Origin of the sequence: Pseudoalteromonas sp. P1-7a, assembly GCF_001401855.1 — a bacterium.
Classification (GTDB): domain Bacteria; phylum Pseudomonadota; class Gammaproteobacteria; order Enterobacterales; family Alteromonadaceae; genus Pseudoalteromonas.
In genome coordinates this window covers 1-51099 of sequence record NZ_LKDU01000030.1, presented here as the reverse complement: position 1 = coordinate 51099, position 51099 = coordinate 1, and the positions used below count along the sequence as shown (strand labels likewise).

At 41.6% G+C, this 51099-nt stretch carries 49 protein-coding genes, 1 tRNA gene and 1 riboswitch; of the genes, 15 read left to right on the top strand and 35 right to left on the bottom strand.

The window, feature by feature from the left end; translation table 11 throughout:
• The 7 genes from AN389_RS16190 to xerD form a co-directional block, all read right to left on the bottom strand.
• Positions 1-89 (bottom strand) — tRNA-Ser (locus tag AN389_RS16190).
• Positions 90-217: 128 nt separating this feature from the next.
• Positions 218-400, bottom strand: a complete 183-nt coding sequence (locus AN389_RS16185) for a hypothetical protein (RefSeq protein WP_024031585.1) — start codon at positions 398-400, stop codon at positions 218-220.
• Between the two features lie 384 nt (positions 401-784).
• The gene (lysS, locus tag AN389_RS16180; protein ID WP_055020250.1) at positions 785-2320 is read right to left on the bottom strand and encodes a lysine--tRNA ligase; all 1536 of its coding nucleotides are present in this window, start codon (positions 2318-2320) and stop codon (positions 785-787) included.
• A 26-nt stretch (positions 2321-2346) separates the two neighbouring features.
• Positions 2347-3445, bottom strand: a protein-coding gene (gene prfB / locus AN389_RS16175; RefSeq protein ID WP_096041210.1) for a peptide chain release factor 2 whose coding sequence is annotated in 2 segments (ribosomal slippage) — positions 2347-3369 and positions 3371-3445 — 1098 coding nt in all. Because the reading frame shifts where the segments join, the coding sequence is not laid out codon by codon here.
• 144 nt (positions 3446-3589) lie between these two features.
• Complete coding sequence (gene recJ, locus AN389_RS16170) at positions 3590-5311, bottom strand: single-stranded-DNA-specific exonuclease RecJ (RefSeq protein ID WP_055020248.1); 1722 nt, start codon at positions 5309-5311, stop codon at positions 3590-3592.
• 76 nt (positions 5312-5387) lie between these two features.
• Positions 5388-6116, bottom strand: coding sequence for a bifunctional protein-disulfide isomerase/oxidoreductase DsbC (dsbC, locus tag AN389_RS16165; RefSeq protein WP_055018583.1), 729 nt, complete (start codon positions 6114-6116; stop codon positions 5388-5390).
• Positions 6117-6176: 60 nt separating this feature from the next.
• Positions 6177-7103 (bottom strand): site-specific tyrosine recombinase XerD, encoded by a 927-nt coding sequence (gene xerD / locus AN389_RS16160; RefSeq protein ID WP_055018582.1) that lies wholly within the window; start codon positions 7101-7103, stop codon positions 6177-6179.
• Positions 7104-7209: 106 nt separating this feature from the next.
• On the opposite strand from xerD, the gene fldB reads away from it, so the two are divergent.
• Positions 7210-7731, top strand: coding sequence for a flavodoxin FldB (gene fldB, locus AN389_RS16155; protein ID WP_055016345.1), 522 nt, complete (start codon positions 7210-7212; stop codon positions 7729-7731).
• Between the two features lie 41 nt (positions 7732-7772).
• On the opposite strand, the gene AN389_RS16150 is transcribed toward fldB, so the two are convergent.
• The 3 genes from AN389_RS16150 to AN389_RS16140 all read right to left on the bottom strand — a co-directional run bounded on the left by AN389_RS16150 (position 7773) and on the right by AN389_RS16140 (position 11257).
• A complete protein-coding gene (locus AN389_RS16150) occupies positions 7773-8219 on the bottom strand; it encodes a DUF2147 domain-containing protein (RefSeq protein ID WP_055016344.1) in 447 nt (148 codons plus the stop codon).
• A 178-nt stretch (positions 8220-8397) separates the two neighbouring features.
• Complete coding sequence (locus AN389_RS16145; RefSeq protein ID WP_055020247.1) at positions 8398-10404, bottom strand: alpha-amylase family protein; 2007 nt, start codon at positions 10402-10404, stop codon at positions 8398-8400.
• Between the two features lie 154 nt (positions 10405-10558).
• Entirely contained in the window at positions 10559-11257 is a 699-nt protein-coding gene (locus AN389_RS16140) for a tRNA1(Val) (adenine(37)-N6)-methyltransferase (RefSeq protein WP_055020246.1), read from the bottom strand.
• Between the two features lie 76 nt (positions 11258-11333).
• Here AN389_RS16140 and srmB point away from each other — a divergent pair, with 76 nt between their 5' ends.
• Both srmB and AN389_RS16130 read left to right on the top strand, forming a co-directional pair.
• Positions 11334-12563 (top strand): ATP-dependent RNA helicase SrmB, encoded by a 1230-nt coding sequence (gene srmB, locus AN389_RS16135; RefSeq protein WP_055020245.1) that lies wholly within the window; start codon positions 11334-11336, stop codon positions 12561-12563.
• 223 nt (positions 12564-12786) lie between these two features.
• Entirely contained in the window at positions 12787-13107 is a 321-nt protein-coding gene (locus tag AN389_RS16130) for a BON domain-containing protein (RefSeq protein WP_054983750.1), read from the top strand.
• 626 nt (positions 13108-13733) lie between these two features.
• On the opposite strand, the gene AN389_RS16125 is transcribed toward AN389_RS16130, so the two are convergent.
• Entirely contained in the window at positions 13734-14690 is a 957-nt protein-coding gene (locus AN389_RS16125) for a mechanosensitive ion channel family protein (RefSeq protein ID WP_055016340.1), read from the bottom strand.
• Positions 14691-14812: 122 nt separating this feature from the next.
• Entirely contained in the window at positions 14813-15592 is a 780-nt protein-coding gene (gene yaaA / locus AN389_RS16120; protein WP_055016339.1) for a peroxide stress protein YaaA, read from the bottom strand.
• Positions 15593-15846: 254 nt separating this feature from the next.
• Here yaaA and tal point away from each other — a divergent pair, with 254 nt between their 5' ends.
• Together tal and AN389_RS16110 are read left to right on the top strand one after the other, a co-directional pair.
• Positions 15847-16797: a transaldolase gene (tal, locus tag AN389_RS16115; protein ID WP_054983753.1), complete on the top strand. Its 951-nt coding sequence runs from the start codon at positions 15847-15849 to the stop codon at positions 16795-16797.
• A 191-nt stretch (positions 16798-16988) separates the two neighbouring features.
• Complete coding sequence (locus AN389_RS16110; protein ID WP_004587992.1) at positions 16989-17177, top strand: DUF3545 family protein; 189 nt, start codon at positions 16989-16991, stop codon at positions 17175-17177.
• A 60-nt stretch (positions 17178-17237) separates the two neighbouring features.
• Here the strand turns inward: AN389_RS16110 and ung are convergent, their stop codons facing one another.
• The 8 genes from ung to AN389_RS16070 all read right to left on the bottom strand — a co-directional run bounded on the left by ung (position 17238) and on the right by AN389_RS16070 (position 24927).
• Positions 17238-17900, bottom strand: coding sequence for a uracil-DNA glycosylase (gene ung / locus AN389_RS16105; RefSeq protein ID WP_055020244.1), 663 nt, complete (start codon positions 17898-17900; stop codon positions 17238-17240).
• Positions 17897-18757, bottom strand: coding sequence for a cobalamin-binding protein (locus AN389_RS16100; protein ID WP_055018580.1), 861 nt, complete (start codon positions 18755-18757; stop codon positions 17897-17899). The genes ung and AN389_RS16100 overlap by 4 nt, the downstream gene beginning before the upstream one ends.
• Positions 18757-19356, bottom strand: a complete 600-nt coding sequence (cobO, locus tag AN389_RS16095; protein WP_055016336.1) for a cob(I)yrinic acid a,c-diamide adenosyltransferase — start codon at positions 19354-19356, stop codon at positions 18757-18759. The genes AN389_RS16100 and cobO overlap by 1 nt, the downstream gene beginning before the upstream one ends.
• Positions 19346-20830: a cobyric acid synthase gene (locus AN389_RS16090; protein ID WP_055020243.1), complete on the bottom strand. Its 1485-nt coding sequence runs from the start codon at positions 20828-20830 to the stop codon at positions 19346-19348. The genes cobO and AN389_RS16090 overlap by 11 nt, the downstream gene beginning before the upstream one ends.
• 5 nt (positions 20831-20835) lie before the next feature.
• On the bottom strand, positions 20836-21840 hold the full coding sequence (locus tag AN389_RS16085; protein WP_055020242.1) for an iron ABC transporter permease: 1005 nt from the start codon (positions 21838-21840) through the stop codon (positions 20836-20838).
• Between the two features lie 4 nt (positions 21841-21844).
• Positions 21845-22654, bottom strand: coding sequence for an ABC transporter ATP-binding protein (locus AN389_RS16080; protein ID WP_055016333.1), 810 nt, complete (start codon positions 22652-22654; stop codon positions 21845-21847).
• Between the two features lie 78 nt (positions 22655-22732).
• Positions 22733-22869, bottom strand: a riboswitch (cobalamin riboswitch).
• A gap of 56 nt (positions 22870-22925) precedes the next feature.
• Positions 22926-23858 (bottom strand): porin, encoded by a 933-nt coding sequence (locus tag AN389_RS16075; protein WP_055016332.1) that lies wholly within the window; start codon positions 23856-23858, stop codon positions 22926-22928.
• Between the two features lie 199 nt (positions 23859-24057).
• A complete protein-coding gene (locus tag AN389_RS16070; protein ID WP_055016331.1) occupies positions 24058-24927 on the bottom strand; it encodes a LysR family transcriptional regulator in 870 nt (289 codons plus the stop codon).
• 90 nt (positions 24928-25017) lie between these two features.
• On the opposite strand from AN389_RS16070, the gene AN389_RS16065 reads away from it, so the two are divergent.
• Positions 25018-25392 carry a DUF413 domain-containing protein gene (locus AN389_RS16065; protein WP_055016330.1) on the top strand — a complete coding sequence of 125 codons (375 nt, stop codon included), beginning with the start codon at positions 25018-25020 and terminating at the stop codon, positions 25390-25392.
• A gap of 87 nt (positions 25393-25479) precedes the next feature.
• Positions 25480-26715: a response regulator gene (locus AN389_RS16060; RefSeq protein ID WP_055016351.1), complete on the top strand. Its 1236-nt coding sequence runs from the start codon at positions 25480-25482 to the stop codon at positions 26713-26715.
• Between the two features lie 52 nt (positions 26716-26767).
• Here the strand turns inward: AN389_RS16060 and rarD are convergent, their stop codons facing one another.
• Together rarD and AN389_RS16050 are read right to left on the bottom strand one after the other, a co-directional pair.
• Positions 26768-27685: an EamA family transporter RarD gene (rarD, locus tag AN389_RS16055; RefSeq protein WP_055020241.1), complete on the bottom strand. Its 918-nt coding sequence runs from the start codon at positions 27683-27685 to the stop codon at positions 26768-26770.
• Between the two features lie 111 nt (positions 27686-27796).
• On the bottom strand, positions 27797-28252 hold the full coding sequence (locus AN389_RS16050; RefSeq protein WP_171042098.1) for a thioesterase family protein: 456 nt from the start codon (positions 28250-28252) through the stop codon (positions 27797-27799).
• Between the two features lie 133 nt (positions 28253-28385).
• Between AN389_RS16050 and recQ the strand changes: the two genes are divergently transcribed.
• From recQ to AN389_RS16030, 4 genes are all read left to right on the top strand, one after another.
• Complete coding sequence (recQ, locus tag AN389_RS16045) at positions 28386-30209, top strand: DNA helicase RecQ (RefSeq protein ID WP_055016328.1); 1824 nt, start codon at positions 28386-28388, stop codon at positions 30207-30209.
• A gap of 7 nt (positions 30210-30216) precedes the next feature.
• Positions 30217-30501, top strand: coding sequence for a DUF3630 family protein (locus tag AN389_RS16040; RefSeq protein ID WP_055018576.1), 285 nt, complete (start codon positions 30217-30219; stop codon positions 30499-30501).
• A gap of 165 nt (positions 30502-30666) precedes the next feature.
• Positions 30667-32376 (top strand): POTRA domain-containing protein, encoded by a 1710-nt coding sequence (locus AN389_RS16035; protein WP_055016326.1) that lies wholly within the window; start codon positions 30667-30669, stop codon positions 32374-32376.
• A gap of 70 nt (positions 32377-32446) precedes the next feature.
• Complete coding sequence (locus AN389_RS16030; RefSeq protein ID WP_055016325.1) at positions 32447-33019, top strand: mechanosensitive ion channel domain-containing protein; 573 nt, start codon at positions 32447-32449, stop codon at positions 33017-33019.
• 75 nt (positions 33020-33094) lie between these two features.
• Here the strand turns inward: AN389_RS16030 and AN389_RS16025 are convergent, their stop codons facing one another.
• The 3 genes from AN389_RS16025 to AN389_RS16015 are packed head-to-tail and all read right to left on the bottom strand — an operon-like array spanning position 33095 to position 35484.
• Positions 33095-34153: a succinylglutamate desuccinylase/aspartoacylase family protein gene (locus tag AN389_RS16025; protein WP_055020240.1), complete on the bottom strand. Its 1059-nt coding sequence runs from the start codon at positions 34151-34153 to the stop codon at positions 33095-33097.
• Positions 34140-35045 (bottom strand): 30S ribosomal protein S6--L-glutamate ligase, encoded by a 906-nt coding sequence (rimK, locus tag AN389_RS16020; protein ID WP_055016323.1) that lies wholly within the window; start codon positions 35043-35045, stop codon positions 34140-34142. Before rimK ends, AN389_RS16025 begins: the two co-directional genes overlap by 14 nt.
• 10 nt (positions 35046-35055) lie before the next feature.
• Positions 35056-35484, bottom strand: a complete 429-nt coding sequence (locus tag AN389_RS16015) for an ATP-dependent zinc protease (protein ID WP_055016322.1) — start codon at positions 35482-35484, stop codon at positions 35056-35058.
• 280 nt (positions 35485-35764) lie between these two features.
• Here AN389_RS16015 and AN389_RS16010 point away from each other — a divergent pair, with 280 nt between their 5' ends.
• Positions 35765-36736: a zinc transporter ZntB gene (locus AN389_RS16010; RefSeq protein WP_055016321.1), complete on the top strand. Its 972-nt coding sequence runs from the start codon at positions 35765-35767 to the stop codon at positions 36734-36736.
• Positions 36737-36787: 51 nt separating this feature from the next.
• On the opposite strand, the gene AN389_RS16005 is transcribed toward AN389_RS16010, so the two are convergent.
• From AN389_RS16005 to AN389_RS15960, 10 genes are all read right to left on the bottom strand, one after another.
• A complete protein-coding gene (locus AN389_RS16005; protein WP_055016320.1) occupies positions 36788-37963 on the bottom strand; it encodes a polysaccharide lyase family 7 protein in 1176 nt (391 codons plus the stop codon).
• Positions 37964-38641: 678 nt separating this feature from the next.
• Entirely contained in the window at positions 38642-38977 is a 336-nt protein-coding gene (gene rraB, locus AN389_RS16000; protein WP_055016319.1) for a ribonuclease E inhibitor RraB, read from the bottom strand.
• Positions 38977-39690, bottom strand: a complete 714-nt coding sequence (locus AN389_RS15995; RefSeq protein ID WP_055016318.1) for a 1-acylglycerol-3-phosphate O-acyltransferase — start codon at positions 39688-39690, stop codon at positions 38977-38979. Before AN389_RS15995 ends, rraB begins: the two co-directional genes overlap by 1 nt.
• A 169-nt stretch (positions 39691-39859) precedes the next feature.
• A complete protein-coding gene (gene parC / locus AN389_RS15990; protein ID WP_055020239.1) occupies positions 39860-42154 on the bottom strand; it encodes a DNA topoisomerase IV subunit A in 2295 nt (764 codons plus the stop codon).
• 10 nt (positions 42155-42164) lie between these two features.
• Positions 42165-43259, bottom strand: coding sequence for a sorbosone dehydrogenase family protein (locus AN389_RS15985; protein ID WP_055020238.1), 1095 nt, complete (start codon positions 43257-43259; stop codon positions 42165-42167).
• A gap of 30 nt (positions 43260-43289) precedes the next feature.
• A complete protein-coding gene (gene parE / locus AN389_RS15980; RefSeq protein WP_055016315.1) occupies positions 43290-45179 on the bottom strand; it encodes a DNA topoisomerase IV subunit B in 1890 nt (629 codons plus the stop codon).
• 26 nt (positions 45180-45205) lie between these two features.
• Positions 45206-45775 (bottom strand): YqiA/YcfP family alpha/beta fold hydrolase, encoded by a 570-nt coding sequence (locus tag AN389_RS15975; protein WP_055016314.1) that lies wholly within the window; start codon positions 45773-45775, stop codon positions 45206-45208.
• Positions 45760-46545, bottom strand: a complete 786-nt coding sequence (locus AN389_RS15970) for a metallophosphoesterase (protein ID WP_055020237.1) — start codon at positions 46543-46545, stop codon at positions 45760-45762. Before AN389_RS15970 ends, AN389_RS15975 begins: the two co-directional genes overlap by 16 nt.
• Positions 46532-46990, bottom strand: a complete 459-nt coding sequence (locus tag AN389_RS15965; RefSeq protein WP_055016312.1) for a DUF1249 domain-containing protein — start codon at positions 46988-46990, stop codon at positions 46532-46534. The genes AN389_RS15970 and AN389_RS15965 overlap by 14 nt, the downstream gene beginning before the upstream one ends.
• 25 nt (positions 46991-47015) lie before the next feature.
• Positions 47016-47642, bottom strand: coding sequence for an NUDIX domain-containing protein (locus AN389_RS15960; RefSeq protein WP_055020236.1), 627 nt, complete (start codon positions 47640-47642; stop codon positions 47016-47018).
• A 150-nt stretch (positions 47643-47792) separates the two neighbouring features.
• On the opposite strand from AN389_RS15960, the gene tolC reads away from it, so the two are divergent.
• The 3 genes from tolC (at position 47793) to AN389_RS15945 (ending at position 50786) form a co-directional block, all read left to right on the top strand.
• Positions 47793-49148, top strand: a complete 1356-nt coding sequence (tolC, locus tag AN389_RS15955) for an outer membrane channel protein TolC (protein ID WP_055020235.1) — start codon at positions 47793-47795, stop codon at positions 49146-49148.
• Between the two features lie 97 nt (positions 49149-49245).
• Positions 49246-50175: an LpxL/LpxP family Kdo(2)-lipid IV(A) lauroyl/palmitoleoyl acyltransferase gene (gene lpxL, locus AN389_RS15950; protein WP_055016309.1), complete on the top strand. Its 930-nt coding sequence runs from the start codon at positions 49246-49248 to the stop codon at positions 50173-50175.
• A 38-nt stretch (positions 50176-50213) separates the two neighbouring features.
• Positions 50214-50786, top strand: coding sequence for a toxin co-regulated pilus biosynthesis Q family protein (locus tag AN389_RS15945; protein ID WP_055020234.1), 573 nt, complete (start codon positions 50214-50216; stop codon positions 50784-50786).
• The last annotated feature ends 313 nt before the right edge of the window (positions 50787-51099 follow it).

Genomic DNA, 51099 nt, shown 5'->3' with positions numbered 1-51099 from the left:
GGAGAAGGAGGGATTCGAACCCTCGATAGAGCTACAAACTCTATACTCCCTTAGCAGGGGAGCTCCTTCGGCCACTCGGACACCTCTCCGTCTTGTGGGGCGTATAATAAAGATTTCAGAAAATATGTCAAACACTTTTATGTCAAAAATGACTATCTGGTTAGAGAACGCGCATAAGTAGGCATTAATTATATAATTGGTTTGAAAAGTATACGATTTAAATGTTTTTGTCTTGCGGGTTAACGCCCATTAAAGGCACTAAATCATCTTTTAGCTGCGCTAAATATTGCTCTTGGTAACCTAATTGCTGAAACTCTGCAATACAGGCTCTGTAATAGGCTTGTCGCTTTTGCTCTGTTGTATCGGTTTCTGGCGATTCTTCAACTCGGTTGTCTTTCATATTATATTCTAAGTCCATTTGAGAATTCATATTTAGCGTGCTATTTTGACCCAGCTCAAAATTTTGGCGTATTCTAGCTAAGTTTTTTACATAAATACAACATAATGTTTAAAAAACAGTCATAAATTACGTTGTAGCACCGTTATTAAGGATATTTAATACAGAGCTACAGTAAAGAACCCAATCTGAATTAACCATTAATAACTAGCTTTAAAATTTATTTTAGTACTAATTAATTAAAAAGCGAACAATCTTATCCTATCTTTCGTCTATTTTTATAGAGCAATTTACTCTCCAACTTTTTCTGCATTGGCGCTTATTTTTATACTCACACAAAAACGCCGCTAAAATTTAGCGGCGTTTTTACGTTTATTTTGTTAAAGCTTAGTCAGCTTGTGGGCGCATATGCGGGAACAAAATAACATCTTTAATGGTTGGTGAATCAGTAAATAACATGACTAAGCGGTCAATACCAATACCTTCACCGGCAGTAGGCGGTAAGCCGTACTCTAGTGCGCGTATGTAGTCTTCATCGTAGTGCATTGCTTCATCATCGCCGGCGTCTTTTTCTTCAACTTGGCGAGTAAAGCGCTCAGCTTGGTCTTGTGCATCGTTAAGCTCCGAGAAGCCATTTGCAAGCTCACGTCCACCCACAAAAAACTCAAAGCGGTCGGTAACAAATGGGTTTTCGTCGTTACGGCGCGCAAGTGGCGATACTTCCCACGGGTAGCCTGTAATAAATGTAGGTTGGATAAGCATGTGCTCAGCCGTCTCTTCAAATATTTCACATAAAAACTTACCTGGGCCCCATACACAATTTTCAGGAATTTTAACGTGCACTTGTTTAGCGTACGCTTTTAATTCTTCAAAGTGGTTTTCTGGGTCTTTAAATACCGCAGCATCAAACTCAGGGTTATATTTTAAGATAGCATCAGCCATGCTTAGGCGCTCAAACGGTTTGCCAAAGTCGTACTCTACTGAGTCGATAACGTCGCCGTTTTCATCTTTAGTTGTATTAACAACAATTGGGCTACCTAAAACGTTTGTTGCAACTGTACGTAGCATGTCTTCGGTGATGTTCATTAAATCGATGTAATCAGCATACGCTTGGTAAAATTCAATCATAGTGAATTCTGGGTTGTGGCGCGTTGATAACCCTTCGTTACGGAAGTTACGGTTAATTTCAAATACGCGGTCAAAACCACCTACCACTAAACGCTTAAGGTAAAGCTCAGGCGCTATACGTAAGTACATGTCTATATCAAGTGCGTTATGGTGAGTCACAAACGGACGCGCAGATGCACCACCAGGAATAACCTGTAGCATTGGCGTTTCTACTTCCATAAAGTCGCGTTCTGCTAAAAAGCGACGAATACCTTCAACTACTTGTGAGCGAATGCGGAATGTTTCGCGCGTTGCTTCGTTAGTAATTAAATCAACATAACGTTGACGGTACTTGGTTTCTTGATCTGATAAACCATGAAACTTCTCTGGTAATGGGCGTAGTGACTTAGTAAGTAGCTCGTACTCGGTCATTTCTACGTATAAATCGCCTTTACCTGATTTATTAAGCGCACCTTTAACACCAATAATATCGCCAATATCTAGTTGGCCATATTTTGCTTTTAAGTCTTTTTGTACATCTTTAGATGCGTAAGCTTGCACGCGGCCTTTCATGTCTTGAATGGCCATAAAAGGACCACGCTTAGCTAAAATACGGCCAGCAATTGATACAACGTGCTGAAGCTCTACTAATTCTTCTTTAGTCTTATCACCAAACTCAGCCTGTAAATCAGCCGTGTAATGTTCACGACGGAACTGATTAGGATGACCGTTGGCTGGGCAATTTTCGCGAATAGCGTCTAATTTGCCGCGACGCTCAGCGATTAACTTATTTTCGTCTTGGATTTGATCAGTCATTTTTTAGCTCTTTTTTAGCTTGGTGGTTATAGGCCAGATTTTAGGCTGGCTTCAATAAATTTGTCTAGGTTGCCGTCAAGTACCGATTGCGTATTACGGTTTTCAACGCCAGTTCGTAAATCTTTAATACGTGCATCATCAAGTACGTAAGAACGAATTTGGCTTCCCCAGCCAATATCCGATTTTGCGTCTTCTTGCGATTGCTTTTCAGCATTTTGCTGCTGAAGTTCAAGCTCAAATAATTTTGCTTTTAACTGCTTCATTGCTTGGGCTTTATTTTTGTGTTGCGAGCGCTCATTTTGACACTGTACAACCGTGTTGGTCGGTACGTGAGTAATACGTACTGCCGACTCGGTGGTATTAACGTGCTGACCACCCGCGCCCGATGCACGGTAAACGTCTATACGCAAGTCAGCCGGATTAATATCAATTTCAATATTGTCATCTACTTCTGGGTAAACAAACGCAGAGGCAAACGAGGTATGACGACGACCACTTGAGTCAAATGGGCTTTTACGTACTAAACGGTGTACCCCTGTTTCTGTGCGCAGCCAACCGTATGCGTATTCGCCCACAAAGCGTACTGTTGCACCTTTAATGCCGGCTACATCGCCGTCAGTTGCTTCTACTAGCTCAACTTTAAAGCCTTTAGCTTCGCCCCAGCGTAAATACATGCGTAATAACATGTTACACCAGTCTTGCGCTTCAGTACCGCCCGACCCCGACTGTAAATCAAGGTAAGCGTCGTTTGCATCGTGAGAGCCCGAAAACATACGACGAAACTCTAAACCCTCAAGCTGTTTATTTAAGCCTTCTAGTTCGGTTTGCGCTTCAACAAACGTGTCTTCGTCTTCTGCTTCTACTGCAAGCTCTAATAAACCTTCTACGTCGTCAGCACCGGCTACTAGGTTGTCGATTGTCTCAACAACGGCCTCTAAGGCTGATTTTTCACGGCCCAATGCTTGTGCGCGCTCAGGTTCATTCCATACGGCTGAATCTTCAAGTTCGGCGTTTACTTCTTCTAGGCGCTCTTGTTTATGAGCGTAGTCAAAGGTACCCCCGAAGCAGTTCAGTACGTTCGCGAATTTCCTTGATTTGATTAATCACAGGATTCACTTCAAACATGTACATTACTCCAAAATGGCTAGATTATTGCGCGCTAAAATTAGCACTAAACGCAATAAATTATCGTCAAATGATAAAAACGCCCGATTTTAACAAATAACCGCGCGCTTTATTAGCCTTTTATGCATGCATTGTGCATATTTTTTAATGCACTTTTTCAAGCTCTCTTACTATTAATTGCAAGCTAAACTTGCCTCTAAATTCGTTTATGTCGAGCTGATACGCCACTTTAACAAAACGGGCCTCGGTGTCGGGCCATGCTTTTACATCTATTCCAAATGCAATGGCGTCAACTAATCGCCCTGATTGGTGTTTAAGCACCAGCTTTAAGTGTTTTTCGCCGACTATACGCTGCTGAATAACTTCAAAGGTGTGCTCAAATACCGGCTCAGGAAATTGCTGCCCCCACGGGCCTGATTGCTTTAATAGTTGGGCAAAGTCCATTGTAAAGCACTCGCTTGGCAGCTCGCCATCGGTAAATACAATACAGCGTTTACTTTCTTCGCTCAGCTGCGCACTTACAGCAGCATCAAACGCGTTTTTAAAGTCATTAAAGTTTTGCTCATTAATACTTAGCCCTGCCGCCATGGCGTGGCCGCCAAATTTATTAATTAAGTGCGGGTCAGCGGTATTTAGCCCCTCGAGTAGGTCGCGCATGTGTAGCCCCTCAATAGAGCGGCACGAGCCTTTTATTTCACCGTTTTCGCCACCGGCAAAAATAACGGTTGGGCGGTGGTATTTTTCTTTTAAGCGACCCGCCAAAATACCAATAACACCTTGGTGCCAATCTTCTTGGTATAAACAAATGGCATCGGGAATGGTGTCGTCACTAAACGCGAGCCTATCAAGCACAGCTTGCGCCTCGGCTTGCATGCCCTGCTCTATTTCGCGCCGTGCATGGTTTAAGCTATCGAGCTCACCGGCAATACGCCTTGCTTGGTTTATATCGGTGCTTAATAGGCACGCTATGCCCAAACTCATGTCGTCTAATCGCCCTGCAGCATTTAAACGCGGCGCAAGCGAAAAACCAAAGTCACTGGCGCTTAATCGTGCGGCATTGCGATTAGCTACTTCAATAAGTGCCGTTATACCTGGGCGTGTTTTGCCGCTGCGAATACGCGCTAAACCTTGGTGTACCAAGGTGCGGTTGTTTGCATCAAGCGCAACGACATCGGCCACAGTACCTAGGGCAACTATATCAAGTAGGTCAGCCAAGTTTGGCATAGCGTGGTTTTCAAAGTAGCCTTGCTCACGTAGCGTGCTTCTAAGGGCTATAAGCAAGTAAAAGGCAACGCCTACACCGGCAATCGATTTTGAAGGAAAACTACAATCATGGCGGTTTGGGTTAACAATGGCATCGGCACTAGGGAGCTGTTCCCCTTGCAAGTGGTGATCAGTAACCAGTACTTTAATGCCCACTTTTTTTAATATGTCTATGCCTGCAATACACGAAATACCGTTATCTACCGTAATAACCAGCTCTGGTTTTATATCAACAATTTGCTCAGCAAGCGCTGGGCTTAAGCCATAACCTAAGCTAAACCTGTCTGGTACTAGGTAGTCTAAGTTGTTAAAGCCAAACATGGCTAAGCCTTGCATTAAGGTGGCAGTACTGGTTGCGCCATCGGCATCAAAGTCGCCAACAATTAAAATGCGACTTTGCGCATTCAGCGCATCAATTAATAGCTCGGTGGCTTTGTCGATGTCTTTAAACAGTTTAAAGTCGATTAGCGTGGCTGCACTATTATTTAGCTCGTGTGCATTTTGCACGTTACGCGTGGCATAAATTTGTTTAATAACAGGGTGCAGATCGCTTGGCAGATAAGAATCGTCTACATTTTCGCGCGCAATGATCAGTTTTTTCATGCTGAGGTTTACTTATAAATTCAAAATAAAAACAAAAAAAGGCCATTACGGCCTTTTAATAAACGCAAGCGCCTTATTAAGACGCTTTGTTTGCCTCAAGCGCTGCGCTTAATGCGGCTGCTGGCTGATAGCCTGGGATCATTGTACCATCTTCTAAAATAATGGCTGGCGTACCGCTAATACCAAAGCTTTGGCCTAGCTGGTAATGCTCAGCTACTGGTGCGCTACAACCGGCAACAACTGTTGTGTCTTCGCCCGATTTAGCTTCTGTTAGGGCTTCTTGTTGGTCGCGTGCACACCATACATTCATTAAATCGGCGTAACCCGAACCTTGCAGCCCTCCACGCGGAAACGCTAAATAACGAACAGTAATGCCTGCATCAAGCAAGTCGTCTAGTTCGCGATGTAATTTACGGCAATAGCCACAGCTAATATCTGTAAATACAGTAATTTGGTGTTTTTCGTTTGGCGCTTTATAAACAATCATTGAGTCTTCATATTCTTTAATGCCTTCAACACGTACACCATTTAGCGCTTGCTCGGTTAAGTTGCTACGGTTGTTTAGATCAATCAATGTGCCTTGCATTAAGAACTGGCCATCTGGGCTGGCGTAAAGTACACCTTTATTTGTAATAAGCTCTTTTAAACCAGCAACAGGGCTTGGATTTATTTGCTTAACGGTTACACCTAACGTGGCAAATTTAGTAACTATAGGATCATTAGCATCTGGCGTTGTGGCTTCGCCATTTGCAAATGCACTCATACTTGTGCACAACATTGCACTTGCTAACATTAATTTTTTCATAATTTTCTCTATCTAATAATACATACTAAATTGACCGCTAAGCTGATAATAAATTTCATATTAAGCGCGCGGATGATGCTCTGAGTGTACCGATTTTAATCGCTCATTGGCAACATGGGTATAAATTTGTGTGGTTGACAAATCACTGTGCCCTAACATCATCTGCACTACTCTTAAGTCGGCACCATGATTAAGTAAATGTGTTGCAAAGGCATGACGCAATGTATGCGGCGATAAATCTGACTCAATAGACGCCAAAATAGCATAGTGTTTAATACGATGCCAAAAGGTTTGTCGGGTCATACCTACACCGCGTTTTGACGGAAACACAAAATCGGTGGCATGTTTTATCATTTGCGCACGCCCCCTTTTTAAAAACTGCTCAAGCCAGTACATCGCCTCTTCACCTAAAGGTACTAAGCGCTCTTTGTTGCCTTTACCTTTTACAAACACAACCGACTGGCGCAAGTTAATTTGCTCCATACGCAGCCCTACAAGTTCGGTTACACGTAAGCCTGTTGCATAAAGTAACTCTAGCATGGCTTTATCGCGCAGCCCCATGGGCTCTTCAATATTTGGCGCACTTAATAATGCCTCTACTTCGGCTTCTGAGAGCGTTTTAGGTAACGATTGACCCGCTTTTGGTTGCGCAATGTTTTCAAGCGGTGAGCTTGTGATACGTTTTTCACGTACAAAATACTGATAAAACCGCTTTAACGCACTTATGCTGCGAGCCGTGCTACGTGGTTTTAACCCTAAATCTACGCGATACGCTAGATAGCTTTCTATATCTAAGCTGGTTACCGTCATTAAGCTTTCGCCTTTTAAAAACTGACAAAACTTATCTAGGTCACTGCGATACGCGCTAAGGGTGTTTTCGCTTACACCTTGCTCTAAGTACAAGCTATCTAAAAAGGTTTCTAAAAAGTCGCTATTGCTTGTTAGCTCAGTATTTGGTTCAGGTAAATCGTCAGGTAGCGTTGTCACGTTGTGATCTCATGTTGGTAATACCCACGGTAGAAGGTATCAATTAAAAATACCTTACGGTAAACTGCGCCCTATCATAACAGGCAATTACACAGTGATAAATACGATGCAGATTGGTTTATTTTTTGGCTCTACTACATGCTACACAGAGATGGCAGCAGAAAAAATTCGCGACCTTATTGGCGCCGATGTAGTGACCTTACACAATATTAAAGACGAACCACTAAAAAATGCAGAGCAGTACGACTTTATCATCTTTGGTATTTCAACATGGGATTTTGGAGAAATACAAGAAGACTGGGAGTCTAAGTGGGACGACATTAAAGATGTAAACCTAAATGGTAAAACCATTGCTTTATTTGGCATGGGCGACCAACAAGGTTACGGACAATGGTTTCAAGACGCCCTTGGTATGCTTCACGACGAAATAAATACCCAGTCGTTTACGCAACTTGGTTTTTGGCCAAACGATGAAAACTACGAGTTTGAAGCGTCAAAAGCACTTACCCCCGATGGCAAACACTTTGTTGGCCTAGCGCTAGATGAAGACAGCCAATACGAGCTAAGCGATGAGCGCATAGCCACTTGGGTTGAACAAATAATGACAGAGTATAGCGAAACGCTATAACAGGATTAAAAGCGCTGCGTTTGCGGCGCTTTTTAAAAAGCTTACTCTACGCGTTGCCAATATTGGTTACGGTAAAAAAAGCCAATATAGCCACGCACTTCTAACGTCTTACCGTCGTTTTGCGGCGTTAGTTGCACGGTATAAGTTTTACCATTTGTAGGGTCAAGTATTTCACCATCGCCCCACACGCCACCATCTTCTGGCTTTACATCAGTAATAATGGTCATCCCTAAAATAGGTTGATTTTTTAATGCCCCATCACACTCTTTACAAATACCGTCTTGTTTAGCTGGGTCTAAAATAGTCTCAACTTTACCACTGAGCACCTTATCATTTTGAGTAATGCGTACATACGATTTAGCCTCGTTGGTGTCTTCATCTATGGTTTTCCAAAGCCCAACAGGAGTCATGTTTGCAAGCGCACCTTGGCTTATAAATAAAGCCGCAGCGAGTGTTGTTAGTAACGGTAATTTGTTTAACTTTTTCATTGTGTTGCCTAAATTAAAAATGGCGAATAAAACGATAATACCAGCTGATTTATAAACGCACTATTAAATTAAACTGCTATTTAGGTACATATAAAAGTAAAAAACCAAGTGCGCGTTAACCCACTTGGTTTTTAAATTGGCTGATAGTTTTTTAATGTACGCGTTTTAAAGTACGTATTTAAAAGTCACGTACCTCTACACTTGAGCTGTTAAATTCAAACATATTAATTTTGCCACACTGTGCCATATGGTTAGTACTTGTATAGGGGGTATTTGCTTGGCTTATATCGCCCTCCCACTCTTGGCCATTTTTTATAAATGCTTTTAATTCAAACCATCCGCTCACAGCTTTACTGCAATCCATATCAACATCAAGCATCCAATAGTGTTCGCCCCATATATTAAGGGGTGTAACACCAAAGCCATCTACTGTTACCGATTTGTGGGCGCCATATTCACTTGGCCAAACATTTGTAGTCCAATCCATGGCAGTACCTTGCGCTTCTCTGCTTTGGCCTTGTTCAATTCCATACCAATCTAGGTAGTTATCGTTTGCTTTCCAAGGTGTTGTGGTGTTGTTTTTTAGATTGTTATGGCGAATTGGCATAGCACATTCAACATTTGTTGTTTGGCAGTTTCTAGCAAGGTTTGTATTTGCATAGTTGTGGTCTATACCACCGCGTACAAACATGTCTTGTCCGCTTTGTGTTTGAGCATTAATAAAAACAACGGTTCTTTGCCAGTCGCTATTATTAGGTGCTGTCCCTTGGGTTAACTTAGCATTTTTATGAATTGCTATTGCATCCCATGGCGCTACATTTAAATTTATGGTGCCGTTGCTATTAACTGTTATTACTTCACCGCTACAGCTAGTAGCATTACCCAAAAGCTCGCCTTTTAACACATTGCAGTACTGTCCAGGCGCCATACCTGTTTGAATTGTTGCATTAAGCGTTGAGTCTTCTTTATTAATTGCCATATGACCAGAGCTACCACGTCCAAATGCAATCTGGTTATGGGTGTTATCCCACCAATTTGTTACTACCCAGTTGTCGGCTGTGTTATTTCTAAAATCGACACCACCAGCAATATAAGACCAACGATGCTCACACTTCCAGTTACTTGCAAAACATTCTAAATTACCATTATTGTGCACCGGTACACTTGGCCCACCCGCATCTGTATCGCCGTGAAAATCATAACTCGACATTACTTTTGGATACCCATACGGATACGCCAACATAAATACGTTAGCTAGGTCGTATAAACGGCCATCTTCAAAGGTAATTACATTACCCGCACCACCATGGCCGCGCTGATTGTCGTGGTTATCTACAAATACCACAGCTGATGAACTTGGCATAAAGCCCCAGCCTTCACCAAAATTACTTAACCATGCAAGCGAGCCATTTCTAAAGGTATTACCAAGCTGCGTACTGTATTTAAACTCGGTAACTAGTCCTGTACTTAAATACTCTGAGGCAGCAACCGCTTCAGTACCTTGATCTATCACCTCATGAAACACCACAGGCGAGCCATTTATTTTTGCCATTAAACTTTGAATATCACTTGCAGCAACATGCTTAGCAGCATCAAACCTAAAACCTTTAACACCCATAGCTTGAAGGTCATTAATATATGCCGCTAATGTATTTTGCACATAATTTGAAGAAGTGTTTAAATCAGCCAGCCCTACTAGCTCACAATTTTGCACGCGATAACGGTTATTACCGTAATCTTCTGGGTTAATAGAGCAACTTTCGTGAAAATCTTGTGGGCTATAAATAGGGTATTGTTTATTACCAAAAGTGTTACCAGCAGTGCCCGTACCACTGCCGGCTGCCATATGGTTTATTAATGTATCAACATATATATCGACGCCTGCGGCGTTACAGCGATTAACCATATCTATAAATTGCGAACGGTTACCGCCTCGGCTTTGTAGTTGGTAGCTCACCGGTTGATAGCGAGTCCACCATTGGCTACCTGTAATATGCTCGTTAGGCGGAGACACCTGTACAGCAGCGTACCCTTTTGGTCCTAAAAACTGCTCACATTCTTGGGCTACATCTTGCCAATTCCATTCAAATAAATGCACAAATGTTGTAGGCGCAGCCGATACTAAACTTGGTAAGGTTAAACCTAAACTAAAACCTGCAGTGGTGATCATTTTATTCAGTTTCATAGTGTGTGTTTCCAGTGTTGGGCGAGTTAAACAACATACTCGACGTTATTTACAAGTGGTTAACACTAGTTTGAGAGTTGCTCAAATAAAAACTGAATACGTATGCATAATGGGTAAACTATCCTTTATTACTAGATAATTACCTGCCTTAAAATTACATCTTCAAGTAAAACGCTTTACATAACGCAATATAATCATCGCTGTAGCAATTGTTTTCATTTTTTATGCATAGGGAAGTAGGCTCAGGCGAAGTATTTATTAAGCTAAAGCGCATTAAGCTGCGGCTAAATGCTTTACCTGGTGTGGTTTTTACTTGGCAATGCGCGTTTAAATAAAGCCCGCTTTGTTTTGCTAATTCAATAAATAGGCTCGCTTCTGTGGTGGGTAAAATTACGTTAAAGCACGAATGCTTATGACTTAAACGCATATAGGCATTTATTAGCTCGTCAAAACTTAAACCATCGGTATGGCGTGCGGTGTTACGGGCATCGCTTAGCCCTTTTAAGCTGTGGTTAAAATAAGGGGGGTTAGAAATCACCACATCAAATGGCGCCGCTTGTTTAAACGCTTGTATAGTGGTGTGCTTTACTGTGATATTGGGCCACGGGCTAGAGGCTATATTTTGTTGTGCCTGATTGTAAGCCGCTTCATCAACTTCAACTGCGGTTATGCTAAGTGCCGGTTGGCGCTGTTTACACATAAGCGCCAGCAGACCGGTGCCTGTGCCTATATCGAGTAATGTGTTGGCCCCTTTTAAATACGCCCATGCACCAAGTAAAATGCCATCGGTTGAGACCTTCATGGCGCACTTATCGTGCTCAACCTTAAATTGTTTAAACGTAAACCCTGACATTTTTTCACCTTTTCATTCACCAACTGGCGTATAGCGCGTATAATTGCAAGTAATTGTCCCTTATTTTAGACACTCTATGCAATTTTCTGAATTTGATCTTGATACTAAACTCCTCAACGCCATTGATAAAATGGGCTACGAGACACCAACCAGCATTCAACAACAAGCTATACCTGAAGCGCTGCAAGGTCGCGATATTTTAGCATCAGCACCTACTGGCACAGGTAAAACGGCGGCATTTTTAATTCCGGCTATTCAATACTTAATGGATTTTCCACGTCGCGACCCAGGTTTTGCACGTGTGTTAATAATGACCCCAACCCGTGAACTGGCTTATCAAATTCATGAGCAATGTGAACTGCTTGCTAAAGGCACTCACCTTAAAATTGGTGTAGTAACAGGCGGTATAAACTACGGTACCCACAAAGAAATTTTTGAAAACAATAACGATATTTTAATCGCCACACCTGGGCGTTTAATGGAATACCTTGAAACCGAAAATTTCCATGCCGAAAACGTAGAAATGCTTATTCTTGATGAAGCCGACCGCATGTTAGATATGGGCTTTAGAAAAGAAATGCTACGCATATGTGACGAAGCTAAAAATCGTCGTCAGTGCTTTTTATTCTCTGCGACTTTAGAAGGCGATAGCGTTGAGTTATTTGCAGAGCGTATTTTAAACGACCCAGCTTTACTTGAAGCCGAATCGTCGCGTAAAGAAAAAGCAAAAATTCATCAATGGGTGCACCTTGCTGATGACTACCACCACAAGCTTGAGCTGTTGGTTAATACCCTAAACGGCCCAGATGTAAGTAAAGCCATTGTGTTTGTAAAAACCCGTGAGCGCCTAGAAACCCTAATTGGTGAGCTAACTAACAATGGCGTAAAAGCCGCGTGGCTGCGTGGCGAAATGCCGCAAGATAAGCGCATGAAAGCGATGGAAAATTTCCACAGTGGCAAAACGCGCATATTAATAGCCACCGATGTCGCGGCCCGCGGTATTGATGTTTCTGATATTAGCCACGTCATTAACTTTGACATGCCACGCACGGCCGATGTTTATGTACATCGTATTGGCCGTACTGGCCGTGCTGGTAAAAAAGGGATTGCTATCTCATTAGTTGAAGCACACGACGTTGGTATTTTATACAAGGTTGAACGCTACACTGAGCAAAAGCTTAAGCGTCGTATAATTAAAGGGCTTGAGCCACAGCATAAAGAAGCTAAGCCACCCGCTAAAAAGCGTAAAGACCCTGTTAAAATGAAGGCCAAGAAAAAAGCCAAAGCTAAAAACAAAAAGAAATAACCCCCTAAATAAGCCGGCCATTGCCGGCTTATTTGTACCCGTTACAAATGTAACCCAAGCATGTAACTCATTCCCATTAAAATGTAATTATTGCCCACCTGAATTCTTTATTAATAAAATACCCTTATATTTCAAAGCATTAAAATTGGCATCGAAATTGTAACTGAGATAGTAACTCAGCTAAGAACAGCTGCACAATTAACCGTAATGTAAGGATAAAGTTATGAACCGCTTTAAGTTAACTATCGCTTTAGTATCATTTTGTTGTTTATTTTTATTAGCTTGCGCTACAAAAGTAAGTGCAGCAACTAACTTAGCCGTAGTAAGCAGTGTGGCTACTCAACCTAACTTACAACAAACAATCACCAACACGTTACGCACTAACCCAAATTTAGCATTAAACGATATTCGCGTGCAGGTTGAAGACGGTGAAGTAGATTTATACGGTGAAGCGCAAACAGGTTTTCAGCGTGCACTTGCACAAAAGTTTTTAGAAAACATGGATGGCGTTAAAATTATCCGTAATAAAATTAGTGTTATTTAAAATACCTTCTTCCTAACTTATTCCTCAGCGCTGCTTGTTACTCCAACACAAGCGGCGCTTTTTATGGCCTACATAATCTCAACGGCGGCAAACCTATTCATAAACCAGTTTAAATAGCTTAGTAAATGCCTTTTAGCTTACTCCCTTCACACAAAAAACACACAGTGCCCTACTCATATAAACGTTCTTTAAGAAGCGACAAACTCTGTAGAGCTTTAACCAACGTCAGTAGTAATTTAATTAATCTATTTTAATATAGGGTAACCTCGCTGATGCAGTTGTTATAGTTGCAGCGGTTTTAACGCAGCTAGCACATGTGTGAGCTCTTAAATTAGTTAAGCATTATTATGGGCTGGTACTATTGCAGGCTGGAAATATTAACAGCGTAGATGGTTAGCTTTACTTAGCTTAAACTAGCAACAATGTGAAAGCGCTAGAGCCTGAAAGACTCTATCGGGTAAAAAAGTGTGCATATACCCGCGGGGTATTTAAGGGAGTAGCAAAACTTAAAGTATTTTTGCTTACCAATTCCTTTTTAATACAAAAAGCGCGCTTTTACTTTGTAAAAACGCGCTGATAGTCGGTAACTATTTCCCAATGCTTTTGCGTTGTGAGTTTTAAATTATTTACTCACCTTGGCTTGCATCAGTATTATTATCACCCTTTTTATTTGCTGATTGCTGGCTTATTTTATCACTTATCATGGCATCGAGCTTTTCACCGCCTTTAATGCCAAAATCTAACGTACGTATTGGGAATGGAATACTAATATCAGCGTCATCAAGTGCTTGTTTAACGGCTACTACGCCCTTGTGGCGTACTGTCATAAAGTCTGGCTCACCTGGGTATTTAATCCAAAACCACACCAGTAAATTAATACTACTGTCGCCAAAACCTTCTGCGTATACAGCGGTTTCATCTTTACGTATTACAAAGTCAAATTCGTTAATTTTATCTACTATCACTTCTTTGGCTTTTTCTATGTCGTCGCCATATGAAATACCCACCGGTACCTCTATGCGTCTAACGCCTAACGTGGTGTAATTTTTTAGCACGTTTCTAAATAATACTTTGTTAGGTACCAGTATTAACTGCCCGTAAAAGCTCTCTATTAGCGTGTTACGCAGGTTTATAGAATGCACTGAACCAAATACGTCGTCGGTTTCAATTACATCACCCGCTTTAAATGGTTTGCGTATTCCCATAGCAATACCGGCAATTAGGTTTTCGGTCATGTCTTGAAATGCGAAACCTATGGCTAAACCCACAATACCTGCACCCGCTAGTAACGATGTTACAGTGCCTTTTAGCCCCATAAAATCAAGTGCTATAAATAAACCTACGCATAACACAATCACTTTAAAAATAGAGGCCATTAAATCAGCTATTTGCTTAGAGTCGAGTGAGCGCCTTAATAGGTTTTTCATTAGCTGGCCGGCAAAGCGCGCTATTATTGAAAACAAAATAGCGATTACAACAGCTACAATAAAGTTTGGGATATGGCTAATTACAACATCAAACCAACCGCCAAGTTTTTCTTCTATAAGCTTTTCGGCTTCGCCAACTGAGGGAATACTGATCATATTTTTACACCTATCTGTTTTTTATTTCATTAATAGTAGGTGAAGTTAGCAAGTTTAGCGCCAGCATAAAAAAAGCCATGCATTGCATGGCTTTTTAACTCATTGTTTGCTGGGTATAAACGCTAGTTTTGCTCGTCGCGCATAAATACAGGCTCAAGATCTTTAGTGGTTGCTTCAGGGCTAAAGTAATAACCCGCCACACTAAACTCTTTTAATTGGCTCAACTGCGTTACTTGGTTTTCTATGATGTAACGGGCCATCATGCCGCGTGCTTTTTTAGCGTAAAAGCTAATTACTTTATATTGACCATTTTTGCAGTCTTTAAAATGCGGCGTAATTATTTGCGCATTAAGCGCTTTTTTATCTACCGCTTTAAAGTACTCATTTGAAGCAAGGTTAACGAGGTATTGTGCGTCTTGCGCTTTTAATTCCTCGTTTAATTTATTCGCAATAATGCTGCCCCAAAATTCATACAAATTTTTCCCGCGAGGGTTATCAAGCTTAGTGCCCATTTCTAGGCGGTAGGCTTGCATTAAATCAAGCGGCTTTAATAAGCCATATAAACCTGAAAGTATACGTAAGTGACTTTGCGCATAATCAAGGTTAGCTGCAGTGAGTGTTGCAGCATCTAAACCACCATACACATCGCCATTAAAGGCTAGTACCGCCTGTTTAGCATTGCTTTGCGTAAACGGTTGTGACCATTCGCTAAAGCGTGCAGCGTTAAGCCCTGCAAGCTTATCGCTAATTTTCATTAGGCTGCCAATTTGCGCAGGCGTTAGTTCACGGCATACTTTCATGAGCTCTTCGCTGTGCTCTAGTAATTCAGGCTGAGTGAACTTATCTGTTGCGGGTGGCGTTTCGTAATCAAGATTTTTTGCTGGTGAAATAACAGTGATCATAGTTAGCTATTGACTTGTAATTTATTTAATGTCAATTTCAACATTAAATGAGACGAAAAGCACGTTTTGTTTATAAAATACCATTGAAAATTAATCGCAATGGCCTAAATCCTACCTTAATAAATCATGCATCGTCGTTTTTCTATTGATAAGGACATAAGACCTATCAAGCATTGTCACACTGTTGCAGTATTGAATACTTATATTAAGGTAGTTTAGATTTTCTTTTAACTTGCTTGGAATGAGGAAGGCAAATGACTAGCGCTCTACAAAGGCTAAAACAACATTCATCTATCGTAGCCGACACTGGCGATATTGAAGCGATCAAAAAGCATCAACCAGAAGATGCAACCACAAACCCGTCGCTTTTATTAAAAGCAAGCGAGATTGAAGCATACAAGCCTTATCTAGATAAAGCTTGGAGCTATGCAAAAGAAACAGAGCAAGATGCAGCTAAACAGCTTGAACTTGCATGTGACTACTTTGCCGTATTAATTGGTAAAGAAATTAGCGAAATTGTACCTGGCTATATTTCTACTGAAGTAGATGCTCGTTTATCATTCGACACCCAAGCAACTATTGATAAAGCACACACCCTGCTTAGCCTTTATGAGAAAGAAGGTGTAAGCAAAGACAAAATTTTAATTAAAGTTGCGTCTACATGGGAAGGTATTAAAGCTGCTGAGCAACTAGAAAAAGAAGGCACTAAATGTAACCTAACTTTATTATTTAGCGATGCTCAAGCACGTGCATGTGCTGATGCAAACGTATTTTTAATATCGCCATTTGTTGGCCGTATTTTAGATTGGCACGTAGCAAATGGTATGGAAAAACCAACCGATCCGCTACAAGATCCAGGTGTTCAATCAGTACGTAGCATTTTTGAGTTTTATAAACGCCATGATTACAAAACCGTTGTTATGGGCGCGAGCTTCCGTAATACCGGCGAAATTATTGCGCTTACAGGGTGTGACAAGCTAACAATTAGCCCTAATCTACTAGAAGACTTAGGCAATTTAGAAGGCGCAGAAGAGTACTTACTACAAAGTGATATTCCTAAAGAGCCAAAGCCTGCTCCACTTACTGAGTCGCAGTTCCGTTGGTTACATAACCAAGATGCAATGGCCACTGAAAAGCTAGCTGAAGGCATTCGCTCATTCGCAGATGCACAAGAGCAGCTAGAAGCACGCTTTAAAGCAATGTAATACACGCTAATTACGCTATATTAAACGCCGCACTTGCGGCGTTTTTTTATGCCTACGTTATTTGCTGAACTAAGTTAACATTCATTAAGGCATCACATACTTGCAACATTATTGTCACTTTTTTATTCTATTTTAGCTAGGCCTGTGGTATAGGTATTCTCGAGGTTCACTAAAATCAATAGGAGATAGTCATGGATAGCCTAAACGATATATTAGAGATATTAGAAGGTCCTGATACAACAAGAAAAACCTCTCAAAAGAATAAAAAAAGAAAGTGGCGCGAGATTGAGGCCATAAAAGACAAGCAACGGTTACGTAAAGAACTACAGGAGTTGGACTTTTTTACAGACAGTATTGAAATTGATGAGCTAGATTTTTAATCCTATAAACGCTCATAAACAAAAGGCTTTCAGTGTATGAAAGCCTTTTTAATATATCCATTAAACTTGCCAATTTATGGGGCTGTCCCCTTGGGCTTGTAACAATTCATTAGTTTGTGAAAAATGCTTACAGCCAAAAAAACCTCGGTGCGCAGAAAGCGGAGACGGATGCGGCCCTTTTAAAATATGATGGCGAGTGCTGTTAATATTTTTTCCTTTTTTTTGCGCATGAGCGCCCCATAAAATAAATACCACGCCTCGGCAGTGCTCGTTTATATGCGCAATGACGTTATCGGTAAATTGCTCCCACCCTAAGTGTTTATGCGAGTGCGCTTGCCCTTGCTCTACAGTAAGTACCGTATTGAGTAAAAATACGCCCTGCTCAGCCCAGCTTTGTAAGTAGCCATGCTCGGGTATTACAAAACCAGGTATATCGGTTGCCAATTCTTTGTACATATTTTTTAGCGACGGCGGTAACTTTTTAACCTCTGGCAATACTGAAAAACACAAACCATGGGCTTGGCCTTCTCCGTGGTATGGGTCTTGGCCTAAAATAACCACGCGAATATCGTTAAGGGCTGTGGCTTCAAAGGCGCTAAATACTTGCTCTTTGGGTGGGTACACAGCAATCCCTTCTGCGCGGCGTTTTGCTACATAATCTAATGTTTGCTGCATATAAGGATGCTGTAACTCATCTTCTAAAAAGGCTGGCCAATCGCTCATTGTGTACTCTTAATTTGTTTGCGTGATGCATCTATTTTATCACACATATCGGCAAGCCCTTCTAACATGCGTGGTGAAAAACGGTGTAATAAATCGGCGTTTACACGTATAAAATGATTATTTTTAACCGCGGGTACTTCAGGCCATTTTTGCCAATTAACTACCGGTTGTGGTGTTTTTGATTTTTCATCAGGGGTTATAATAATTTGCGGTTTAGCCATTACCACGTTTTCAATACTTATTTGTGGGTAGTCGGTATCGCTTTGTGCAAATACATTGCTTACATGACATGTTTCAATAAGCTGGTTTATCCATGTATTTTCACTTACCGTCATCATTGGCTCTGGCCATAATTGATAAAAACCAGTTAATACTTTTTTACCTTGCTGCTGTTTTTTTATGTTTTTAAGTTTGGTATTAAACGCGTTTGCTATTTGCTTACTTTGCTCAATACGCCCAGTAAATTTACCAAAAGTGATCAGCTCATTTGCTACTTCTTCTATCTTTTTTGGATCACTTAAATGTATTTTTATACCAAGGCGCTTAATTTGTTCTAAGTCTCCACTTTGATTTCCGCCTTTCCAACCAATCACTAAGTCGGGTTTTAGCGCTAGTAGTTTTTCAAGTGAAATACCATAGTAGCCACCTATGCGCTCAATATTTTTAGCCTCAGCAGGGTAGTCGGCATAATCAACAGTGCCAACAATATTATCCCCCGCACCTATAGCAAATAGGTTTTCTACTATATGCGGCGCAAGTGCAACTACACGCAGCTTTTTTGGGGGCGTTGTTTCGTTTGCAACAGCACTGGCTATTAAACTACATAGCCCAAGGCCAACTATAAATGCCCTGTACATTAGTAGTCGAACCCTTCAAGTGCTTTAATGCCTGAATCGAATGCATGTTTAACATTACGTACTTCGCTTACTGTATCGGCAAGTTCTGTTAACGTGCGGTGCGCTGCACGACCTGTAATAATAACCGACTGCATAGGAGGACGGTTATTTAACGCGCTTACTACTTCATCAAGATCAATGTAGCCATAAGTCACCATATAGGTAAGCTCATCAAGTAATACTAAATCTATACTGCTATCGGCAAGCATGCGCTTGGCTTCTTGCCACGTTGCTTGCGCTGCGGCAGTGTCGGCTTCTTTGTTTTGCGTATCCCACGTAAAGCCGGTATTCATCACCGCAAATTCAACCCCTGCGCTTTGTAGTAGGTTACGCTCTCCACACTCCCATGTGCCTTTAATAAACTGACAAACAGCGGCTTTTTTACCATGCCCTACACAACGTGCAACCACACCAAACCCAGAGGTTGATTTACCCTTACCATTACCCGTAATTACCTGAAATATGCCTTTAACATCTTGCGCTGCAGCAACGCGTGCATCTACTTGCTCTTTTACTTTTTGTTGACGCTGCTTATGCTTATCGTTGCTTTTATCTGTCATTATTATGTCCTTCGTAAATCGATATAATGTGTTGTATGTTTAAGTGTTCCTCGCACATAGTTGCTAAACGTTCTAACTGCTGTTCACGGTGCTTAGCAATACTAATTGGCGTTATTGCGGCCTCTGGTTTTACCCACTTTAAAATTTGCGATGTGGCAGCTGGCTCATCAAATAAACCGTGTAAATAAGTACCAGCAAGGGCATTATCATCACTAATAAAGCCATCACTTACAAATCCTTTAGGGTGCGAGTTAAACGTTAAAAATGGCCTATTAAGTGCTGCACCTTCACTAATACCCGCATGAATTTCGTAGCCACTACAGGGGGTTTTATTATTATTTAACTGCATAGTTGCGGTTACTTTAGTGAGTACTTTTTGGGTGCTAAGAGTGGTATCAAAGTCACTTAATGCAAGGCCTTTAACACGCTTTAATGACGACTCAACCCCCATGGGATCAGTAATGCTATTCCCTAACATTTGCATACCGCCGCAAACCCCTAACACTTTACCGCCATAGCGTATGTGGCGCTTTATTTGCGTATCCCAACCTTCATTTTTTACAAAACTTAAATCACCCAGCACGTTTTTACTACCTGGAATAATAACCAGATCGACCGGCGGAATTGCTTGAGTATGGCGCACATAATTTATATTAATATTTGGGTGCAGTCGCAATGCATCAAAATCGGTATGGTTACTAATATGCGGCAATAAAAGTACAGCTATATTAATGGTGGCGTGTGTCACTTTATTATCTATTGCAACGGCATCTTCGGCATCAAGGGCTAGGTCATGCAAGTAGGGCAGCACCCCAAGCACAGGTTTTTTCGTATAGCGCTCAAGCCAATCTAGCCCACTTTGCAATAAGCTGATATCGCCTCTAAAGCGGTTTATAACAAAGACTTTTACGCGCGCTTGCTCAGATTCGCTTAGCAGCGCAAGTGTGCCCACTAAATGCGCAAACACACCGCCTTTGTCTATATCGGCAATAATAATGACAGGGCAATCTACCGCTTCTGCGTACCCCATATTGGCAATGTCGTTTTCGCGAAGGTTTATTTCTGCAGGGCTGCCTGCGCCCTCAACCAATAATAAATCGAACTGTTTAGCTAGGCGTTTATGCGAGGCAAGCACCGCATCCATCGCCACTTTTTTGTAGTCGTGATAGTTGCTCGCTTCCATATTACTAATGGCTTTGCCATGAATAATAACTTGTGCGCCCGTATCGCTATTTGGTTTAAGTAATATAGGATTAAAGTCGTTTTGAGGCTCTACATTAGCCGCTATTGCTTGCAAAGCTTGCGCTCGGCCTATTTCGCCGCCTTCTTTCGTAACCGCGCTATTAAGCGCCATATTTTGCGGTTTAAAAGGCGCAACCGTTACACCTCGCTTTGCAAATACTCTGCAAAGCGCAGCGACTAAGGTGCTTTTTCCGGCATCTGACGTAGTGCCTTGAATCATTAAGGTTTTCATCCGCCCTATGCCTTTGTTTTTCTAAAAAAGAGCAAGCTTAGAAAAAATACGCTACCCATAGCTGCTGTAATCACCCCTACAGGGAGCTCTTGGTTTTTAAGTAATGAGCGCGAAAGCACATCGACCCACACCATAAACGTGCCACCCACTAAGCTTGTGATGAGTAAGCCAGCAGTACTGCCTTGAGATATAAAAAAGCGCACTATGTGCGGCACCATTAAACCTACAAAACCAATACCGCCACATAAGGCCACCAGCACGGCCGTTATTAAGGAGCTCAATACCAGCATAAAAATTCTAAACCGGTGCACACGCACCCCAAGCGTTATGGCGCTTTCATCGCCAAGAAGCAGCGCATTTAACTGTCTTTTAAAGCTCAGCATAAAGCCAATACACACCACTATAACCATACATGGCAACCATAACGTGGCCCATTGTGCGCGGGCAAAGCTACCTAACGTCCAAAATAAAATACCAGCCACTGCTTGCGGGTCGCTCCAATACAACAATAAACTGGTAAATGCGCTAAATAAAAACGACAGCGCCACACCTGCTAACAACATAGACTCTACGTGCGTATTTTTTTGCCGCCCAGCAATAAGTATCAATAAGCCCATAGCTAAAAAGCTCCCTAATAAGGCAGCAGTCGATAACATAAACCCAGCACTTATACCTGTCACAGCCATAAGCAGTACAACCCCAAACGACGCACCTGACGATATACCAAATAAGTATGGATCGGCGAGCGGGTTACGAGTAACCGTTTGCAAAATAAGCCCAGCAATAGCCAAACCTGCGCCCGCCATAAAGGCAAGTAAAGTACGGGGCAACCTAAGCTCATAAATAATACGTGCGTTAAGCGAGCCCTCCCCTGCCGATAAAACTCCGGTGAACACATCACTAAACGGTGTATCTGCTGCGCCAAAGCTCAGTGCACTAAAAAGGCTGCCCAGTGCAATTAATGAGGCAGCTATAAAAATAGTCCACGGGTTTATGTTTGTTATATCCATTTAATTAATAGCCATAAAAGTAAGTAATATGAGGAATAGTTTGGCCATTTTCTGTGCGCTGCGGGTGGCTGGTTACGTGCGCACATACCCCAAAAACATCTGCTAGCATCTCTTCACTAAGTACCTGCTCAGGCGAGCCTGTATGTGTTATTTTGCCTTTATTAATAACCACCAGTTCATCGCACATAGCAGCTGCTAAATTTAAATCATGAAATGAGGCAAACACAGTGACCCCTAGCGATTTTGCTAATTCCATCACTTGTATTTGGTATTTAACATCCAAATGGCTGGTTGGCTCATCCATAATGAGTAATTGCGGTTGTTGCACTATGGCGCGGGCAATTAATGCTCGTTGCTTTTCGCCCCCCGAAAGTGATTCAAAATTTTGCTTACACTGCTGCTCAAGCCCTACGGTTTTTATTGCCTGTGTAATTTTTTGTTTGTCGCTGTGGGTGGTGGCGCTAAATAGTGGTTTATGAGGCGTAAGCCCAAGGGCAACCACATCAAATAACGTTAGGTTAAATTGAGCAGGCGTTTCTTGCAGAACGACAGCAACATATTTTGCGTAATCTTCACTTTTAAGCTGCCAAATATCCTGCTGATTAAAAGTAATTTTGCCTGTGGTGGGTTTATTAAAGCGATACAAACAGCGCAGTAAGCTCGACTTACCCGCCCCATTTGGGCCTATTAAGCCAATAAATTTACCCTTTGTTATAGGCAAATTAATAGTGTTTAAAATGGCGTGATTATCAACTTCCCACGACACATTTTGAATGTCTAATAAAGGCGTGTTTGGCGCTAATGTAGTTTGCAAAGTGAGTCCTTTAAAAACGCGCACTCACTAAGACACCACTAAAAAAATAGTGCACTAATAAAATGAGTTTACCCGCTCGTTAAAATATTTTATTCATTTGTATCTGACTTAAAGCACGGTGCTCATTACAGTTACGGGAATAGTTGAGGAATTTCACCCCATTCCAAATGAGCGTCTATTATGGGCGGGTAAGTAAATAATTTAAAGCAAAAAAACCGCGCTCAAAGGAGCGCGGTTAAAAAGGGAGCGTTTTAACTAATTTAGCGAATAGTTAAAACTTGTATTCCATACCTAAGCCAACGTAATCTTGGTCAACATTGTTGTCCATATCAAAGCTTGAGTAAAAACCAAATACTTTAATGTTTTTATTAAACTTATGATCAACACCTACAGAAACTGCCGTTTTGTCATCACTATCATCAAAGTCCATTGCTTGGTACTGCACTTTAAACGTGTTTTTACCCATGCTGTAGGCTGCGTTTAATAAGTAGCCATCCGCTTCTGCGCTACCGTCTACTTTTTCTTGAGTTTGGTACATAGCGCCTAATTTAAAGCTCTCTACTTTACCTTGGATTGACGCACGCACTACATCGTAGCCATTTACTTCGCTATCGGCTGCAACCGAGGCGTAAACCGCACTCTTTTTAAGTGCAGCGTCACCGTAGGTAACCGCCATTGAATAACCGTTATCTGCATCTACGTCATCTTCGGCAATAAATGTAGCAAGTACTTTAAAACCTTCGTAGCTTTTAGATGTATAAGTGATTGAATCACCCAAGCGGTTTTCACCTTTAAAGACGTTTTTAATATCGCCTTCAAGATCATTAAATAAATCTAATTTGCCTTGTGATTGCTTAAGTGCCGTATCGTTACGACCCACAACAACTTGACCATAAGCACCTTTTAAACCTACGTATTGGTTGCGTGCAGAAATATTGTCGTCGTTATCACCTTTAGAGTCAGCGTCAGATACATCAACTTGAAACTCAAACTTATAAACCGCTTCTAATCCATCTGTGATCTTTTCAGATCCCTTTAGGCCAAAGCGAGATGCATTACTTTTAATTTCAGTGAAAGACCCTTCACCGTCATCAGATGATTGCACAGTAACATTCGCTTTACCGTAAACATCAACATCTGCAAACGCACTAAAAGATAAACCACTTACTAGAGCAATACATAAGCTCGATTTTACAAAATTCATGTTATTTCCTCGATAATCACAAAACTAATTTTTTAAAACAGCTGCAGTTTGTCATCGTTAAATGACAGATATATTACAAAGGAAACATTTTTGTCTTTTTATTTTAATAAAAGTGTCTAAATCCTGAAAACAAACTGACATGAATATTTAATAAACAAAATTGTACCCACTCAATCTCACTAAAAATAATAGTCGGTATTTAGTGTTCATCAATAGGCTGATGAGCATTTATTTTAGGTAATAAGTTAATCAAGGTTTCTATTAACTCTTTTTGTTCGTTGTCTCTGTGGTAGGCCACAAAAATATCACGCGAGGTATGTTCAACATCTTTTACATGGAACAGCTCACCCTTTTCTAAATGAGATTCAACAAGCACCTCGGGTATAAACGCACTGCCACCACACTGAATAATTAAATCAAGCGCGATACGCCCCGTACTGGTTCTAAAATAAGGAGGCGTTTTACCCGTAAATTGACGCGCATGCCACAGCGAAAAAGTAGTGCCCCAATCAACATATACATATTGGTTATCAAAAAAGTTTTCGTTAGTTGCTGTGTCATAGCCACTGACAGGAATAATTGGTAGCTCGCAAATTCGCTCAACCACAAGCTCATCCACTTTAGGTGGGTCAAATAAAATGGCTAAATCAAGCGTCCGCTCTAATAATAACCGTGTGCTTTCTTGCTGGGCTTTAACCTCTGCAACTAGCGACACCCCAGGCATAGCCGACACTATATTAGTAATGCCAAATTGTAAAAAGGCATCCCATATATTGGGTGTCCCTGCTAAGCTTATTTGCTTGTGCATGTTATCGGCCAATGCCACATCCACTTTGGCACGCTGCATGCCGGTGATGATCATTTTAGCATGCGGAAGCAATCTCTCTCCTGGCGCCGTTAATTGAATATTGTTCCGCTGACGAATAAACAAGTTTACACCCAGCCCCTGCTCTAATTGACGAATGCGGAAGCTGACTGCCGATTGAGTGATGTATAGGTTTTCAGCCGCTTTACCAAAATGACGCGTGCGCACAACCTCTACAAATGTTTTTAATAAATCTATATCCAATTTTTTATCCTCACGATAAAAATAACTTGTTTAATAAATTGTCAAACTTGCATCATACTCCAGCAATAAACAGGGTATGAGGATACAGTTATGAGCAACGATATTTCACTACTTCGCCAAGCGTTTGTTAGCCAGCGTCAATTTTATGATGATCAAAACTTTCCTCGCGGGTTTAGCCGCAGCGGAAACTTTACCTTATTAGAAGCCAGTATATTAGAGCAACATGGCGTAATACTAAAAGGGCTTTATAATAAAACGTTAGCGCCACAAAATACCTTACAAGCGCAATTTGTTGATGTAGTTTGTGGCAATAAAGAACCTACAAACCCAATCGAAAAAGCCTGGGTTAAATATTTAAAACTAACAACTTGTAAAACCAAGTTTCATACACTTTTTGGTCGCTCAAAAATGTCAGGGTCAATGCCAATAAGCCAAGACGATTATGGCGAGTCAGATAGCGTATAACCCTCTAAGTTATTTGCTTTTTTGCGTTTTAGCAGTTACAACTTGTATAAGCAAACACTTTTGCAAAATATCAAACAAGGTTGTTACGTGACGCGAAAAATACTTATAATTGAAGATACGCCTACTATAGCGCGTGTGCAAAAGCATATCGCGCTCAAAGTGGGTTATGAAGTTGATATAGCCGAGTCTTTGGCGGCAACAAAAGAGCTAATAAAAAACAATAGCTACTTTTGTGCTGTTGTAGATTTTATCCTTCCTGATGCGCCTGCGGGTGAGGCGATTCCGTATACTATTAATGCTGACATTCCTACCATCGTAATGACAGGCAACATAGATAAGCAAACTCGCGACACAGTAGAAAAGTACCCAATCATTGATTACATAATCAAAGAAAACAAACAAGCTTACCAATACCTAGAAAAACAACTGAGCCGTTTACCCCGTAACGAAAACGTAAAAGTGCTGGTTGTCGACGACTCAACGTCTACCCGTAGATACATTTGCAGCTTACTAAAGCGCCATAAGTATCAAATACTCGAAGCAAAGGACGGAAAAGACGCGCTAGAGGTGCTCGAAAGCCAAAAAGACGTGTCTGTTATTATTACCGATAACGAAATGCCAAACATGAATGGTGATGAGTTATGCGCTGAAATTCGCCGACTTTACAGTAATGATGAAAAAGCCATTATCGGCATTTCTGGGGCTGACTCATCAGCATTATCGAGCCTATTTTTAAAAAATGGTGCTAATGACTACCTCCATAAACCCTTTAACAGCGAAGAGTTTTACTGCCGCCTAAGTCAAAACGTCGACATGCTTGAGCAAATAGCCACAATTAAACGCCAGGCAAATACAGACTACTTAACAAAGCTACCTAATCGCCGCTACTTTTTTGAAGAGTCGAGCAAGTCACTCAAGTATTTAAAAAAATCGAATCAAGATGGCGCACTCGCTATGCTTGATATAGACCATTTTAAATCGATTAACGATACATACGGCCACGATGCCGGAGATGAAGTGCTCAAAGGGTTGGCAGTGTGTTTTAAAAAGTACTTTGAAAAGCAGTTAGTTGCTCGTTTAGGTGGGGAAGAATTTGCCGTTTACTTTACTGATGCAACCACAGCACAAGCACTAAAACGCTTAGAAGGCTTTAGGCAGTTTATAGAGCTAAATAGCCAAGAGTTTAGCCAAGAAAAAATTAAATTTACAATTTCTATTGGTTTTGCAAGCGGCCCAATTTACCAGATAGATGAACTGTTAAAACAGGCCGATTTAAAGCTATATGATGCAAAAGAAACCGGCCGTAATAAAGTAATAAGCTAAACCTTAACGCTGCTTTATAGCTACTTACTTAAACTATTATTGCGCATTGGGATTAGACTTCAGCGGCGGTTACCGCCGCTTTTTTACGCTTACGTGATTGATGATAAGAATCCCACGTAAATATAGCTAAAGCACTCCAAATACACGCAAACGTGATCACTCGCTCGGCATCAAACACTTCATCGTAAAACACCACAGCAAGCATAAACATTAAACTGGGTCCTATGTACTGAAAAAAGCCCAAAGTTGTGTACTGCAAACGCTTAGCTGCGCCGGTAAAACACAACAGCGGCAAGGTCGTAATAATACCAGCACTAATTAACAGCGCATTGGTCAGCCAATCGTTAACGGCTAAATCAGAGGTAGGCGTTGGGGCCATCACCCACCAGTAAATTAATGCAACAGGCAATAAAATTAGCGCTTCAAGTAAAATGCCCGGCAGCGCTTCAACCGGTAACTTTTTACGAAGTAAGCCATAAATAGCAAAAGACGTGGCAAGCGAAAACGCCACCACCGGAAACGAGCCAAAACTGACCAACTGCAGTACCACACCAGCAAAGGCTAAAAACACTGCAACCCCTTGCAACTTACGCAGTCGCTCGCCCAAAAATAGCATGCCCAACAGCACATTCAGTAATGGGTTTATATAATAGCCTAAACTGGCATCGAGCATATGGTTATTATTGACCGCCCAAATAAACAACCCCCAATTAAAGCCTAATATAGAGGATGTAAGCACTAACATTAAAACAATTTTGGGCTGGACAACGATACGTTTAACCCTATCCCAGTATTTGAGCACACTGACCACAAGTATTAAAAAAACCACAGACCAGAGAACACGGTGAGTTAAAATTTCAAAGGCAGAAACATGTTGTATTTGTTTGAAATAAATAGGCGCTAAGCCCCACATTAAAAAAGCTAAACAGGCAAAAATCCCGCCTTTACGCTGCTCGTTTGCAATCGACATACATACTACTTATCCGTATTAAAAGGCCGACAGTTTATACCAATTCGCGCTATTAAGTGACTTATTTTGAGGCGAGTAAACCTAAACCCAAGACAGTTTATTTTAACATCGTTATCCGACTAAATACGTACCTGTACCAAAAGCGATTTGTATTGCCTTTTCGTTGTGCAGCTCCATTCTGCATACACATACTTTATTTCCAGAGCGTATCAAAGTAGCACTGGCTGTAAATACCTCCCCTTTGCCAGGGCGTAAATAATCTGTACGTAAATCTATAGTGCCTAAGGTAGCCAGCTTTTGCTGTACGCTTGGAATATCTAAGTCGGTTAATTTATCGATAACACTGGCTGCTGCAAGCATGCCGCCCACATTATCAAGCACCGCCGATATAATACCGCCGTGAAGAATTTTTTGCGCAGGATTACCTATAAATACATCTTGCCACGGGAACGTAATTTTAGCTTGCTCAGGGCTGAGTGACTCTACCGAGATATTTAAAAACTGGTTAAATGGCATGCCATTTACAAACAGTGCGCCCACTTGTTCAATTAACATTTCTTTATTCATTGTTATTCTCTATGTTTAAATTAAGACTGGTACGATGAGTTAAGCATACCTGAAGCAAAACCACGAGGCACTAATTAAATCATTTACCGCTAAGCTAAAGACATCCTATAAAAAAAACACTAAAATAGCCGCGATGAATACTCTAACCCCTACTCCTAGCACATTGGTCCGCAAGCCCGACACCGTTCTTAAACAAGTGTTTGGCTACAGCGAGTTTCGTGATGGCCAAAAAGCGGTTATCGATGCGGCTATTAATGGCCAAGACTCTTTGGTACTGCTGCCTACAGGCGGTGGTAAATCAGTGTGTTACCAAGTACCAGCGTTAGTGCTAGAAGGGGTTACTGTGGTCATTTCGCCGCTTATTTCACTCATGCAAGACCAAGTAACGCAACTGCAAGCGTTAGGTGTTAAAGCCGCTTACATTAATAATAGCCTTGCTCGCGAAGAGCAACAATTAGTGTACCAACAATTGCACCAAGGGCTAATAAAATTACTGTATGTTGCCCCTGAAAAAGTGCTTCAGCATGAATTTACCGAACGGCTCAGCCACTTAAATATAAGCCTATTTGCCATAGACGAAGCACATTGTGTATCGCATTGGGGGCATGACTTTAGACCGCACTACTTTAGATTAAACGAGCTTAAACAGCGTTTTCCCTATGTCCCTATGATGGCCCTGACCGCCACGGCCGATAAAGCAACCCGCTTTGATATCGTTGAGCAATTAAAATTACAACAGCCCTATATACATACCGGCAGCTTCGATAGGCCTAATATTCGTTACACCATCGAAGAAAAATTTAAACCGATGGCGCAACTACTGCGCTATTTAAAAGAGCAAAAAAATCAAAGTGGTATTATTTACTGCACTAGCCGTAAACGCGTTGATGACATTGCCGAAAAGCTCGCTGATGCAGGGCTAAATGCCGCCGCCTATCATGCTGGTATGAGTAACGAGCAACGCCAATTCGTGCAAACCGGATTTGCCCGCGATGACATTCAAATTGTGGTTGCAACCGTTGCTTTTGGTATGGGCATAAATAAACCAAATGTGCGTTTTGTACTGCATTACGATATTCCAAAAAGTATTGAAGCCTACTATCAAGAAACCGGCCGCGCTGGGCGTGATGGCTTAGCCGCAGAAGCCATTATGTATTTTGATCCCGCCGATATTGGCCGCGTTAGGCGCTTTTTTGAAGACATAGACGATGAACAACGCCGCCGCGTAGAAGAGCAGCGTTTTAATGCCATGGCCAGTTTTGCCGAGGCGCAGACATGTCGTCGCCAAATACTTTTAAACTACTTTAGCGAGTATAAACGCGAGCAATGTGGTAACTGCGACATTTGCATAAACCCACCAAAAAGCTTTGATGGCACGTTAGTAGCGCAACAAGCGCTTTCGTGTGTGTACCGAGCTGGGCAGCGTTTTGGCTTAGGCTATATTGTAGAACTATTACGCGGGGCTAATACCAGCCGCATTCGCGATAATAACCACCACGAACTCAGCACCTATGGGATAGGCAAAGACAAAAGCAGTGAGTTTTGGCTTAGTATATTACGCCAACTTATACACCAAGGCCTGTTAAGCCAAGATATTACCCAAGGTGCTTCACTGCGCTTAACCGAAGCTGCACGCGCAGTACTTAAAAGCGAATATGCCCTACAGCTTGCCGAGCCGCGCTTACAAGCTAAACACGTATACCAAGATAAACTGGCGCAGTTTAATTACGACAAAAAACTATTTGCCCGCTTACGCGCGCTACGCAAAGAACTTGCTGATGCAGACGATGTACCGCCGTACGTTGTATTTAACGATAAAACCTTAGCCGAAATGGCGCAATTAATGCCCACCAACGACAGCGAGTTTTTAAAGGTGTCGGGCGTTGGCTTTACCAAACTCAATAAATATGGCGGCGAATTTTTAACGGCCATTCGTAACTACCTTGCTAATAATTAAGTAAATCATGACCAAAATTGAATACAATCACGCCCATAAATGCATTGTTATCAGCCCCGTAGAGGCACCTCATGATGAAGACTTTGAGCTGTGGAGCACGCTGTTTTTACACGCTGATGAGATAACCATTATTGATTACGCACAAGGGGCTGATCGTCATCAATTACGTTTTAGCTATCAACAGCAAACCTTTAATTTAAATTTTGAACACTACAGCGAAAGTATTTGGATTAATGGCGAAGGCCATGAAGCCGAGCACTTATTAGCAGCCCTGGCCTTTTACTTAAGCTAAAACGCATCCCTATGCTCTAAACAAGCAGCGTTGAGGTTAATTAACAAAGGTGCGTAACGATAACAATTAATTAGTTTCAAAATCCATACCTTTTACTTACATTGTAATAACAATGATGTAAGCTGATATTACGACTCATATTGGCAGTAGTATTGAAGAGGTTCAATGGTGAATAAAAAATGGATTGCACACTGTTGTATAAGCTTAGCTCTCGTAAGCTTTAGTGCGCCTAAGGCCTTTGCACAACAACCAAGCAATAAAACTAGCAGCTGCCCCACAGTGCAATCGCACTCAAATAAAAGCAATAATTTACGCCGCGAAGTTGAAGATACAACCACGCTCGTTAATAGCCGCAGCGATGCTCAAATAGCGTCAATTACCCTTAAACAACTCAATGTGTTTAATACCGAACGGGAAGAGGAAAATAACGCGCTTTTTCGTTTTGCTAACCGTGCGCATATCCAAACAGAGCCAGATGTAATTAGTAATATTTTGTTATTTAAACAAGGCGATAATTACAATGCCAGAAAACTCGCTGAGTCAGAGCGTTTATTACGCCAACAAAACTATTTATACGATGCGCAAATAAGCGCGATTGAAAACTGCGACGGCAACGTAGATGTAACCGTAGTAACTCGCGATTTATGGACCTTACTACCCGAAATAAGCTTTAGCCGCAGCGGTGGCGAAAATAAATCGAGCATAGGTTTTCGCGAGTCGAACTTACTAGGTTGGGGTAAGCGTTTATCGTTTTCACGCACCACCGACAGCGATCGCAATGGTTATTTATTTGTTTATGACGATCCTAATATATTATCAAGCCGGTATCGCGGGCGCTTAGAATATGCCGATAACAGCGATGGTAAACGCCACTTATTAGAGTTAACTTACCCGTTTTATGCCATAGATACGCCCTATAGCTATGGTATTAAAAGCTTTTCTGAACAAAGAGAAGAGGCGCTGTATCGCCGGGGTGACGAATACAGCGAGTTTGATCAAACAACCAATTTTTTTAGCGCTTTTTTAGGTCACTCTAAAGCATTATCTGATAGCTGGACGCAGCGATTGACACTTGGCTATGTAAACCAAGAAGACAGCTTTGCAGAAATAGAAACAACCTTTGCTCCCTTAGCCAAAGATAGGCAGCTAAGTTACCCCTATGTTAGCGGTCATTGGTTTGAAGACAGTTATATAAAAGTACGTAATTTTGACAGTATTTCGCGAACAGAAGATTTAAATTTAGGCTGGAACATTAAAGCGCTTTTAGGTTACTCCGATGAGTCTCTTAGTAATGATGACAGCAGAGCCGTGTATTCGTTAAAAGCTAAAAAAGCGCACTTTACTACCGACAGAACGCTGTGGCGTTTTAGTGCACAAGTGGATGGTTATTGGAATAAAGAGCAAAAACAGCTTGAAAACTTTTTGGCCACCAGCGAAGTGCAGTACTACTTAAATACCAGCGAAAACCAATCCTGGTTTGTTAAAGCCCGCGCCCAGTATGCTAAAAACCTAACTGCCGATAAGCAGCTAACACTTGGCGGCGAAACAGGCCTTCGTGGCTATCCCATGGATTACCAGCACGGCGACCGAAGCTTTTTAGTCAGCCTAGAAAAACGCTATTACTGGGAGTACGATTTACTGCAGTTATTTAAAGTAGGTGCAGCGGGCTTTGTTGATGTTGGCCGCGCTTGGTTTAACGATGAAGATAACGGCGAGAACGATCATGTTTTAAAAAATGTTGGGGTGGGTTTGCGCTTAGCGCCAAGCAGAGCAAACTCTGGCACCATGATCCACCTTGATATTGCCGCTCCACTAGATGGCTACGATGATGTTGATTCGGTGCAATGGCTTGTGAGTGTAAAAAACACTTTTTAAATAGCGGGTAATAAACGAAAGCGTTACACTCGCGTTTTAAATTTTCCTAAAAACAGTACGGGATCTCACTTTGGAATTGTTTACGCTTTTAGAGCTAATGGGTACACAATATAAATTAATTGTTACCCTTATTGCCGTTTTACTTTTTCCACTGTTATTAAAAGCAACAAAAAAACTGCTCGAAAAAGCCATTAAAGGAAAAGTAGATGTTCATCGTAAATTTAGGGCTGAGCTTTTATTAAAAATCATTTTAGCGTTTGTTGTACTGTGTTTAGTGCTGATATTTTGGGGCATTGAGCTGCGCGGGTTATTAGTACTTGGCTCATCATTATTTGCAATGCTTGGAGTCGCTTTATTTGCCGCTTGGTCGCTGCTTAGTAACCTTACCGCTTTTTTACTCATGTTTATCCAAAACGGTTTTCATGTAGGTAATTGGGTACGTATTGTTGATGGCGCAAACCACATAGAAGGACGCATAGTCGAATTAGGTTTAATGAACGTACTCCTTGAACATGTAGATGGGCATAGAGTTGTTTATCCTAATAACCTGTTTGTTACCCGCCCTGTAATGGTGTTAAATAAGGAGCCAAAGCCTACTAAAGCGCCGGTAATAAAACGCATAATTGGCTCTAAAAAAACATAGTTTAAAAAGTCATGTTCACAAAAAAGCCGCAGTAGATAAATTACCTACTGCGGCTTTTTACTAGCTAACACAATGCTAATTATTTAGCTCCGCTGTTTTAAGCTCTTCATCTAAATCATTTATTTCGTCAATAAAATGCTCTAACTGCTGCTCTACTAGGCTATTTGCATTTGCAAAATAAGCAAGGTGAAACACCGCATCCCCCTCGTTTACCAGTGGCATAGTTTGCTGACCTATTACAATACCGCCTTTAGGCGCTAAAAGCTCAAGCTCAGCATCACCTAATGGGCTACTTATATATGCCAGCACTTGGCCTTTTTCTACGTGTTCACCCAGCGATACCTGCGCGCGTACAATGCCATCTACCTCAGCGCGTATCCAACTTGTAGAACCGGCAATAATAGGATCGGGCAGTTTTTTAGGGCGCTTGCCACGGACCATTTTTAAATGCCGCATCACATAGTCCACACCCTGTACTCCAGCTGCAATGGCTATAGGGTCAAAGCGTAAGGCCTCACCCGCTTCGTAAGTAATAACCGGTATACCTAAATTAGCGGCTTCACTTCGTAATGAGCCATTACGAAGTGAAGCATTTATAACCGCGGGTGTGCCGAATGCTTTAGCCATCTCAGCGGTTGCTTCATCATCTAAGTTAGCGCGTATTTGCGGTAAGTTAGTACGATGGATAGCGCCGGTATGTAAATCAATAATGTGGGTACAATGTACCGCCACCTGATTAAAAAACATATGCGCCATACGCCCCGCCAGCGATCCTCGTTCAGAGCCCGGAAAGCTGCGGTTCATATCGCGTCTATCGGGTAAATAACGCGACTTATGAATAAAGCCAAACACATTAACAATTGGCACGGCAATTATGGTTCCGCGTAATTGGCTTACATCTATTTTAGATAGCAGCTGGCGCACAACTTCTACACCATTTAGCTCATCACCATGAATAGCTGCACATATCATTAAAACAGGGCCTTCCAGCACACCATTAACCACCTCAATAGGAATATTAAGTGGTGAATGGGTGTAAAGTTTAGCGGCCTCCAACGCGAGAGTTTTGCGCTCGCCCACCCCAATACTTTCCTCTAATAAAGTAAAAGGGCGATTAATTTTAACCTTTGCCACGGGTTGCGGTTCCTTTAATAGCAGCGTTTTTTTCGATAAATTCGATGACCATACCAGCAATATCTTTACCTGTTGCTACTTCAATCCCTTCAAGCCCTGGAGAAGAATTCACTTCCATAACCAGTGGCCCACGTGATGAGCGAAGTAAATCAACACCCGCTACATTTAAGCCCATTGCTTTTGCTGCAGCAACAGCTGTTTTACGCTCTTCTGGGGTAATGCGTACTAATGTTGCGCTACCACCACGGTGAAGGTTTGAGCGAAACTCGCCTTCTTGCGCTTGGCGCTTCATGGCCGCTATTACTTTATCCCCTAATACAAAACACCGAATGTCGGCACCGCCAGCTTCCTTAATGTATTCTTGAACCATAATATTGGCTTTTAAGCCCATAAACGCTTCAATCACACTTTCAGCTGCTTTACGCGTTTCGGCCAGTACAACACCAATGCCTTGTGTGCCTTCAAGTAGCTTAATAACCACAGGTGTCCCCCCTACCATTTCTAGTAGGTCTTTTACATCATCTGGCTTACTGGCAAAACCTGTTACCGGCATGCCTACACCTTTACGTGATAACAGCTGAAGTGAGCGTAATTTGTCGCGCGAACGAGAAATAGCCACTGATTCATTAACCGGGTAAACCCCCATCATTTCAAACTGTCGCAACACTGAGCAGCCATAAAACGTTACCGATGCCCCAATACGTGGAACAATGGCGTCAAAATCTTTTAAATTTTCACCACGATAGTGAATTTCTGGCTGCTGTGAGTTTATGTTCATATAACAACGTAGCGCATCAATTACTTTTACTTCATGCCCGCGGGCTTCTGCCGCTTCTATTAGGCGTCGCGTTGAATACAAACTACTGCTGCGAGATAAAATACCAATTTTCATAGTTAAAACCTTAACTATCTAATAAATGTGATAAAGCCGGGTTAACGACTAAATGGTTTTCCATGGCTGTACGGCCAAGTAACATCCTAAATTTCATTGTTGCTCTATTTGTTAGCGTCACTTCAATAGGCCAGCTATGTTGGCCTGCATGTAGTGTGGTCTCTATAAAATAGCGCATTTCTTTTTGCCCACTTGAACTGGTTACAGCTTTAATTTTTTTAACCTTCGCGGAGCATTTAACCTGTGTTTGTTCATCACCTTGTAATGGTTGCGCTATAAATTTCACCCATTTTTCGCCATTTTTTTGGTACTCTTCAATATTAACTGCATGAATACATGAGGTGCGGGCGCCAGTATCCACCTTTGCTTTAATCTTCTCGATACCAAGCTCCGGTAAACTCAACCACTCACGCCAACCCACGGTCAACTTTGCTGTCATAAATGTGCCCTTAATAAAAAAGTGACTTATACGCTAAGGCGAAAAAAACACCAGCGAAATAAATTTATCTAGTCGATGAGTAAATTAAATTGATCTTTTATAGAAACTGACCACACAATGCACACCTTGTTGCTTAGCGTTTTATTTAGCAATTAAAGGCTGCATATGGGGTTAAGCCTTAAAGCTAACTGACTAAAAAATTAAGGTAGCTTTAAAAAGCACTTTGCAGATACGCTATAGTTATTTGTATTAAAAACACACTATTATATAGGCCTTAAATATGATTAATGGTTTACTGCATGCATTGGTGCTTGACGAAAAAGGTGGTGCGCACGCCATAGAAAACACTCGCGATTTAAATAACTGGCACCCTAAACAAGGTAAACTGTGGATACATATGGACTACAGCCAAAGCGAGGCAGTAACGTGGTTAAAAAACCAAGAACATCTTAGTGACTTTGAGCTTGATTCGCTTATTGCTGATGAAACTCGCCCACGCTTAACACCCAGTACCAATGGCCATATGCTGTTTTTACGTGGTGTAAATTTAAATCCTGCACAAAGCCCTGAGGACATGGTTTCAATTCGATTATTTATTAACGAATCAATAGTTATTACTACGCGCAAGCGTCGCTTACTTTCAATCCAAGATATATTAGCAGAGCTTAATGCTGGCCAAGGCCCATGCTCTATTTCTGAGCTGGTTTGCTGTATAACCCAAAAGCTGACATCACGGATGCAAAGTGTCATTAATAAGCTCGATGAAACCTTGGATGAATTTGAAGAGGAAATAGACGAGCCAAGCAAAAAATTTGATAACCAAGGTTTATCACAACTACGGCGTCAAACTATTGCCTTGAAACGTTACTTAAAACCACAAAAAGAAGCGCTAAGTTTACTGATAAATAACCACTACCTTTGGCTTAAAGATGAAGATAAAGCAAAACTAAACGAAACCACTAACTTACTTATTCGCTATTTAGAAGAGCTAGATAGCGCTATAGAGCGCGCACAAATTATTCAGCAAACCATTACCAACCAAGTGTCTGAGCAACTAAATCAACGCATGTACGTTATGTCAGTTGTGGCGGCGCTTTTTTTACCGCTGGGCTTTTTAACAGGCCTTTTAGGGGTAAATGTAGGCGGTATACCTGGGACCGAAAACCCCTATGCATTTAGTACATTTGTGATTTTTTTGATTGTGCTTACAGGTGGTATAGGGCTGTATTTTAAAAATAAAAAGTGGTTATAAAAAAATTTTTAATGCGGCCACTCAGGTGAGTGGCCGTGATTGAGTCGCTGATTAATTAGTTTGGCGCGTATAACTCACATTGGTCATCGTCACTTTTGATTCTGTAATGCCTAAATCCTCAAAACAGTTTTTAAACGAGTTAGAGTTACCGGCCTCACCACATTTATCTAATGTGTATGGGTCTTGTGATTGCAAGTAGTTACCAAACTTAAAGTATGACTGCGAATCATCCTCTACCGGTATACCAAACGAATTACCAAAAGCCGTCACCTCAACATCACCGTAGTTATTAACCACTCGTAAGTTGAATGACTCACCACTGGTAATAGTACCTAGAGCAAACTTTTCTTCATTACCGCTGGTATTACGTAAACGTACGTACACATCAAAAATTCCGTTGTTCGCTACGCTATCATTAAAGCCCGATTCATCAGTATCTGATACATACACTTTAGATATAGTGCCGGTATCGCTTGCATGGTGCTGTGATACAATCGTTTTTCCACCGTCAGACATTTCCACCTTTACCGTAGCTTCGAACACTTCATAGGTTTGAGTCATAGCAACGCGCAGGCTTTCTTTTACCTTATACTCATGACGCCAGCCATTACCATTAGGCGTAATATGTTGCGCCTCTAACGGGACAAACACCAAAGTACTATCGTTAACTAAAGGATTGGGGTTATCCCCTTCTAAATCAAAAATGCTGCCACTGGTAATGCTGCTAGGAATTGTTGAACCATTAGAGTTATCGCTGCCGCCATCTGAGCCGCCATCATTGCTGCCACTACCCTCAACCAAGGCAAAATTATCAAATCGTACATCGCTGGTGTTATTGTAATGTTTAGCGAAAACCTGCAGTGAATTGGTATTAGCCGTAGTAAATGTTTTTGTTACTTTAGTCCACGAAGAAACATTAAAGGTTTGGTTTTTAAATAAACCATTTAAGTCGTTTACACCAATTTGCCCTTTACCGAGCACATAAGCGCTTAGGGTGTATTCAGTGTTAGGCTGCACATCGACTACTTGATAAACGCGTGCTGGGCTACCCTGAATTTTTAGCGATTTTGAGCCACTGTAAGCATCTGAGGAAATAGCGGCTGGGTCAGTTTCGTTCCAGTTACTAAAGCCACTTTCAAAGCCTGCATTATTAATTGTTGCAGCATGTGATAGTGCTGAGCTTGTCGCAATTGCGCTGTAAAAAAACAGTTTTTTATGGTTAATCATTATCTTTATTCCTTTAAACCTGAACATAAAAATAACCTAACTACTTAGTTTTGTGGTAGCCACTAAAACTTAGATCACACTGTATAAACAGGTTTCTACTTTTGTGTATGAATCGATTTGGCAAGACAATTCAGGTTACAAAAATCAATATAAAACCCCAAATTGGACTTACCAATATTAATGCCGCATGGCGAGGTAAAGGCTATATTTTTTGTTACCAATATGTCAACAGCAAATCTAATAGCAAATAAGTATTAGTTTTATTAATAATTGTATTTGAAAACTTTAAATAATGTTAGCTATTCAACAGGTTATATATTAGGGACAGATTAGCGATAAATAAAAATATTTTTTCTATTTAATAAATAAGTAGTACGCCGGAAAAAACTCTATTACCAATAAAAATATAGCAAGCTTAACTTTTAATGAATAAATTTAGATAAATTAAATTTTTTACATGAAAAATAATAATTGGTTATAACAAAAATAAAATTGGTAATACTAAAAAATTATATTTTTTGCCGTTAAATAAGGCAAAATAAAGGCGGGGATTAGTGCGCCATTACACTAAAAAATGTGCATTAATATCTAAAATAGGCAAAAGTTTAAAGAATCATGTTGCCCTAAACACAAAAAAGCGAGCATATAAATGCTCGCTTTTATCAACTAGCTAACGCCTTACTCTTGAAAGTAAGTGCCCCAACCGTCGTACTCAACGTCACACTCAACAGCTAGGGCTGCAAGTTTCTCAACGTCTTCCATTATAACTTCAACGTCTAGCTCAGCTTCGACGACAATATCAAAGCTCCAAATTTTGCTGCCATCTTCTAGCTCAAGCTCTGCCGGCTCTTCAACATCGTAGCCTAATTTAAAAGCAGCCAGCGCAGCTTGCTCTAATTTGCTAAAATCTTCGCATACAAAATGATGCTCAACTTCATAAAGTATTTCAGGATCAGAGCCATCTTCAAGTAGTGAACTTACGATGTCTTCACTTATTTCACGCCAGTTTTCCATTATTTATCTCTCACTTGAGCATCTAATTCAGTTATTTTAGCAGCCATAATACTATGCACTTGAGTGGCCTGTTCACGGGCACTCACTTCTTTATCAAGTGATATAGGCGCTAACATTTCAATGTAAATTGTACCATTATCCCAGCGGTTTAGCTTAATAGTTTTATCTGTTGTGCTCATACATACCGGTACTATGGGTACATCTGCGCTTAAAGCGGTATGAAATGCCCCCGTTTTGAAAGGCAACAAACCACGACCGTAGCTTCGAGTGCCTTCAGGGAAAACCCAAACAGATAAACCATTTTGTTTAATTTTTTCAGCGGCTTTTGAAATTGTACCTGCTGCTTTAGAGCGATTTGCTCTATCTATTAATATGTTTCCCGACAACCAATAAAGCTGGCCAAAAAATGGGATCCACTTTAAACTTTTTTTGCCTAAACTTACGCAATTTTTAGGCACCATGGCAGGTACGGTAAATAAGTCATAATTGTTTTGATGGTTAGATATATACACTGCAGGGCCAATATTTTTTGCATCAGGGTGGCGTTTTAATACAAGTTTAACTCCAAGCATTTTAGCCATCGAAGCAAACCAACCCGCAATCACATGCACATTGTTAGGATGAAACGGCCTCACAATTGACAGTAACAACCCAAACACGCAGCTGAAAAATATAAACAGCACCATAATTAAAATACGTATAACAGCTAACAAACTTTTCTCCAAAATGTGTGTGCAATGCGCTATAAGCCGCGCATATTTCACTATTATAACGTGATTTTATGACGAACTCGAGACAATAGCGAACAGCTGTAAGCTGAAAAACACAGGGTAAACAAAAACGGCCTGCAAAAGCAGGCCGTTAGAGGTATCTATTACGGGTTTATTCCTCAGCTAACGTGTCATCACTTTGCTCATCAGCCGGCGTAAACTCGACAACAGCTTCATCAACACGTTGTAAGCCTCGAGGTAACTTATTACCTCTGCGTCCACGCTCGCCATGATAATGCTCCAAGTCACCCGGTTTGAGCGTTAGCTTTCGTTTACCAGCATGGAGTGTAACGCTACTGCCTTGCGGTACTACAGCAAGTACTTTTACAAACTCTTCACGTGCTTGTACTTTAGCACCCGGAATAGAGATGATTTTATTGCCTTTACCTTTACCCAGTTTTGGTAAATCGCGCAATGGAAATAACAGCATTCGTCCTTCGTTCGAAATAGCCATGCAGTAATCGGTCGCTACATCGTTCACTCTTATGGGTGATAGTAAAATGCCGCCCTTTGGCACGCTTACCAAGGCTTTACCGTTTTTATTTTTACTTACTAAATCTTTAAACTCGGTTATAAAGCCATAACCTGCATCCGACGCCATAAGTAGTACTTGATTGTCTTCACCCATTACCACATGCTCAAAATTAGCGCCTGTGGTGAGGTTAAAGCGCCCTGTCATGGGCTCACCTTGGCTTCGTGCCGATGGCAAGCTGTGCGCATCCGTTGCAAATGCACGCCCCGCAGAGTCTAAAAATACCGCTGGCTGATTACTCTTCCCTTTAGCTGAGGCTTTGTATTCATCACCCGCCCGGTAATTTAGCCCCTCTACGTCGATGTCATGGCCTTTACCAACACGTGCCCACCCTTTATCAGAAAGCACAACGGTTACCGACTCTGACGGTATTAAATCTTTTTCACTAAGTGCTTTAGCTTCTACACGCTCAATAACCGGTGAGCGACGTTCGTCGCCGTACATGTCGGCCGCTTCTCGAATTTCTTTTTTAAGGAGCGTTGACATACGACGGTCTGAGCCTAAGGTAAGCTCTAACTTGTCGCGCTCTTTGGCCAACTCATCCTGCTCGCCACGTATTTTAAACTCTTCTAGTTTTGCTAAATGACGAAGTTTTAACTCTAAAATAGCTTCGGCTTGGATTTCGGTTAACTCAAAGCGCTCCATTAACACAGGTTTTGGTTTATCCTCTGTGCGTATAATTTCAATCACTTCGTCAATATTTAAAAAGGCAGCGAGTAAACCTTCTAAAATATGCAACCGCGCCAGCACCTTATCTAGACGGTGCTGTAAACGCCTACGTACTGTTTCACGTCTAAACGTTAGCCACTCAGATAAAATACTGCGTAAGTCTTTCACTTGTGGGCGGCCATCAAGGCCTAGCATGTTTAAATTTACACGGTAGTTTTTTTCAAGGTCGGTAGTGGCAAATAAGTGCGCCATTAACGGCTCAGCTTTAATGCGGTTTGAACGCGGTACTATCACGATGCGGGTTGGATTTTCGTGATCAGACTCATCACGTAAGTCGGCAACCATTGGCAGCTTTTTAGCATTCATTTGCGCCGCTATTTGCTCAAGCACCTTAGCCCCAGAACATTGATGTGGCAGCGCAGTAATCACGATATCGCCGTGCTCTTCAGTATACACCGCGCGCATTTTAATTGAGCCTCGGCCGGTTTTGTATATTTTATGAATATCGGCTTTTGGGGTAATTATTTCAGCGTCGGTTGGGTAATCAGGCGCGTGTACAAGCTCAAGTAATTCATCAAGCTCAGTTTTAGGCTTATCAAGTAATAAACAACACGCACTGGCCACTTCGCGCACATTATGTGGTGGAATATCAGTTGCCATACCTACCGCAATACCGGTTACGCCATTTAATAAAATATGCGGTAAACGTGCAGGTAGTACTAATGGCTCATCCATGGTGCCGTCAAAGTTTGGCGTCCAATCAACGGTGCCTTGGCCTAGCTCTTTAAGTAATACCTCAGAGAACTTTGATAAGCGCGCTTCGGTATAACGCATGGCCGCAAACGATTTAGGGTCATCTGCTGCACCCCAGTTACCTTGGCCATCCACCAGCGGGTAGCGGTAAGAAAACGGCTGCGCCATTAATACCATAGCCTCGTAACAGGCACTGTCGCCATGCGGGTGGTATTTACCTAATACATCACCTACCGTACGAGCCGATTTTTTATATTTAGCCGCGGCCGATAATCCCAGCTCGCTCATAGCATAAATAATACGACGTTGAACCGGTTTTAAACCATCACCAACATGCGGTAATGCACGGTCCATAATTACGTACATAGAGTAATTTAAGTAGGCGTCTTCGGTAAAGCGCCCCATTGTTTGTTGTTCAATTCCTTGCATCAGCAAGGTATCTGTATCACTCATTAAAGCTTACCTAGTTTTTCTTATAGCTTACGCGGTAGATCACGTTTGCGTAATCGTCGCTTATCAGCAGACTGCCGTCATTTAATTGTGCAAATGCAACTGGGCGTCCAAATGTTGTTTCGTTATGCATAAAGCCGGTAATAAACGGTGTGTATTTAGTAATACGCCCTTGTTCTACATTGGCTAAAGCCACTTTATAACCAGACTTTTTTGTTCGATTCCATGAGCCGTGTTCCGCTACAAATAACTGCTCTTTGTAATTAGCTGGGAACTGTTTGCCGGTGTAAAAATGAATACCTAAAGGCGCAACGTGAGCACCTAGTGCAAGCGCTGGCGCACTGTAGTCGCTCATGTTTTTACCTTTACCAAACTCAGGGTCTAAAATGGCACCGGCGTGAACGTAAGGGAAACCAAAGTGCTCGTTTTCTTTACTTACGCGGTTAATTTCATCCGGTGGGATGTCATCACCCATCATATCGCGGCCATTATCACTAAACCAAAGCGCTTGCGTGCTGGGGTGAAAATCAAAGCCTACCGAGTTACGTACCCCTTGGGCTATTGTTTTAATTTGTTTAGTTTCTACATCTAATGCAAAAATACGTCCGTAGCGCTCATCTTCGGCGCATATATTACACGGTACACCAACCGGAATAATAAGCTCGCCGGTGGGCGCAAAACGTATAAACTTCCACCCGTGGTGACGATCCGATGGCAACGCATTGTAAACAACATCAAATTTAGGGTCTTTTAGCTGTGTATCGACGTTTTTAAAGCGAATAATACGATGTACTTCTCCTACGTATAAATCGCCATCTTTAATTGCTAGCCCAGAGGGCATGTTTAACCCTTCAGCAATTACCATTTTTTTATCGGCTACACCATCGCTGTTATGATCAATTAACGCATATACATTTCCGGCTTTACGAGAACCTGCGTAAACAATGCCTTTTTTTGATACTGCTATTTGGCGCGCGTTTTCAACATTATCAGCAAATAAGCTTACTTCAAACCCAGGTGCTACGGTGAGTTTGTCTAGTATGTCTTTTGCCATTGCTGGGGCTGTTGTTAAGCCAAGCAACAATAAACTTCCTAGTATTTTATTCATTTGCCTCTCCAAGTGTTAAACACAAGCCTATTAAACTTGTGCTTTATTACCATGATCTTCTAGCCACTGGCGTCTGTCTGATGAGCGTTTTTTAGCAAGTAGCATATCCATCATTTCTAATGTTTGCTCTTCTTCATCAAGTGTAAGTTGCACTAAGCGGCGCGTGTTTGGATCCATTGTGGTTTCGCGCAGCTGTAGCGGGTTCATTTCGCCCAGCCCTTTGAATCGTTGCACGTTAACCTTGCCGCGTTTTTTCTCAGCCTCTATGCGGGCTAAAATACCTGTTTTTTCGTCTTCATCGAGGGCGTAATAAACCTCTTTACCAATATCGATTCTAAACAGCGGAGGCATCGCTACATAAACATGCCCTGCTTTAACCAGCTGCGGAAAGTGACGTACGAACAATGCACACAATAAAGTAGCAATGTGCAAACCATCAGAGTCAGCATCGGCCAATATACAAATTTTATTATAACGCAGGCCGGTTAAATCACTTGAGTCTGGGTCAATACCCAGCGCCACCGAAATATCGTGCACCTCTTGCGAGGCTAATATTTGCCCTGACTCTACTTCCCACGTATTCAAGATTTTACCACGCAGCGGCATTATTGCCTGAAACTCACGATCGCGAGCCTGCTTAGCCGAGCCGCCAGCTGAGTCCCCCTCTACCAAAAATAGTTCGGTACGGTCGTTATCGGCTGCACTACAGTCTGTCAACTTACCAGGCAGTGCAGGGCCTGAGGTAACGCGTTTACGCACCACTTTTTTTGCTGCACGTAAACGACGCTGTGCATTTGAAATACACAATTCGGCAAGCAGTTCAGCGGTATCTGTGTGCTCGTTTAACCATAGGCTAAAAGAATCCTTAACCACGCCAGCTACAAACGCTGCACATGAGCGAGAAGAAAGCTTTTCTTTGGTTTGGCCAGCAAATTGTGGGTCTTGCATTTTTACCGATAACACATAGCTACAGCGCTCCCATATGTCATCAGGGGTAAGCTTTACGCCACGCGGTAATAAGTTTCTAAATTCACAAAATTCGCGCATTGCTTCAAGTAAGCCTTGTCGCAAACCATTTACGTGAGTACCACCTTGTGCGGTAGGAATTAGGTTTACATAGCTCTCGGCAATCGACTCGCCGCCTTCAGGCTGCCATACAACAGCCCAATCGGCTCCTTCAATCGAGCTTGAAAACTCACCTACAAATGGGTCTTTTGGCAGTACTTCAAAGCCTTTAACAGCCTCAATTAAATAATCTTTTAAGCCTGTTTCGTAAAACCATTCTTGCGTTTCTTTTGTTTGTTTATTGACAAACTTAATGCGCAAACCTGGGCATAAAACCGCTTTTGCTTTTAATAAATGGTTTAATTTAGTAATAGAAAAGTTAGCTGAGTCGAAGTAACTCGCATCAGGCCAAAATCGAACCGTTGTACCCGTATTGCGCTTACCCACGGTGCCTATGACATTTAAGTCTTCAACTTTATCACCGTTTTCAAAGGCCATTCTGTACTGTTGTGCATCGCGCCTTACGGTAACCTCTACACGTGTAGATAACGCATTTACAACCGAAATACCTACGCCATGTAAACCGCCCGAAAACTGGTAGTTTTTATTTGAGAATTTACCACCTGCATGTAGCTTGGTAAAAATCAGCTCCACCCCCGGAATGCCTTCTTCTGGGTGAATATCTATCGGCATACCTCGGCCATCGTCTATAACTTCAAGTGAGTTATCTTCGTGTAAAATCACATCAATTTTAGTGGCATGCCCCGCCATGGCCTCATCGACACTGTTATCAATAACTTCTTGGCCTAAATGATTCGGACGTACCGTATCGGTGTACATACCTGGGCGGCGTTTTACCGGCTCTAATCCATTGAGAACCTCAATGGCTTCGGCATTATAATTTTGCTGACTCATAATTTTTATCTTTTTATGCGCTTAGGCTAATTTGTTTTAGGTAATTTAAGAAACTCTACAATACTATCTAAGGTGCGTTCAAAACCTACAAAGCTGTGATCGCCACCAAACTCAACTAACTGTTTGCATTGTGAAAAATAATTTACTGCGTGTTGATAATTTAACACTTCATCTCCCGTTTGCTGTAACAAATAAAGCAGTTTGGGCGATGTTAATTTAGGCACATACAATGCTTTTAATGCATCCATGTGGCTGCTATTTAACTCATAATGATAATCTTGATACGGATTATAATTGTGGCCAATAAGCGGCGCTAATAAGTTAAACGGTGCTACTGCTGGGTTTATTAGTGCTGCTCGCAGGTTATAACGCTGCGACAAATAGGTGGCATAAAACCCACCTAATGAGCTCCCAAGTAACGCGGTATCTGGCGTTAATAAATGCTCAAGCTGCAAAATAGCTTGTAAGGGCTCGTGATTTAAACGCGGTACACAATAGTCAACGTCATAGTTTGCCATAAGCTCGCCAAAGCGCACAGCTTTATATGATTTTTCAGAACTATTAAAACCATGAATATAAATTACGCGTTTAACCATACAACATCCGTTTTAACTGTTAAAGCATTGTCCTGTTTAGTTAAATGCAACATTCGATAAGCGGGGCCGAGGTTTTCTTGGTGCCATTGCGGGCTATTTTTTGTAAATTGCACCGAGCTGGCTGGGGTTGCATAAATACTCAGCCCTCTAAAAGTTTGCATGTATTGATTGTGTACATGGCCATGAAATAGTCCGCCAACATTGCCACTATTCACTAATACGTTTAATAATTGCGGGCCGTTTTCGAGCATGTGTTTATCTAGGTAGCCATTAATAGCAAGCGGGTTGTGATGACAAAACACCACATGCTGCGATTGCGAACTTGCTAAATACTCCGTGATTTCATTTAAGTGCTCGCTAGATACCCACCCTGCAGGTGTAGGCCCTTTTGAATTAATGAGTAACAGCTCAAACCCTTGTGCGAGAATGCGTTTAGCTGACACTATTTGCCCACCACTGATGCGATTAAGCATGGCAATCTCATCATGATTGCCTGGTACCCAAAATACTGGACAGGTCAAATCAGCGTTATTAATAAGCTCAGCAAATAATAAATAAGATTCAAAACTATGATCTTGTGTTAAATCACCACCAAATATAACCGCATCTAATGACTGCGTGGCCATGTGCGCTAATGCTTGTGCAAAATGCGCGGCGGTGTTTACGTTAAAGTACTCTGCGTTAGGGTCGGCAAATAAATGGCTATCGGTTATGTGCGCAACACGCAGCGATGAGGTATTAAAGTGATAATGCTCATCAAACCAAGCCATTGTTTATATCCCAATTTAGTACTGCTTGGCCATGCTCTACACAGGCTACTAACCAGTCATATAAAAATGCATTAAGTTGATACTTTTCATCTTTTTGGTGCATTTTGGGGTTTGGATAACCATAGGAGGGTTTTATCCGTTGATGGTAATCGTGATGAATAATTTCAGCCACTTTTGCATCTTGATAAAGCCTGACTGTTAAATACAAAGGAGAAACGCCTTTAACCATCCCTGTTAGCTGTTTGATAGAAATATCCAGTGTGTACTTAGCACTATCGTCAATGATAATGGCAAATTCACTATGACCTAATTTAATTTCACGCACGCTATTTGCGCTACGCTCTTTAGGTAATAGTTTTGAAAGACGCACGTAATTATGCTCGCAAAGTGTCATGTACTTTGGGAGGCTCTGAATATATCGTTGGGTTGCTAAAAGTGCTGTCAAAGTACCGCCGTATTAAAAAGTTAAATTATGTCCACTTACTGCTTATTTTTTCTCGATTTAACGCCAACCACTGTAAACAGATTACCGTTGCCGCGTTATCTATTTCCCCGTTATTGAGGCGCGAAAGCGCATCATCAAGGGTTAAAATATGGGTTTTAATATCTTCACCTTCGCTTTCTAGGCCGTAAACACCACTTTGTACTTGGCTTAAATCTGCTCGTGCTAAGTATAAATGTAAGCGCTCAGTGGTCCCACCCGGACTTGAAAGGTAAGAAAGCATAAATTCAAGTTTTGTAAGCTCAAGCCCAGCCTCTTCATAGGCTTCTTTTTTTACCACACTCTCATAATCGGTGCTGCCATCGGTCATACCGGCAATACATTCTAGCAGCCAGGGCGAGTGTTTGCTGTTAATAGCACCAATACGTATTTGCTCTATTAAAAGGACACTTTGCGTAGTTACATCATAAGGTAGAACAGCGATTGCATCGCCCCGCTCTAATATTTCACGCTTTATAAGTTGCGATGTACCACCATTAAACAGGCTATGCTCAAACTCATACATATCCACCTTAAAAAAGCCATTATACAGACTTTTAACTGCTTTTAAGCTCACATCTTTATGTGTAAATTGCACCAGGCTTTTATCTGCCATATTATACATCCCGCTTATTTGAACGATTAAAGTTTGTTAATATATTCTGTTACATTTGAACATACTGTTTTACCAATTTCTTTTTTAGTTATTGGTCAAAACACGTTACCATGCTTTTAGTACAAAATTTGTCTAAGGACTGAACCTAACATGAAAAAAAACATCCTTGCAGCGCTCGTTAGTTTGTCGTGCGCATTAGGCACAACCACAGCAAGTGCTGAAGATTTAATGCAAGTTTTTGAAATTGCTACTGCTAACGATCCCACTGTTTTAAAAGCGAAAGCGCAAGCTGACGCGCAATCTTACGAAAGCGACTTAGCAATGAGTGCATTACTGCCGCAAATTGGCGTAAGCATGGGCTATGAAAAAAGCGATTCTACCTCTTTTCAGAGCGTTGGTAACTTAGCTGACCAAGTTAAAATCAATAGCGAAACCGACCAATTCACTCGCGGTGTTAGTTTAAGCCAAACCTTATTTGACCTAGGTGCTTGGAACACACTTGATATTGCAGAAAAACAAGCACTGCAAGCCAATGCACAATACGATAACGCCAAACAAAACTTAATTGTGCGCGTGGCTGAGGGCTATTTTAACGTATTAAGCGCCATTGATAACCTTGAATTTGTGCAAGCCGAAAAACGTGCCATAGAACGTCAGTTAGAGCAAACAAAACAGCGCTACGCAGTTGGTCTTACAGCGATTACAGACGTGCATGAGGCGCAAGCACAATATGATAACTCAGTAGCGCAAGAAATTATTGCTAGCAATGCTGTTGAAACAGCACGCGAGCAACTACGTGAAATCACCGGTAAATACCATGCAAAGCTTGATTTTTTAAACACCGACACATTTTCAACGGTAAAACCGATTAAAAAACCGACTGACTTTGTGAAAGTCGCTGAAAACAACAATATCAGCTTACAAGTATCAAAAGTGACACTTGATATTGCTAAAGATCAAATTACGCTAGCTAAAGCGGGTCACTACCCTAAGTTAACACTTGATGCCAGCTACGGTGACTCGTTAACTGATCAAAATATAAATGGTTTAAGCTTTAACGACCAACCACGTGCCGATTCAACATCGGTTGCGGTTAATTTGAGTGTACCGCTGTACACAGGTGGCGCAACCGTTGCGGCAACTAAACAAGCCCGTGCGTTTTATGTTTCTGCAAGTCAAGATTACGAAACTAACTACCGCGCCGTAACGCGTACCGTAATTACTTCATACAACCAAGTTGTATCAGACATCGCAACTTACAAAGCCTTAGAGCAAGCTGTGGTATCAGCGCAAAGTGCACTTAAAGCCACTGAAGCGGGCTTTGAAGTAGGTACCCGTACTATCGTTGATGTGCTTGTAAGCACACAAAATTTATATAATGCTAAACGTAATTTAGCTGATGTGCGCTATCGTTACGTGATATCTACGCTTCGCTTAAAGCAAGCGGCTGGTACACTAACAAGCGCCGATTTACGCAGCATAAACCAAGGTTTAAAAAAAGCCTAATAAGTTAATTAGTAACGCTTAAAGCCAGCCATTGCTGGCTTTTTGTATTTTATTATGTGAAGCGTTAAACTAGCGTTTTTATTTTAGAGAGTATTTTGTGGTCACCTCATCTCCTTTTAAAGCCTCATTTTTAGGCCCTCGCTATTGGCTAACTTGGATTGGCGTTTTCTTTTTATATTTGATTTCGTGGTTACCACAAAAGTTTCAACTTAGCTTAGGTAAGTTGCTTGGGCGCTTGGTACACAGGTTTATGAAGCGTCGCCGCCATATTGCCGAGGTTAATATAAAACTGTGTTTTCCTGATATGAGCGAAGCCGAGCAGCAACAGCTTGTACTTAAAAACATGGAAAATACCGGTATTGCCATGGTTGAGACGGGCATGGCTTGGTGGTGGCCGCAATGGCGCGTTAAAAAAGCTTATGGTTCTATCAAAGGCTTAGAGCATTTTGAGCGTGTACAGGCACAAGGTAAAGGCGTTTTGCTATTAGTGCCACATATTTTGCATTTAGAAATGGCAAGTCGTGTTATGGGCACCAAATGCCAAGGGCTTGGGTTTTACCGCCCGCACAATAATGCGCTCATGGAATACTTTACGACCAATGGACGCCTTCGTTCTAACGAGTATTTAATTGGACGAAAAGACGTAAAAGGCTTGTTAAAATCGCTTAAAAATAAAAAAGTTTGCTATTATCTACCGGATCAAGACTACGGCCGAAACCGCTGTGAATTTGTGCCTTTTTACGCAGTGCCAGATGCAGCAACAACCACAGGCACGTTATTATTTGCAGCAAGCAAGCACTGCGAAACAATGAGCTTAATTAGCCGCAGAGATGAGCAAGGTAAATACCATTTAGAAATTGTACCTGAGCTTGAAAACTTCCCAAGCGGCGATGATAGAGCGGATGTAATACGCGTAAATCAACGTGTTGAACAAGCAATTAATGCCGCACCTGAGCAATATATGTGGCTGCACCGCCGCTTTAAAACACGCCCTGATAAAAATACCCCTTCTTTTTATAAAAAGTAGTGGTATAAATAAATAATGATACTAAATGAGCATGAGTTATGTGGTTTTGGATTAAGCACTTAATACTAGCTGTTGCGTTAATTTTATTAGCAGTTTACGTGTTAGTAGGTACAGGGCCCCTGTTTGATATAAAAGAGAGTAAGAACGCAGCCGCCGAGGGGCTTTCTCGCTTTTATTCGTCTATCCGTAATCAAGTTAAATCCGATAGGGAGCGCGACAAGTTTGTACTGCAACTTAAAAAGCCGGAGCAAACGCTTGAACGTGTTTTAGCAGAGCGCGGTAGAACCGTTGATCCTATGCCAGCTAGCTGGACAGGAACCAGTGCACCCAGACGCTTTGAAAACGGCTCAACGTTAAAAGACGTACTTAACCAATACGCTAAAAGCGAAGGTATTCAATTATATTGGTATTTGAGTAAAGACTATGTGGTAAAAGATCATTTTAGGGTTGATAGCAGTTTTACCTCAGCGCTTTATCAAGTTGGCCGCGCAATTAATGATGATTTTGAATACGAAGTGTATACCTACCTTTGCCACAAACAGCGCGCAGCAGTAATCACAGAGCTACCCTCTGAATTTGTGCGTAGCAATTGTTTAAAGCTTAATACTTAGAAGCGTAAATAAACCAAACCCATACATAATAAAAACCCAAGCCTTTGCTTGGGTTTTTAGTATTTATGTTTCGAGGGCGTGTTGAACTTTGATGGTTAAATTTGCAGCAGCATGTTTGGTTTTTAGGCAAGACAGAGCCTATGAAGTGTGGTTATTCCACATAAATAGGCGATAACGCAGCATAAATGCCAAACATGCGCTGCCCTTCGGGTTCTGCCTAGGGGCGATAAACTCTTTGTTGCCTACATGGATGTAGGTAAGGGGCGTGAGCAGGACGCGGAAGCTTTACTCGGTTTTTACTTATTCTTACATG

Coding starts and splice junctions, on each gene's coding strand:
- AN389_RS16185 (WP_024031585.1), bottom strand. CDS start 400: ATGAAAGACAACCGAGTTGAAGAATCGCCAGAAACCGATACAACAGAG.
- lysS (WP_055020250.1), bottom strand. CDS start 2,320: ATGACTGATCAAATCCAAGACGAAAATAAGTTAATCGCTGAGCGTCGC.
- recJ (WP_055020248.1), bottom strand. CDS start 5,311: ATGAAAAAACTGATCATTGCGCGCGAAAATGTAGACGATTCTTATCTG.
- dsbC (WP_055018583.1), bottom strand. CDS start 6,116: ATGAAAAAATTAATGTTAGCAAGTGCAATGTTGTGCACAAGTATGAGT.
- fldB (WP_055016345.1), top strand. CDS start 7,210: ATGCAGATTGGTTTATTTTTTGGCTCTACTACATGCTACACAGAGATG.
- AN389_RS16150 (WP_055016344.1), bottom strand. CDS start 8,219: ATGAAAAAGTTAAACAAATTACCGTTACTAACAACACTCGCTGCGGCT.
- AN389_RS16145 (WP_055020247.1), bottom strand. CDS start 10,404: ATGAAACTGAATAAAATGATCACCACTGCAGGTTTTAGTTTAGGTTTA.
- AN389_RS16140 (WP_055020246.1), bottom strand. CDS start 11,257: ATGTCAGGGTTTACGTTTAAACAATTTAAGGTTGAGCACGATAAGTGC.
- srmB (WP_055020245.1), top strand. CDS start 11,334: ATGCAATTTTCTGAATTTGATCTTGATACTAAACTCCTCAACGCCATT.
- AN389_RS16130 (WP_054983750.1), top strand. CDS start 12,787: ATGAACCGCTTTAAGTTAACTATCGCTTTAGTATCATTTTGTTGTTTA.
- AN389_RS16125 (WP_055016340.1), bottom strand. CDS start 14,690: ATGATCAGTATTCCCTCAGTTGGCGAAGCCGAAAAGCTTATAGAAGAA.
- yaaA (WP_055016339.1), bottom strand. CDS start 15,592: ATGATCACTGTTATTTCACCAGCAAAAAATCTTGATTACGAAACGCCA.
- tal (WP_054983753.1), top strand. CDS start 15,847: ATGACTAGCGCTCTACAAAGGCTAAAACAACATTCATCTATCGTAGCC.
- AN389_RS16110 (WP_004587992.1), top strand. CDS start 16,989: ATGGATAGCCTAAACGATATATTAGAGATATTAGAAGGTCCTGATACA.
- ung (WP_055020244.1), bottom strand. CDS start 17,900: ATGAGCGATTGGCCAGCCTTTTTAGAAGATGAGTTACAGCATCCTTAT.
- AN389_RS16100 (WP_055018580.1), bottom strand. CDS start 18,757: ATGTACAGGGCATTTATAGTTGGCCTTGGGCTATGTAGTTTAATAGCC.
- cobO (WP_055016336.1), bottom strand. CDS start 19,356: ATGACAGATAAAAGCAACGATAAGCATAAGCAGCGTCAACAAAAAGTA.
- AN389_RS16090 (WP_055020243.1), bottom strand. CDS start 20,830: ATGAAAACCTTAATGATTCAAGGCACTACGTCAGATGCCGGAAAAAGC.
- AN389_RS16085 (WP_055020242.1), bottom strand. CDS start 21,840: ATGGATATAACAAACATAAACCCGTGGACTATTTTTATAGCTGCCTCA.
- AN389_RS16075 (WP_055016332.1), bottom strand. CDS start 23,858: ATGAATTTTGTAAAATCGAGCTTATGTATTGCTCTAGTAAGTGGTTTA.
- AN389_RS16065 (WP_055016330.1), top strand. CDS start 25,018: ATGAGCAACGATATTTCACTACTTCGCCAAGCGTTTGTTAGCCAGCGT.
- rarD (WP_055020241.1), bottom strand. CDS start 27,685: ATGTCGATTGCAAACGAGCAGCGTAAAGGCGGGATTTTTGCCTGTTTA.
- AN389_RS16050 (WP_171042098.1), bottom strand. CDS start 28,252: ATGAATAAAGAAATGTTAATTGAACAAGTGGGCGCACTGTTTGTAAAT.
- recQ (WP_055016328.1), top strand. CDS start 28,386: ATGAATACTCTAACCCCTACTCCTAGCACATTGGTCCGCAAGCCCGAC.
- AN389_RS16040 (WP_055018576.1), top strand. CDS start 30,217: ATGACCAAAATTGAATACAATCACGCCCATAAATGCATTGTTATCAGC.
- AN389_RS16035 (WP_055016326.1), top strand. CDS start 30,667: ATGGTGAATAAAAAATGGATTGCACACTGTTGTATAAGCTTAGCTCTC.
- rimK (WP_055016323.1), bottom strand. CDS start 35,045: ATGAAAATTGGTATTTTATCTCGCAGCAGTAGTTTGTATTCAACGCGA.
- AN389_RS16015 (WP_055016322.1), bottom strand. CDS start 35,484: ATGACAGCAAAGTTGACCGTGGGTTGGCGTGAGTGGTTGAGTTTACCG.
- AN389_RS16010 (WP_055016321.1), top strand. CDS start 35,765: ATGATTAATGGTTTACTGCATGCATTGGTGCTTGACGAAAAAGGTGGT.
- AN389_RS16005 (WP_055016320.1), bottom strand. CDS start 37,963: ATGATTAACCATAAAAAACTGTTTTTTTACAGCGCAATTGCGACAAGC.
- rraB (WP_055016319.1), bottom strand. CDS start 38,977: ATGGAAAACTGGCGTGAAATAAGTGAAGACATCGTAAGTTCACTACTT.
- parC (WP_055020239.1), bottom strand. CDS start 42,154: ATGAGTGATACAGATACCTTGCTGATGCAAGGAATTGAACAACAAACA.
- AN389_RS15985 (WP_055020238.1), bottom strand. CDS start 43,259: ATGAATAAAATACTAGGAAGTTTATTGTTGCTTGGCTTAACAACAGCC.
- parE (WP_055016315.1), bottom strand. CDS start 45,179: ATGAGTCAGCAAAATTATAATGCCGAAGCCATTGAGGTTCTCAATGGA.
- AN389_RS15975 (WP_055016314.1), bottom strand. CDS start 45,775: ATGGTTAAACGCGTAATTTATATTCATGGTTTTAATAGTTCTGAAAAA.
- AN389_RS15970 (WP_055020237.1), bottom strand. CDS start 46,545: ATGGCTTGGTTTGATGAGCATTATCACTTTAATACCTCATCGCTGCGT.
- AN389_RS15960 (WP_055020236.1), bottom strand. CDS start 47,642: ATGGCAGATAAAAGCCTGGTGCAATTTACACATAAAGATGTGAGCTTA.
- tolC (WP_055020235.1), top strand. CDS start 47,793: ATGAAAAAAAACATCCTTGCAGCGCTCGTTAGTTTGTCGTGCGCATTA.
- AN389_RS15945 (WP_055020234.1), top strand. CDS start 50,214: ATGTGGTTTTGGATTAAGCACTTAATACTAGCTGTTGCGTTAATTTTA.